The organism is Bacillus sp. NTK074B, assembly GCF_017303375.1.
In the GTDB taxonomy this organism is placed as follows: Bacteria; Bacillota; Bacilli; order Bacillales; family Bacillaceae_B; genus Rossellomorea.
Window position 1 is genome coordinate 1 of sequence record NZ_JAFKOH010000016.1, and the last position, 56413, is coordinate 56413.

Annotated in this window: 56 protein-coding genes, 2 tRNA genes and 1 rRNA gene; 3 read left to right on the forward strand and 56 right to left on the reverse strand. The window is 43.3% G+C overall.

Annotated elements, in window-relative coordinates; genetic code table 11:
* Positions 1-426: 426 nt before the first annotated feature.
* The 18 genes from lysS to spoIIE all read right to left on the reverse strand — a co-directional run bounded on the left by lysS (position 427) and on the right by spoIIE (position 19640).
* The gene (lysS, locus tag JI667_RS19445; RefSeq protein WP_206857952.1) at positions 427-1914 is read right to left on the reverse strand and encodes a lysine--tRNA ligase; all 1488 of its coding nucleotides are present in this window, start codon (positions 1912-1914) and stop codon (positions 427-429) included.
* A 321-nt stretch (positions 1915-2235) separates the two neighbouring features.
* Positions 2236-2460 carry a helix-turn-helix domain-containing protein gene (locus JI667_RS19450; RefSeq protein WP_206857953.1) on the reverse strand — a complete coding sequence of 75 codons (225 nt, stop codon included), beginning with the start codon at positions 2458-2460 and terminating at the stop codon, positions 2236-2238.
* Entirely contained in the window at positions 2412-2936 is a 525-nt protein-coding gene (gene folK / locus JI667_RS19455) for a 2-amino-4-hydroxy-6-hydroxymethyldihydropteridine diphosphokinase (protein WP_206857954.1), read from the reverse strand. Before folK ends, JI667_RS19450 begins: the two co-directional genes overlap by 49 nt.
* A 1-nt stretch (position 2937) precedes the next feature.
* On the reverse strand, positions 2938-3297 hold the full coding sequence (gene folB / locus JI667_RS19460; RefSeq protein ID WP_206857955.1) for a dihydroneopterin aldolase: 360 nt from the start codon (positions 3295-3297) through the stop codon (positions 2938-2940).
* A complete protein-coding gene (folP, locus tag JI667_RS19465) occupies positions 3290-4111 on the reverse strand; it encodes a dihydropteroate synthase (RefSeq protein ID WP_206857956.1) in 822 nt (273 codons plus the stop codon). The genes folB and folP overlap by 8 nt, the downstream gene beginning before the upstream one ends.
* A 4-nt stretch (positions 4112-4115) precedes the next feature.
* Complete coding sequence (gene pabC / locus JI667_RS19470) at positions 4116-4985, reverse strand: aminodeoxychorismate lyase (protein WP_206857957.1); 870 nt, start codon at positions 4983-4985, stop codon at positions 4116-4118.
* A gap of 3 nt (positions 4986-4988) precedes the next feature.
* The gene (pabA, locus tag JI667_RS19475) at positions 4989-5573 is read right to left on the reverse strand and encodes an aminodeoxychorismate/anthranilate synthase component II (RefSeq protein WP_206857959.1); all 585 of its coding nucleotides are present in this window, start codon (positions 5571-5573) and stop codon (positions 4989-4991) included.
* Complete coding sequence (gene pabB, locus JI667_RS19480) at positions 5570-6973, reverse strand: aminodeoxychorismate synthase, component I (protein WP_206857961.1); 1404 nt, start codon at positions 6971-6973, stop codon at positions 5570-5572. The genes pabA and pabB overlap by 4 nt, the downstream gene beginning before the upstream one ends.
* A gap of 142 nt (positions 6974-7115) precedes the next feature.
* Positions 7116-8042 carry a cysteine synthase A gene (cysK, locus tag JI667_RS19485; protein WP_206857963.1) on the reverse strand — a complete coding sequence of 309 codons (927 nt, stop codon included), beginning with the start codon at positions 8040-8042 and terminating at the stop codon, positions 7116-7118.
* 239 nt (positions 8043-8281) lie between these two features.
* Complete coding sequence (locus tag JI667_RS19490; protein ID WP_206857965.1) at positions 8282-9163, reverse strand: peptidyl-prolyl cis-trans isomerase; 882 nt, start codon at positions 9161-9163, stop codon at positions 8282-8284.
* Between the two features lie 28 nt (positions 9164-9191).
* Positions 9192-10070: an Hsp33 family molecular chaperone HslO gene (hslO, locus tag JI667_RS19495; RefSeq protein ID WP_206857967.1), complete on the reverse strand. Its 879-nt coding sequence runs from the start codon at positions 10068-10070 to the stop codon at positions 9192-9194.
* Positions 10071-10089: 19 nt separating this feature from the next.
* Positions 10090-10857, reverse strand: coding sequence for a type III pantothenate kinase (locus JI667_RS19500; RefSeq protein ID WP_206857969.1), 768 nt, complete (start codon positions 10855-10857; stop codon positions 10090-10092).
* Positions 10858-11258: 401 nt separating this feature from the next.
* Positions 11259-13220 carry an ATP-dependent zinc metalloprotease FtsH gene (gene ftsH / locus JI667_RS19505; protein ID WP_206857971.1) on the reverse strand — a complete coding sequence of 654 codons (1962 nt, stop codon included), beginning with the start codon at positions 13218-13220 and terminating at the stop codon, positions 11259-11261.
* A 103-nt stretch (positions 13221-13323) separates the two neighbouring features.
* Positions 13324-13872: a hypoxanthine phosphoribosyltransferase gene (gene hpt / locus JI667_RS22830; protein WP_034762998.1), complete on the reverse strand. Its 549-nt coding sequence runs from the start codon at positions 13870-13872 to the stop codon at positions 13324-13326.
* Positions 13873-13875: 3 nt separating this feature from the next.
* Positions 13876-15279, reverse strand: a complete 1404-nt coding sequence (tilS, locus tag JI667_RS19510; protein WP_244668401.1) for a tRNA lysidine(34) synthetase TilS — start codon at positions 15277-15279, stop codon at positions 13876-13878.
* 68 nt (positions 15280-15347) lie between these two features.
* Positions 15348-16349: a protein kinase domain-containing protein gene (locus JI667_RS19515; RefSeq protein WP_206858023.1), complete on the reverse strand. Its 1002-nt coding sequence runs from the start codon at positions 16347-16349 to the stop codon at positions 15348-15350.
* A complete protein-coding gene (locus JI667_RS19520) occupies positions 16318-17058 on the reverse strand; it encodes a VWA domain-containing protein (protein ID WP_206857973.1) in 741 nt (246 codons plus the stop codon). The genes JI667_RS19515 and JI667_RS19520 overlap by 32 nt, the downstream gene beginning before the upstream one ends.
* Positions 17059-17153: 95 nt before the next feature.
* On the reverse strand, positions 17154-19640 hold the full coding sequence (gene spoIIE, locus JI667_RS19525; RefSeq protein WP_206857975.1) for a stage II sporulation protein E: 2487 nt from the start codon (positions 19638-19640) through the stop codon (positions 17154-17156).
* Positions 19641-19929: 289 nt separating this feature from the next.
* Between spoIIE and JI667_RS19530 the strand changes: the two genes are divergently transcribed.
* A tRNA-Met gene (locus JI667_RS19530) sits at positions 19930-20006 on the forward strand.
* 9 nt (positions 20007-20015) lie between these two features.
* Positions 20016-20087: transfer RNA gene (locus JI667_RS19535), tRNA-Glu, on the forward strand.
* 39 nt (positions 20088-20126) lie between these two features.
* On the opposite strand, the gene JI667_RS19540 is transcribed toward JI667_RS19535, so the two are convergent.
* The 27 genes from JI667_RS19540 to metG form a co-directional block, all read right to left on the reverse strand.
* Positions 20127-20597 carry a DinB family protein gene (locus tag JI667_RS19540; RefSeq protein WP_206857977.1) on the reverse strand — a complete coding sequence of 157 codons (471 nt, stop codon included), beginning with the start codon at positions 20595-20597 and terminating at the stop codon, positions 20127-20129.
* 354 nt (positions 20598-20951) lie between these two features.
* Positions 20952-21377 carry a S1 domain-containing RNA-binding protein gene (locus JI667_RS19545; protein ID WP_098353691.1) on the reverse strand — a complete coding sequence of 142 codons (426 nt, stop codon included), beginning with the start codon at positions 21375-21377 and terminating at the stop codon, positions 20952-20954.
* A 90-nt stretch (positions 21378-21467) separates the two neighbouring features.
* Positions 21468-21842 carry an FtsB family cell division protein gene (locus tag JI667_RS19550; RefSeq protein ID WP_206857981.1) on the reverse strand — a complete coding sequence of 125 codons (375 nt, stop codon included), beginning with the start codon at positions 21840-21842 and terminating at the stop codon, positions 21468-21470.
* Between the two features lie 43 nt (positions 21843-21885).
* Positions 21886-22539 (reverse strand): spore cortex biosynthesis protein YabQ, encoded by a 654-nt coding sequence (gene yabQ / locus JI667_RS19555; protein ID WP_206857984.1) that lies wholly within the window; start codon positions 22537-22539, stop codon positions 21886-21888.
* Positions 22536-22838, reverse strand: coding sequence for a sporulation protein YabP (yabP, locus tag JI667_RS19560; protein ID WP_044340620.1), 303 nt, complete (start codon positions 22836-22838; stop codon positions 22536-22538). Before yabP ends, yabQ begins: the two co-directional genes overlap by 4 nt.
* Positions 22839-22936: 98 nt before the next feature.
* On the reverse strand, positions 22937-23203 hold the full coding sequence (locus JI667_RS19565) for an RNA-binding S4 domain-containing protein (RefSeq protein ID WP_206858024.1): 267 nt from the start codon (positions 23201-23203) through the stop codon (positions 22937-22939).
* A 22-nt stretch (positions 23204-23225) separates the two neighbouring features.
* Positions 23226-24686, reverse strand: a complete 1461-nt coding sequence (gene mazG / locus JI667_RS19570) for a nucleoside triphosphate pyrophosphohydrolase (protein WP_206857985.1) — start codon at positions 24684-24686, stop codon at positions 23226-23228.
* 13 nt (positions 24687-24699) lie between these two features.
* Entirely contained in the window at positions 24700-26316 is a 1617-nt protein-coding gene (locus JI667_RS19575) for a putative polysaccharide biosynthesis protein (protein WP_244668402.1), read from the reverse strand.
* Positions 26317-26480: 164 nt separating this feature from the next.
* Positions 26481-27017: a stage V sporulation protein T gene (gene spoVT, locus JI667_RS19580; RefSeq protein WP_206857987.1), complete on the reverse strand. Its 537-nt coding sequence runs from the start codon at positions 27015-27017 to the stop codon at positions 26481-26483.
* A gap of 299 nt (positions 27018-27316) precedes the next feature.
* The gene (gene mfd / locus JI667_RS19585; protein WP_206857988.1) at positions 27317-30847 is read right to left on the reverse strand and encodes a transcription-repair coupling factor; all 3531 of its coding nucleotides are present in this window, start codon (positions 30845-30847) and stop codon (positions 27317-27319) included.
* 78 nt (positions 30848-30925) lie between these two features.
* Positions 30926-31156, reverse strand: coding sequence for an anti-sigma-F factor Fin (locus tag JI667_RS19590; protein WP_206857989.1), 231 nt, complete (start codon positions 31154-31156; stop codon positions 30926-30928).
* 104 nt (positions 31157-31260) lie between these two features.
* The gene (gene pth, locus JI667_RS19595; protein ID WP_206857990.1) at positions 31261-31818 is read right to left on the reverse strand and encodes an aminoacyl-tRNA hydrolase; all 558 of its coding nucleotides are present in this window, start codon (positions 31816-31818) and stop codon (positions 31261-31263) included.
* Positions 31819-31906: 88 nt separating this feature from the next.
* Positions 31907-32557, reverse strand: coding sequence for a 50S ribosomal protein L25/general stress protein Ctc (locus JI667_RS19600; RefSeq protein ID WP_206857991.1), 651 nt, complete (start codon positions 32555-32557; stop codon positions 31907-31909).
* A 726-nt stretch (positions 32558-33283) separates the two neighbouring features.
* Positions 33284-34243 carry a ribose-phosphate diphosphokinase gene (locus tag JI667_RS19605; RefSeq protein WP_206857992.1) on the reverse strand — a complete coding sequence of 320 codons (960 nt, stop codon included), beginning with the start codon at positions 34241-34243 and terminating at the stop codon, positions 33284-33286.
* Between the two features lie 13 nt (positions 34244-34256).
* Positions 34257-35630, reverse strand: coding sequence for a bifunctional UDP-N-acetylglucosamine diphosphorylase/glucosamine-1-phosphate N-acetyltransferase GlmU (glmU, locus tag JI667_RS19610; RefSeq protein WP_206857993.1), 1374 nt, complete (start codon positions 35628-35630; stop codon positions 34257-34259).
* A 641-nt stretch (positions 35631-36271) separates the two neighbouring features.
* The gene (spoVG, locus tag JI667_RS19615) at positions 36272-36565 is read right to left on the reverse strand and encodes a septation regulator SpoVG (protein ID WP_032085215.1); all 294 of its coding nucleotides are present in this window, start codon (positions 36563-36565) and stop codon (positions 36272-36274) included.
* A 170-nt stretch (positions 36566-36735) separates the two neighbouring features.
* A complete protein-coding gene (locus JI667_RS19620; protein ID WP_206857994.1) occupies positions 36736-37110 on the reverse strand; it encodes a RidA family protein in 375 nt (124 codons plus the stop codon).
* Positions 37111-37125: 15 nt separating this feature from the next.
* Complete coding sequence (purR, locus tag JI667_RS19625; protein WP_206857996.1) at positions 37126-37962, reverse strand: pur operon repressor; 837 nt, start codon at positions 37960-37962, stop codon at positions 37126-37128.
* A gap of 71 nt (positions 37963-38033) precedes the next feature.
* Complete coding sequence (gene ispE, locus JI667_RS19630; RefSeq protein ID WP_206857997.1) at positions 38034-38888, reverse strand: 4-(cytidine 5'-diphospho)-2-C-methyl-D-erythritol kinase; 855 nt, start codon at positions 38886-38888, stop codon at positions 38034-38036.
* Positions 38889-39120: 232 nt separating this feature from the next.
* Positions 39121-39303, reverse strand: coding sequence for a small, acid-soluble spore protein, alpha/beta type (locus JI667_RS19635; protein ID WP_206857998.1), 183 nt, complete (start codon positions 39301-39303; stop codon positions 39121-39123).
* Positions 39304-39420: 117 nt separating this feature from the next.
* Entirely contained in the window at positions 39421-39690 is a 270-nt protein-coding gene (gene veg, locus JI667_RS19640; protein WP_032085220.1) for a biofilm formation stimulator Veg, read from the reverse strand.
* A gap of 465 nt (positions 39691-40155) precedes the next feature.
* A complete protein-coding gene (yabG, locus tag JI667_RS19645; RefSeq protein ID WP_206857999.1) occupies positions 40156-41034 on the reverse strand; it encodes a sporulation peptidase YabG in 879 nt (292 codons plus the stop codon).
* Between the two features lie 230 nt (positions 41035-41264).
* The gene (rsmA, locus tag JI667_RS19650; protein WP_206858000.1) at positions 41265-42143 is read right to left on the reverse strand and encodes a 16S rRNA (adenine(1518)-N(6)/adenine(1519)-N(6))-dimethyltransferase RsmA; all 879 of its coding nucleotides are present in this window, start codon (positions 42141-42143) and stop codon (positions 41265-41267) included.
* Positions 42136-42696: a ribonuclease M5 gene (gene rnmV / locus JI667_RS19655; RefSeq protein WP_206858001.1), complete on the reverse strand. Its 561-nt coding sequence runs from the start codon at positions 42694-42696 to the stop codon at positions 42136-42138. Before rnmV ends, rsmA begins: the two co-directional genes overlap by 8 nt.
* 118 nt (positions 42697-42814) lie before the next feature.
* Positions 42815-44041: a ubiquitin-like domain-containing protein gene (locus JI667_RS19660; RefSeq protein ID WP_244668403.1), complete on the reverse strand. Its 1227-nt coding sequence runs from the start codon at positions 44039-44041 to the stop codon at positions 42815-42817.
* 250 nt (positions 44042-44291) lie between these two features.
* Entirely contained in the window at positions 44292-45059 is a 768-nt protein-coding gene (locus tag JI667_RS19665) for a TatD family hydrolase (RefSeq protein WP_206858002.1), read from the reverse strand.
* Positions 45060-45373: 314 nt separating this feature from the next.
* Complete coding sequence (gene metG / locus JI667_RS19670) at positions 45374-47335, reverse strand: methionine--tRNA ligase (protein ID WP_206858004.1); 1962 nt, start codon at positions 47333-47335, stop codon at positions 45374-45376.
* A 467-nt stretch (positions 47336-47802) separates the two neighbouring features.
* Here metG and JI667_RS19675 point away from each other — a divergent pair, with 467 nt between their 5' ends.
* Positions 47803-48084: an AbrB/MazE/SpoVT family DNA-binding domain-containing protein gene (locus JI667_RS19675; protein WP_098353711.1), complete on the forward strand. Its 282-nt coding sequence runs from the start codon at positions 47803-47805 to the stop codon at positions 48082-48084.
* Positions 48085-48160: 76 nt separating this feature from the next.
* On the opposite strand, the gene rsmI is transcribed toward JI667_RS19675, so the two are convergent.
* From rsmI to rrf, 11 genes are all read right to left on the reverse strand, one after another.
* Positions 48161-49033, reverse strand: coding sequence for a 16S rRNA (cytidine(1402)-2'-O)-methyltransferase (rsmI, locus tag JI667_RS19680; protein WP_206858005.1), 873 nt, complete (start codon positions 49031-49033; stop codon positions 48161-48163).
* A gap of 21 nt (positions 49034-49054) precedes the next feature.
* Positions 49055-49813 (reverse strand): tRNA1(Val) (adenine(37)-N6)-methyltransferase, encoded by a 759-nt coding sequence (locus JI667_RS19685; protein WP_206858008.1) that lies wholly within the window; start codon positions 49811-49813, stop codon positions 49055-49057.
* A 386-nt stretch (positions 49814-50199) separates the two neighbouring features.
* Positions 50200-50574 carry a DNA replication initiation control protein YabA gene (yabA, locus tag JI667_RS19690; protein ID WP_148971327.1) on the reverse strand — a complete coding sequence of 125 codons (375 nt, stop codon included), beginning with the start codon at positions 50572-50574 and terminating at the stop codon, positions 50200-50202.
* Between the two features lie 14 nt (positions 50575-50588).
* Positions 50589-51416 carry a PSP1 domain-containing protein gene (locus JI667_RS19695; RefSeq protein WP_206858011.1) on the reverse strand — a complete coding sequence of 276 codons (828 nt, stop codon included), beginning with the start codon at positions 51414-51416 and terminating at the stop codon, positions 50589-50591.
* 7 nt (positions 51417-51423) lie between these two features.
* Positions 51424-52407 (reverse strand): DNA polymerase III subunit delta', encoded by a 984-nt coding sequence (gene holB, locus JI667_RS19700; RefSeq protein ID WP_206858013.1) that lies wholly within the window; start codon positions 52405-52407, stop codon positions 51424-51426.
* A 17-nt stretch (positions 52408-52424) separates the two neighbouring features.
* Complete coding sequence (locus JI667_RS19705) at positions 52425-52865, reverse strand: YaaR family protein (RefSeq protein WP_206858014.1); 441 nt, start codon at positions 52863-52865, stop codon at positions 52425-52427.
* A gap of 15 nt (positions 52866-52880) precedes the next feature.
* Complete coding sequence (locus tag JI667_RS19710) at positions 52881-53210, reverse strand: cyclic-di-AMP receptor (RefSeq protein WP_206858016.1); 330 nt, start codon at positions 53208-53210, stop codon at positions 52881-52883.
* Between the two features lie 118 nt (positions 53211-53328).
* Positions 53329-53967 (reverse strand): dTMP kinase, encoded by a 639-nt coding sequence (gene tmk, locus JI667_RS19715; RefSeq protein WP_206858018.1) that lies wholly within the window; start codon positions 53965-53967, stop codon positions 53329-53331.
* Between the two features lie 14 nt (positions 53968-53981).
* Positions 53982-55400 (reverse strand): aminotransferase class I/II-fold pyridoxal phosphate-dependent enzyme, encoded by a 1419-nt coding sequence (locus JI667_RS19720; RefSeq protein ID WP_206858020.1) that lies wholly within the window; start codon positions 55398-55400, stop codon positions 53982-53984.
* Positions 55401-55534: 134 nt separating this feature from the next.
* Entirely contained in the window at positions 55535-55735 is a 201-nt protein-coding gene (locus JI667_RS19725; RefSeq protein WP_244668404.1) for a sigma factor G inhibitor Gin, read from the reverse strand.
* A gap of 606 nt (positions 55736-56341) precedes the next feature.
* Positions 56342-56413, reverse strand: a 5S ribosomal RNA gene (gene rrf, locus JI667_RS24080); the annotation flags it as partial.

Consider the following 56413-nt stretch of genomic DNA (forward strand, 5'->3'; position numbering starts at 1 on the left):
TGAATAGCTCTTTAAAAATAAATCTAGAATTAACGTTGACGTATTGTCTTGTTTTGTTCAGTTTTCAAGGTTCAATGCAGCGCTTCGTTTGAAGCGACCCTTTAAATATTACATTATTAACTCGTTCAAGTCAATAACTTTTTTCAAAAAGTTTATCGTGTTGTTTGTCGCGTTTTGCGGCAACAGATAATACTATACCACCATCAATACACGTGCGCAAGAGTTTTATTGATTCTTTTTTGCCCATTGATCAATATCCGTCAATTAGCACTGTTTTCATTCACTTTACCGTAATGCCGACGAATAGAAAGAGAGTCTTTATTCCTAATGAGTGTCCTATTCCAGTAACTATCATGCTTCTTATTGTCATTCAAAAAAAAAAAAAAAAAAGCCGGGGGCTAGTGCCCGGCTGTCTTACAAATCTTATTAGTCACGGTGACGCATTAATGGGAATAGTAATACGTCGCGGATGGATGGAGAATTCGTTAACAGCATTACCAGTCTGTCGATACCGATTCCCAGTCCACCCGTTGGCGGCATTCCGTATTCCAATGCCTCGATGAAGTCATTATCCATCATGTGGGCTTCGTCGTTTCCTTCTTCTCTTTCTTTCAACTGTGCCTCGAAACGTTCTCTTTGATCGATCGGATCATTTAACTCAGTAAAAGCATTGGCATGTTCACGACCTACGATGAATAGTTCAAAGCGGTCCGTGAAGCGTGGGTCTTCATCGTTTTTCTTCGCAAGTGGAGAAATTTCCACTGGGTGCCCGTAGATGAAGGTAGGCTGGATCAGCTTATCTTCCACTTTTTGTTCGAAGAATTCATTGACCACATGGCCGTATTGCATATTGTCTTTAATTTCGATGCCGTGTTCTTTTGCAAGGGCACGTGCGTCTTCATCGGACATTTCTTTCCAGAAGTCTACACCTGTGTGCTCTTTAACCGCATCCACCATATGCAGGCGTGTCCATTCCGGCTCAAGATTAATTTCACTATCTCCGTACCGAACCGTGGTAGAACCGAATACATCTTTCGCAATATGAGCTACAAGATTTTCAGTAAGTGCCATGATATCACGGTAATCTGCATAGGCTTCGTAAAGCTCGATCATCGTAAACTCAGGGTTATGTCTTGTAGACACACCTTCATTACGGAATACTCGTCCGATTTCGTATACTTTTTCAAGTCCACCCACAATCAGGCGCTTTAAGTGTAGCTCGATTGCGATACGCATGAATAACGGCATATCAAGAGCGTTGTGATGTGTATTGAATGGACGGGCAGATGCCCCTCCTGCGATGGCATGCATCATTGGTGTTTCCACTTCTAGGTAGCCATTGTTATCCAAGTATCTTCTCATGGATTGGATGATACGGCTCCTGGCGATGAATGTTTCCTTGCTCTCCTGGCTTGTAATAAGGTCCAGGTAGCGTTGACGATAGCGTTGTTCTACGTCTTTTAAACCATGGAACTTTTCAGGTAGCGGGCGAAGTGCTTTCGTCAATAGGTGGAACTCTTTCGCTTTAACAGAAAGTTCTCCTACCTTCGTTTTGAATACCGTACCCGTAATCCCGACGATATCCCCAAGGTCTGCAGTGTTGAACAACTCATAGGCCTCTTCGCCGATTGCATCTTTACGGACATAGATTTGGACTTGTCCAGCCAGGTCCTGTAAATGTGCAAATCCTGCTTTTCCTTTTCCGCGTTTGGTCATGATGCGACCTGCGATGGTTACGTTAATATCTTTCTCTTCTAATTCTTCTTTAGAAAATCCATCGAATTGAGATTTGATCTCGGATGAACTGTGTGTACGATCATAACGTTTACCGAATGGATCCTGTCCTTTTTCACGGATGGCCTCCATTTTTTCGCGTCTGACTCGAAGCTGGTCATTGATTTCTTCGTGACTCATATGTTTCACTCCTATTCTATCTGCTTGCTTTACTAGACTAATACGATTATATACCATACTATTTTACACAATATCTATGTTTGTAACACCCCTAAAGTATGAGTTATTTCAGAAACCAAGGATCAGGGGTTGGAAAATGAATTGAAAAATCCAAAAAAGGCCGATCCAACCTGGTGACAGTGTCACGAATTGGTTCAAGCCTTTTCTAGGATAACATAAAAAGATATACAGGTGAATCAACCGGCATTCCATTGGCTTTACTGTCTGCGGCAAAGCTCTTACCCCCATATCTATTTCTGTATATTACTTGATTATGTCGATTCACTCGCTGCGCTCAGTTTCTTCCTTTGGGATAAGATCATGCAGTGGTATGTTCAACACCTCTGCTACATTCACTAAGAAATCCTCTTTCGGTATCCGGCTCCCTCTTTCTACTTCTCCAAGGACTGAAACGGAAATATCCAATTCCTTAGCCAAACCTTCCTGAGTATAGCCCTTTAGCTTTCTGAATGCACGAATGCGCCTTCCCCATTTATCTGTTTCCATAACCGAACTCCTTCTCTGTCAGGTATTTCGTCCAGAAATTCAACGAACGGGGCATTATAAGAGGGGTGCTCGATACGCGGAGCCACCTCTAATAACGGAATCAAGACGAATGCTCTTTCTTGCATCCTTGGATGAGGAACGAGAAGATGCTCTGATTCAATCATTAAGTGATTATAGAGTAGAATATCAAGGTCTATGATTCTCGGACCCCATTTGAACTCCCTTTCTCTTCCAAGGTCGATTTCCACCTGCAAGCACTGATGTAATAGAGTTTCTGGACTTAAACTGGTACGAATTTCGATGACCATATTTAAAAATTGATCTTGTTCTGTAAATCCTACGGGGTCTGTTTCATACATAGAGGATCGTTTCGTTACTTCTATCTTACCATGACTGCGTAAGATGTTTATGGCTTTTTCTAAATAACTCTGACGGTCCCCCATATTGGAACCAAGGGAAATATATGCAGTATTCATCCTATCGACTCCTATTAATCTCCACTGCCACCGATTGGTAATGACCAGGAATGGGCGGATCAGGCTTGATTAGTGTAATTTTACAACTCTTTACGACTTTGAATGTTTCAAGGATTCGGGAAGAGATGTCTTCAGCCACCGCTTCGACTAAATTCCTGGGTTCTCCCTCCACAACAGATTTGGTGATGGAGTAGATCTCCGCATAGTTGACGGAATCCTCAAGCTGATCGCTTTGGCCGGACTTCCTTAAATCTAAATGCAACTCTACACTAACACGAAAACGTTGTCCAAGTTTGTTTTCTTCCTGAAATACACCATGATAGCCGTAAAACTCCATCTCATTCAATAGAATCTTATCCATTCTTTTTCTCCTTCCCTACTAATGCGTCCATCATTTTCGCCATGCGTGCCATTTCTTTCACATCATGGATCCTCACGATTTGACAACCTTTTTGAATTCCGTAACATACCGTTGCTCCGGTGCCTTCCATTCGTTCCTCCACCGGCAGATCCAGCACATGACCGATGATAGACTTTCGTGACGTTCCCAAGAGCACAGGATATCCCAGTGAAACAAGGACATCCAGGTTTCTCATCATCTCTATGTTCAATTGTACTGTTTTGGCGAAGCCAATACCAGGATCCAGGATGATTTGGTCGTCTCTCACACCCGCTTCTTTTACCAGAAAGATGCTTTCTTGAAGGTCTTGTATGGCATCGCGGATAAAGTGGCTGTAATCCTGGTTGTCCCGGTTGTGCATGAGGATGATGGGGGCACCTGTTTCAGCAGCGACTTGTCCCATTTGAGGGTCTTTTTTCGCACCCCACACATCGTTTATGATGCTTGCCCCCGCTTCAAGGGCTTTTCGTGCCGTCTCAGCTTTATAGGTGTCGATGGAGATCGGGACGTTCACTTCTTGACTGATTGCCTCTATGATCGGTACGACCCGGGATATTTCTTCTTCAGCAGGTATGAACTTGTGCCCCGGACGGGTCGACTCCCCTCCTATATCGATGATGTCAGCACCCATTGCCACCATCTCTCTCGCACGATTCACAGCCCGTCCTGGCTCATTGAAGGATCCGCCGTCTGAAAACGAATCGGGAGTGATATTTAAAATCCCCATGATAAAGGTCTTGGAGGAAAAATCGAGTTCATATTTACCGCACTTCATTTCATCATTCCCCCTTTCTTAATTCCTCAATTGAATTCAAGTGTCGTTTGTATTTTTCGTACTGTTCATGAAAGAACCCGACATACTTTCCGTTTGCCCCCGGAAAGTGCGTAGAACCCAGCTTGTTAACCGGGATGATTTCTTGAACGGAATTTGTGAAAAATATTTCATCCGCTTTAAGTATGTCTACTTCTGCATACATCCCCACCCTTACTGGCATATTCAAAAAGCCGGAAAGAGCAAGTATGAACTGACGGGTAATGCCATTTAGTAGTCCGGTTTCCACCGATGGGGTACATAATTCTCCATCCTTTACCCAGAAGAGGTTGGAGGTGATACCCTCACAAAGATGTCCGTCTCCCGTCAAAAAGATCCCTTCTTTATCCATTGATGCCCCGATCTCCCTTTTAGCCGCCATATTGTTCAGGTAATGGTGGGATTTCAGGCGTTCTGACGTTTCAGGAGTGTTTCGCCTGATATTTAAGAACTCCCCTTCTTTTTCTTTTAACGGCTCTGAATGAGGTAAGGTCTTTTGAAACAAGATGACGGTTGCATCCTCATAAGGGCTGGTCTTTAACCCGATCTCCCCTGGGCCGCCAGAAACATTTAAACGGCAGTAAGCATCCTTGAGTCCGTTCTTATTTAACAGGTCCGTGATGATATGCCTGATCTTCTCCTCATCCAGGTCCGCCTCAATATTCATTTCCTTCATGCCGGCAGAAAGCCTCATCAAGTGATCCCTTAGCAAAAATGGATGGCCGTCATACGTACGAAACGTCTCAAATACCCCCATCCCGTACAGATACCCGTGATCAAAAGGAGAAATGACTGCTTCTGATACATGAACGATGTCTCCGTTTAAATATATATACATGGATTAGACCAACCCGACTTTTTTATATGCATTCAGGAAATTCAGTAGCAATCGTTTCCCTTGCTCCGTCATAATGGATTCGGGATGAAATTGCACTCCCTCGATGGGCAGGTACTTATGCCGGATCCCCATGATTTCCCCTTGTGCCGTTTGGGCTGAAATATCGAAGCATTCTGGCAGGGTTTCCCGTTTTACGATAAGGGAATGATATCTCGTTGCATTGAACCTCTCCGGCATTTCTTCAAAGATCGTCTTGCCATCATGTAATATCGGGGAGACCTTACCGTGCATGAACCGTTCAGCACGTACAACGTCCCCTCCAAACACCTGGGCAATCGACTGGTGACCGAGACAAACTCCGAAGATCGGAATCTTCCCGGCAAATGTCCGGATAGCCTCCAGACTGATACCCGCTTCGTTCGGGCTGCAAGGCCCTGGTGAAATCATCAGATAATCAGGGGATAAAGCTTCGATTTCATCAAGGGTGATCTCATCGTTTCGTTTGACGATCAGCTCTTCACCAAGCTCCCCTAGAAATTGCACGAGATTATAAGTGAATGAATCATAGTTATCAATCATAAGGATCATAGATTTTCTCCTTCGGCCATCGCCTTTGCTACCCACAGTGCCTTTGCTTTTTTTAGAGATTCTTTGTATTCATACGCCGGATTGGAATCGATCACGACCCCCGCTCCAGCCTGGATATGACCTTTTCCGTTTTTCACGAACATCGTCCTGATGACGATGTTCAATTCCATATCACCGTTCACACCGATCCAGCCTATGGAGCCAGTATAAATCCCTCGTCTGAGGGGTTCGAGCTCTTCGATGATTTCCATCGTCCTTACTTTAGGCGCGCCCGTGATCGTTCCCCCGGGGAAAACAGACCGGATCAAGTCGGCTCCCGTTTTGGTTTCGTCCAGAATTCCCCTTACATTGGACACGATATGCATGACGTGGGAATACTTTTCGATCACCATGAACTCATTCACTTCTACCGTCCCGTATTGGCACACTCTGCCCAGATCATTGCGTTCCAGGTCTACAAGCATGACATGCTCGGCTCTTTCTTTTTCATTGTTGATCAGCTCAAAGGCTAGTCTCTCATCCTCGTCAGCGTCCTTGCCCCGGGAGCGTGTACCGGCAATCGGCCTTGTGCTTACTTCCGTTCCTTTTTTCTTTACAAGAAGCTCCGGTGATCCGGATACAATTTGAAAATCAGGACTGTGAATATAACTCATATAAGGCGACGGATTTAATTCCCGAAGCTTTTGATAGACCACATAAGGCTCTACCTTCAACTGCTGAGACTGCCTGACGGATAGATTGACTTGAAAGACATCCCCCTCTGAGATATAAGACTGAATCTTCTTCACTGCCTCTGAGAATTCTTCCTCTTCCATCGAGACTTCCATTTCAGCCCGTTGGTGATGAACAGGAGGTTTCCCAGTCCCCTCCATAGATGAGAGGGCATCCATCCAAGAACCCGTCCACTGCGAAAGCCTCGTCTCAGCGAATTCCTTTCCTTCATCAGACAGAAGCATTGTCCACAGACAATGCTCCTCATGATCGAAGACCGCCCATTCATTCAAATAATAAAAGTAAAGGTCCGGTATTTCCAGGTCATCACGCCCCAAAGAAGGGAGTTTTTCAATCTTTCTTGCATAATCGTAGCTTATGAACCCGATCACACCGCCCTGAAAATCGGGGAGATCCCCCCTCCTTTCCATTCGAAGGGGTTCCATCCATTTCTCGAGCTCAATCAACGGATCTCCATTTATTATTTCTACTCGGGACGAGCCTTGCATTCGTAACCCTTCCGGCACACTTTGTAATATGACGTCAGGTCGTAGTCCGGCAACACTATATCGTCCACTCCGTCCACTTTCTAGCAAAACATGATGTGTCTCTTGGTGACTAAGCTGTTCATAAGCTGCAAAAAATTGCTCTTTAGTTGAATGGTTTTTGTGAAAATATAGGTGCTGCACTGGCCCCTCACACTCCTAATCTTTATCTCCCTTCATGATACATGAACTTACGCTTGGTTTCATCGTTAAAAAATTGAAATTCTTGAGGGCTCAACATAAAAAAACGGATCCTGAAATGTTTCAGGATCCGTAAATCGCATTCTTATTCTTCGTCAAACTGATAAAGGGGTGTGCTTAAATAGCGTTCTCCGTTACTTGGGATGATGGCGAGCACTTTTTTACCCTTCCCTAACTTCTTCGCCACTTCAAGGGCTGCAAAGATGGCTGCCCCGGAGGAAATACCGCCCAGGATTCCTTCTTCCTTGGCCGCTCTTCTTGCATAATCAAAGGCTGAATCTTTATCGACCTGTATGATATGGTCGTATAATTCCGTGTTTAAAATATCCGGAATGAATCCCGCACCGATTCCCTGAATTTTGTGAGGACCAGGCTTTCCTCCTGACAATACCGGGGAATCCGATGGCTCGACGGCGTATAGTTCAACGGATGGGTAATGCTTCTTCAAGACTTCACCCACTCCAGTAATCGTTCCGCCTGTACCGATCCCCGCAATGAAGGCATCCAGTTGATTGCCCATTTGCTCTACGATTTCTGGACCCGTTGTTTCCCGGTGGACTTTAGGGTTGGCCTCGTTTTTAAATTGTTGCGGCATAAAGTAGCCTTTCTCTTTCGCTAACTCTTCTGCTTTACGGATGGCTCCTCCCATTCCTTCAGCACCTGGCGTCAACACCAGTTCTGCACCATATGCGCGCAGCAGGTTTCGTCGTTCCATGCTCATTGTGTCCGGCATGACGAGCAACGAGCGGTACCCTTTAGCCGCAGCGACCATGGCCAAGCCGATTCCCGTGTTACCGCTCGTCGGTTCCACAATCGTATCTCCCGGTTTAATCGTTCCTGCCTCTTCGCCTGCTTCGATCATCGCAAGGGCGATGCGATCCTTTACAGAACTGCCCGGATTCATATATTCTAATTTCAAATAAACATCCGCACTGTTTTCATCTACTAATCGATTAAGCTTCACCACTGGAGTTTGACCTATTAATTCTGAAATTGAATTGGCTATCCTCACCGTTCATCACTCCTAATTCCAAGTAAATTTGTTGGTTTTAATAAAATGTAACAATATTCAATAAATTTGTCAACGATATTGCTTTCCCTTCCCTAAAGCTCCCATTTAACTCAAGCCGCTGGTCTCCTACTCTCTTCACTCACCTACATTTATATGCGTATGACACTTATCCTATGTTTCGATGAAATGGAAAGAACTATGTAAAAGGAGCTGACCAATTGTACGTCAGCTCCCCCTTTTCATTCATGCTTCCCGTAAAACCAATCGACTTTCAGTTCATCCCAAAATGATTCGGGTTTCAGCGGCGTTTCAACCTGTTCCAACGCAATCTGTCTGCGAATCTGTGATTTAACGTCTTTTAAAGAAAAATGCCTTTCCTTCAGGATATCGTCTACATAATAGATGACATACCCCTCTTCCTCTTGAACCGGCGATGTCCATTCACCTTGTGACAGAGGTTTCACTTCACCTTTCGCATCGTCTGAAAGAATATCCCCATCAAGTGGAACATATCCTATGTCTCCTCCTAAATGAGCGCTTTCCTCATCAATCGAGCGCTCAATGGCCAAAGCTTCAAAGTTTGACCCGGCATCCAGCTCATCAAGAACCTGGTCTGCTTCCGTACGATCAGCGACCTTCAGCTGTTTCAGCTTGTACATTTTAGGAATGGAATATTGGTCCTCATTTTGAGTGTAGAATTTCTCCAACTCTTTTTCAGGAATTTGAACATCCTTCGTAATAAGCTCTTCTAATAATAACTCAGATCGAATTTGCTTCTTTAACGTCTCTTCATCCTCGAAGTTCTCTTCGTCATACGCATTGTATACGGATTGGATTAGATAATATTCCTGCTCTACTTCTTTATTCGACACATCAATATCATATTTCTCCGCTAACTGGTCAACCACTTTTTGATTGATCATAGTCCTTAGCTCTTCTTTACCATGCTGCTGTTCAAGTGAATACAACCAATCCTCCCGGGTTACGGACTCTCCGCCAACCGAAGCCACGACTTCCGGGGTCCCGACTTTACCTGAAGACCAGTTCCACACAAGTGTGATCAGGTTGGTGACAAGGAGCACCCCGATAATACCCATGAGTACAGATCGTTTAATTCTCATTTCTCCCATTCTCCCTGGACGTGATTTATTACTCTGCGCTTGATTTCAGTTCTTCTAATTCCCCTTTTGAAAACACATACACTTCATTACAGAAGTGACAGCTTGCTTCCGCACTTCCATCTTCATCAATCATTTCCTGGATTTCCTGCTCGCCTAAGCTGATGATGGCATTTGAAAAGCGATCTTTGCTGCATTTGCACTTGAATTCCACCGGCATTGTTTCCAGTACTTTGACTTCCCCTTCTCCTAGCACCTCTTCCAATACCTCTTCAGGTGTAAGTCCTTTCTCGATCAATTTCGAGATTGGAGGGATCTTAGCCAAACGCTCTTCAATCTTCGTAATCGTTTCATCGTCTGTTCCAGGCATAAGCTGCAGGATGAATCCACCTGCTGCAAGGATGGTATTATCAGGGTTCACCAGTACTCCCACTCCCACAGAAGAAGGCACTTGTTCCGATGTGACGAAATAATACGTGAAGTCCTCTCCAAGTTCTCCTGAAACGATTGGAACCTGACCTGAGAAATGATCCCTCATGCCGATATCCTTTACAATCGATAATGTTCCGGTTGTGCCAACCGCACGTGCAACATCCAGCTTTCCGTGCTCGTTCAGATCGAAATGCACATGGGGATTGGTTACGTAACCTCTCACTTGCCCTTTGGCATTACTATCCACAAGGATGGCACCAATCGGGCCGCCACCTTCTACCTTTATCGTTAATTTGTTGTCACCTTTCAGCATAGCCCCCATCATCACTCCGGCACTGATGCTTCGGCCCAGCGCTGCTGATGCCGTTGGCCATGTATCATGTCTTCTTTGCGCCTCTCCTACTGTATCCGTGCTTTTTACCGCATAAGCACGTACCTGCCCGTCATAGGCTAATGCTTTCACTAAGTAATCGCTCATGGTTGAAGCTCCTTTCTTCTCAGCTCATATTTCTCTTGTAGATTAATTTCAACCCTTTTAATGTAAGGAATGGATCTACGACATCGATGCTGTTGGATTCCTTTGAGATCAGCGTCGCTAATCCTCCTGTTGCAATGACCGTTGGTTCTTTCTTACTTTGTGCTTTCATTCTTTGAACGATACCTTCGACTTGTCCGACGTACCCATAAAGGATACCCGCCTGCATGGCTGTAACGGTATTCTTTCCGATGATCTGCTCAGGACGTGCGATTTCAATCCTTGGCAGTTTGGCCGCCTTCGAGTATAAGGCTTCCGTTGATATGCCTATTCCCGGGGCGATCGCTCCGCCCATATATTGTCGTTCTTCATTGATATAGCAATACGTTGTGGCTGTTCCAAAGTCAACGATGATGAGAGGACCGCCATATTCATGAATGCCGGCGACAGCATTGACGATCCGGTCCGCCCCGACTTCCCTTGGGTTTTCATACATAATATTTAAACCGGTCTTGATCCCTGGACCCACGACCAGAGGAGTAATATGAAAATATTTCTCACACATACGTTCCAAACTAAACATGATTGGAGGAACAACGGATGAAATAATAATCCCGTCAATCTCTTCAAACGTCAGGTCAACATGCTCAAACAGATTCTTTACAAGCATCCCGAACTCATCTTCCGTTTTATGTCGATTCGTTTCAGCTCTCCAATGATATTTTAAATGGTCATTTTCATATACACCAAACACGATATTGGTATTCCCTACATCCATTACAAAAATCAATATTCTCACCTACTAAGCCAATTGTTTTCACACTGCCAACATCATACCATAATTTATTTTAAATAGGTATAATAGCGCAACCAGCTTGGATAAAGCCCTACATAAACTCATAGGGCTTAACACCCTCCTAACGGAAACCAATGGACCTTTCACTCAAAAAGCGAGTAGTGGTTAATTGGGCGGTGAGCTTCCTCGGCTACGCCTTCGGGGTCTCACCTGTCCCGCTTTTCCCGCAGGAGTCGAGCACCTTCCGCTCCAATCAACCAATTTTAACAATTTCAAAAATAATTAGACCTTTTGAATTATGAGGAGAACTGAGTAGATTCAGGTGATGACAAGACCTTGTGAAAAAATATCCAAAACAAAAAGGATGCACCCATAGCTGGATGCATCCTTCAACATTACGTGCGATCTGAGTTAGAATCTTCTTCTTTTGAAGCCGTTTCTTCTTCGATTACGTTTTCTTCATTTTTCTTTTGGATATTTACCTTCACGTCACTGTTGTCCTGGTCGGATTCATATGTGCGTTCCGGCAGTTTGCCGTGATCCATTAAAGACTTGATCTGTGCGGCATCCAACGTTTCAACATCTAACAATGTCTTGGCGATGAGCTCAAGCTTGTCACGATTTTCGGTAAGAATTCGCTTCGCTCTCTCATAGCTCTCTTTGATTAGACGCTGCATTTCTAAGTCAATTTCATACGCGATGGCATCTGAATAGTTTTGCTCACTATTGATGTCACGTCCCAAGAATACTTGACCGCCTTGGGATTGGCCGAACTGAAGCGGTCCGAGTTTTTCACTCATACCGTATTCAGTGACCATTTTACGGGCAATTCCAGTTGCACGTTGGAAGTCATTGTGTGCACCGGTGGAAACATCTCCGAAGATGATTTCCTCTGCCACACGACCACCGAGTAAGCCAGTAATCTTATCAAGAAGCTCAGGCTTCGTCATAAAGTAACGATCTTCTTTAGGCAGCATAACGGCATAGCCGCCTGCTTGGCCACGAGGAACGATGGTCACCTTATGCACCATGTCTGCTTCATCAAGGACTAATCCAATCACGGTGTGACCCGCTTCGTGGAATGCCACAATTTTACGTTCTTTTTCAGATATGACTTTGCTCTTCTTAGCTGGACCTGCAATGACGCGGTCGGTTGCTTCGTCGATATCACGCATATCAATTTTCTTTTTGTCCTCACGAGCCGCAACAAGTGCCGCTTCGTTCAGAAGGTTTTCCAAATCGGCTCCGGAGAAGCCTGGTGTTCTCATGGCAATCGCTTTTAGATCCACTGAATCATCAAGCGGTTTATTATGAGAATGTACTTTAAGAACAGCTTCACGGCCTTTTAGGTCTGGACGATCTACTGTGATTTGACGGTCGAAACGTCCTGGACGCAATAATGCCGGATCCAGAATGTCAGGTCGGTTCGTTGCAGCGACGATGATGATTCCTTCGTTTGCGCCGAAACCGTCCATTTCAACAAGTAACTGGTTCAGGGTTTGTTCACGCTCATCGTGACCTCCGCCTAATCCTGCTCCACGCTGACGACCGACTGCATCAATCTCATCAATGAAGATGATACATGGTGCATTCTTCTTCGCGTTTTCAAATAAGTCACGTACACGAGAAGCACCGACACCGACAAACATTTCAACGAAGTCGGAACCACTGATTGAGAAGAAAGGAACTCCCGCTTCTCCAGCGACTGCTCGCGCAAGTAGGGTTTTACCTGTACCTGGAGGTCCCACAAGAAGGACACCCTTCGGAATACGGGCACCCACTTCAGAGAACTTGCGTGGATCCTTTAAGAATTCCACTACCTCTACAAGCTCTTGCTTTTCCTCGTCGGCTCCCGCTACATCTTTAAAGCGGACTTTCTTCTTCTCTTCACTGTAAAGCTTAGCCTTACTCTTACCAAAGTTCATGACACGGCTTCCGCCGCCTTGAGCCTGGTTAAGTAAGAAGAAGAACAGAATGAAGATGATGACAAACGGAATGATGGTTGTGAAGAAAGATACCCAGCCGCTTGTTTCCTTGGCCTGCAATACTTCCACATCAATGCCTTGCTCTGATGCCGCCGCATTGATCTTATCCATCAGCTTTCCATCTGTGGTAAGGACATAGGTCAAGAAGTACTCTCCTTCTTTAGCCCCTTCCATCTGTCCTTTTACTTCATAAACACCTCTGCCGGGTTGAATTGAAAAAGAAGAAACGTCTCCGTCTTCAAGGTTATTAATAAATGTACTGTACTCGATATTTTTGGTTGGCTCGTTGTTGTTGCTGAAATAACTCACCACACCTATGATCACTAAAAAGACCAGTAAATAGAATATGGTGTTTCGAAAGATCCGGTTCATCCCTTACCTCCTCCCACGGGTAAACAAACTAAGTAAAATAGTATCATAGAAAATCATGGCATTACAACAAATTGCACTTACAAGATTCCTCTTTAGAATATACTTATTCTCCTGTTGTATACACTCTTGGTTTTAAAACACCGATATACGGCAGATTACGATATCTTTCAGCGTAATCAAGACCATATCCGACCACGAATTCGTCAGGAACGATAAAGCCTACGTAGTCTGCTTTGATGTCTGCTTTACGACCAGTCGGTTTGTCAAGCAGCGTCACAATGCTGATGGACTTCGCTTTACGATAGCGGAACAGTTCCACCAGATAGCTTAATGTTAAACCGCTGTCGATGATATCTTCAATGATGAGGATATCACGGCCTTCCACTTTCGTGTCTAAATCTTTCACAATCTTTACTTCTCCTGAAGAGACAGTAGAGTTCCCGTAGCTGGATACATCCATGAAATCCATTTCCATATGTGTATCCATACGCTTGCAAAGGTCGGCCATGAATGGCATTGCACCCTTTAACACACCTATCGCCAAAGGAAAGCGGTCTTGATATTCCTCTGTTAATTGTGCACCCAACGCTTTAATCTTTTCTTGAAGTTCTTCTTCTGAAATTAACACTTTCTCAATATCTTGGTTTAACAATGTTCAACTGCCTCCTAGAAGATGATTGCTTGTAAATTGTAGTACTAAACCATTCTCTTGCTCTTCTCCCAAATCGTAAATGGACTTCTTCATTCCCGGAACCCAAAGTATATGGTTTTCTGCATCCACTACTATCGGCCATCCCTCACGAAGATGTGCAGGGACTTTATGATTGATGAAGAGGGTTTTTAGCCTCTTGGAGCCTTCCATCCCCTTCACTTTCATTCGATCCCCACTCCTTCTCGTACGCACGTAAAGAGGAAGGGACACGGTGCTTGGATCAAGATAGATCGCGTCACCGGCCGGGTCCAGAACGGGCGGGGAAGAATAGAGCAGGAACTGATATCCACCATGGATGTCAAGCCTGTTGTCAACCTTCAGTTCATAACAATATGGACCGTCTGTTACGGCTAGTTCACCAAAGTGAAAATAGCATGTATGATACGCACGCGTTACCTTTAGCCCCTTTGGTAAATCTAAGCTGGCATTCGGCGATTTTCCTTTTAAAATACCCAATACATCGTAAATATGTATAGACGATAAGGAAGATGGTCTTAGTTTGTAAAGATAGTTTAATATTAGATTAATCCCTCTTCTTTGTAAAGGCTGAGCCATTGCAAGAAAACCATCGATATGTAAAGTAGAGTAATCCCCGCTGTTATTCCATACCTTATTCAACTTTTGCCTTGTTAATTCCTCTAAATATGCCTCATCTTCTGTCAGTTCTTCACTAAATCGCTGGAATTGAAGATGCACATGGGGGTTTTCCTGTTTCAAGAACGGAAGGATCCTCTTTCTAAACCGGTTCCTCGTATAATTTTCCTTTTGATTGCTTGGATCTCTTCTTGGATTAAGATTATGTGCTTCACAATACATCTCGATGTCCTCTTTTGTCGCGGAGAGGAACGGACGGATGATCTCCCCCCCGGCGAATGGCCGCTTTACAGGTATTCCAGCCCTGCCCGCACCGGATGTTCCCCTTGTCAGTTTCATCAGGATGGTTTCCACCTGATCATCCCCGTGGTGACCGAGAGCCAGTTTGGTAGCAGATACTTCATCCATGACATCTTTTAAGAATCCATAACGGATCTTGCGTGCCTTATCTTGCATGCTTCCGTTTGAACCCTCGATTTCCTTTGAAACATCCACTCTTCCTCCGTGAAAAGGGATGAAACGACGGTTGCAGAACTCCCTGACGAACAAAAGTTCCTGAAAGGACTCGTCCCCCCTGAACATATGATCAAGATGGGCAGCTTCCACCTTTACTCCCAGTTCATCCTTATTCGCATCAAGAAAATGGAGAAGCGCTAAGGAATCGGGTCCCCCTGACACAGCCACTACAATGCAATCTCCCTTTTCAATTAACTGCTGTTCACGTATGAATCGTTTTGTTGTATCTTCAAACATTGTGTTTCCTCTTCCTCAAACCATTTTCCCCATTGTATCAATTTATGCTGCATTCTCACACTGATATGCTACAACAATTCTCCATAAATATACAAAACATACAGAAGTGACACAATGATGACAACAAGGACGGTTTCCAGGAAATGGCCGGTTTTTTTATTCTGCTGGTGTTGATATCTGCTTGTGTTAGCAGAAGATGCCCTTACAGTGGAGTGATGAGTGACCGGCCTCTGTGTTTTTGGCTTTGCCTGCTGCACTGGTTGGACATGGGATAGTCCGTGCAAGAGACTCTCTCTCATTTCATTGGCGGATAGAAATTTCCCTTCCAATGCGTCCTGGATCGTCCCTGCAAACCTTTTTAATTGATCCCTGGAATCGATCGCCTTCCTCAGTTGTTTCATATTCCCTTCAGGAGCCTTCGTGAAACGCGTTGGATAAGCGAGATTGATAAGGATCATCCCTACGGAGAAAAGGTCATAAGAAGGCTCCGCCCTCCTTGAGCCCCCTATCCAATATCCTCTATCAAAAAACTCCGTAAACTCCTTTATGGCACGACCATTGATGGTGGTGCCACCAACGTCGATACAGCGAATGCGGTAGGGAGGACCTGTCACGATCAAATTTTCCGGCTTTAAATCCCCGAAGACCCATCCCTCTTTATGAATGCGTTCAAGATCCGAGAGGAGCTGGGAAATGAGGACACCTGTCCAGGAAAATCCCTTGGACTGCACAAATGCGAGCAGGTCGGTCCCCTGTATATATTCCATGACATAAAAATGGATTTTTTGACCCCTGACCTCCCAATCATCCACATCAAGAAGCTTTGGCCCAAGGGGTGAGCCTTGGACCTTGGAGAAAGCTTTTAATACATTGACTTCTGAAGTGATTGAGACATTACTGTCACTCATCTTTAACGCCTGGTACCCTGAAGATCCCTGCACCAGATATACCATCCCATTGGCGCCATAACCCAGTTCTTTCACAATGGTATAAATATGCTTATACCACTTGCCTCTTATAACTGTTCCAGGAGGAAAACTAAATGGTTTCTTCGAAGTATTGTTCATCATCGCCACGAGAGAGCAATCCCCTTAATGAACGTTTTTTCTTGAAATGCGTAATGGCTTCTGAGATCGCCGGACCTGTTGGGGTAATACCGCCTGGAGACAACTTAGAGAAAATACTCGTCAGTGTTTCAAGTCTTGGTGTCCAATCCAGCAATTTTTCGACATCTTGTCGTTTCCCGGGAAATACAAATACGGAGAACTTATTATCCCCCATCCTCGCGTTCAAGCTTAATGACAGGTCCAATAAAGCTTCTTTGACCGTCGGGAGCTTATGCTTCATACTTGCAGACGTATCGACAAGAATCAACACTTCCATATCAACGGATTCACCGAGTTCATCGACTACTTCCATGACCTCTCCACGTTGTTCTGGAGGAAGCTCCTCCATGGAAGCGGATTTCCCAAGGATTTGTTTCAACTCTTTATTTACAACCCCCTGCAACGTCTGTGTCATCGCTTTACGGGTGACCATCTGTACCGTTTGCGAAAGCTGTTGTGCATAAACGATCTGGCTCACTCCACCCCCCGATAGAGCAACCCCTTCAATTTCCTGCATACCATTATCATCTATGACCTCATTATCCATCACACCAATTACATTGACCGAAATTCCCTGCTCCTTGGCAAGGGCCGCCATTGCAATCGGATCTTCTCCTTGATTCGAGCATCCATCCGTAATTAAAAGAATTTGACGAAGTGTACCTGGCTTCATCAGACTCCCCTCCTCATTCTAAAGTTGATATCATCTTCGCCGAATCAGGAGGGATTTATACTCTAGTTAACTATTTTTATAGGACATACTGTATCCTAGGATATTTTGTCTTTCGTTTTCACCTTATGCATCGGGATGGAGGACCATTTCGGTATATTATGTTTGATTTTCGACACCACAATGGTCATATCATCTTCTATTAATCCGGAACTCGACCGGATGACCTCCTCCATTAAGATGTCCGCCACTTCCTGTGGATCTTCGGTTTCAAGCTCCTTTATCTTCCTCTTCATCCACAGATCATAATTTTCCACATGTTTCGGCCCTTCAAAGGCACCGTCACTCATCATGATGAGAAGATCTCCTGCTTTCAACTGCTCTGACACCACATCCACATCGAAGTCCTGCTGCAGCATACCCATCGGTAAATTACTGGCTTCCACCTTGAGGATCTTATCCCCCCGCTTGATGAAACTTGGGGTCGAACCTATCTTCAAAAACCGTGATGACGCGTTCTGAAGATCGATCATGGCTAAATCCAATGTAGAGAAAATTTCATCATTGGTCCTGAGGGACAGGATTGAGTTGATGGACTTGATTGCCACTTGTTCTTCAATTCCGGACTCCAAGATCTTTTTCAATAGTCTCAGTGTCTCATTGCTTTCATAATGGGCCCGTTCACCGTTCCCCATCCCATCACTGATCGCTACGGCATATTTACCCCTTCCTAATTCAATCATTGAGTAACTGTCCCCTGAAACCAGCCCTCCTCCCTTTGCCGCATGGGAAGCACCCGTATCGACTACGAACTTCTTGGCGGATTGGAAGGTGACATGACATTGGCCATTCGGAAACTGAGCGCACTCCTCCTTTTGTACGACGATATTTTCTCCCAATATATCGGATAGCATCGGGGCAATGAGCTTTTCACCCTGACCATGTCCCCCGCAATACGGCATGGTGATATCGATGTCGACATTCCCCTGTTCCAGGTTATAGATTTCAATGTTTTCAATTTCGATTCCAAACTCTCCGATACTTGCCAGGATCTGCTCTTCCTGAATGTGATGATTCTCCCTTTCTCTTTGGATTTCTTTCGCAAAGTTCCCCATTACCTCTGAGACCCCGAGCAGCTGGTCAGCTACAAGTTTCCTGCTTTCCTGAACCTGTTTCTTCAATTTCAAATTGGCCTGATAGAAGGTTAGCTCCTGATAAATGGTATCCTTCAGCTTCTTCTCCCTCGTACAATGCTTCTCTACTTCCCGTGCAAGTCTTGGTGAAAGAGGGACTCTTCCCTGGTCGTATTCTGTCATCACATCTTTCATAAGGTTATAGGTTTTATCAAAATTGCGTGCCCAGCACTGATCTTTCTTAAAACAGGTTTGACACGTCTTCTCCGTTACATTGCTTAGAAAATAGTCAAACTCTTTATCTTCCTCCTCTTCAAACCGGTCTTCTATTTGTTGAAAGCTGTTTGATAAAGCCTGGAACACCGACGAGAACTGGGTGACCCGATGAGCGGTCACATCCCTGACACGGCGCATGTACCCTTGTTGATCCTGCTGATATTCAGCCGTCCCCGGTATATGCCTTGCAATTTTAGACGTCAAACTTTGCGGAGTTAAAAACAGGAGTAATATCGCTACTCCCGATTCATAAAGTGTTTTCGTAATGACCGTATCCGTATCCCCGTACATTCCCATCAATAATGTAGCGATTAACAAACCGATTGCCGCTCCAAATTTCTTTCCTTCTTTCATGAGTCCGCCCAGAAGTCCAGAGAAAGCAAGCAAGCTCATTTGATAAAAGCTTGAAACATTAGCCAGGCTGAAGACAAGGCCGGTTACCACCCCTACCGTTGAGCCCACAGTGGCTCCGGCAATAAAGGAGAACAGCAGGACCAGATATCTTGATAGGACATGTTCCACGGATAGGTTGTACACAGACCAACCGATTGTACCTGTCATGATGGAGGCCAGGAGAATGATCAAACTGACCACTTCTTCGGTTTTCAACGACTTTCTCCGGCGCTGAACCGTCACAAGGGGCACGCTCTGGATAAAAATATAGGTTAAGAGAAACGCAAGGCTCGCTTCTATTGCCGCCATCACCCCGTTATAAATGGTGAGGGCTTGTCCTTGTTGAATATAATCAAAGCCCAATTTAGCAGCCATGACCGTAAAGAAAACATAGAAAGCAACTGCCTTCACATTATTCTTATGGTATTTCTGCGATAACCGAAAAGCTAACAGGAATATTACCGCACTTCCGAACGTATAACTGATAGTAGGGATGGATAAGGTAAGCGCTCCTGCCAGTAACCCGATCAGTGCAATCGGCGACTTCTCTCTTCGAATGAGATAAACAGAGGCAAAGAACGGCAGGGCAAATGGTGACAAATGTGAAAGGATCAAAGCTCTTCCGAGTAGAAATCCAATGACGAATAAGGCAATCCCTTTTTCTACAAATAACCATTCAAGCTTCGAGTATACGGACCGGATCCCCTTGGATAGTTCCACTTTCGTGTGTTCAATGTCCACGTTCTGAACAGGTTCGATGATCGACTGATCGACTTTCCCCATGTATGAAACACTCCCCATTTCTTTTTTGTTCAGTATAAATGGTACAAGCTTAAAACTTTGTCAAAATGAGGGAATGCATTCCAAGAATGTTTCGACGTCTTTCTATAGATTCCGGTAAAATATTCAGAATATTCTATAGGTTATCTGTTATAATCCTTTGTTTTTTCTTTTCAAATCCTTGTGTATCCATGCTTGAAGGAAATCTGACAAATTCCTTACGATCGTATATTGACAAGATAATTCTTTCTAGGTATCATAGATTTTGTGCCAAAAAGGTATAGATTGATATGGCGGTGTAGCTCAGCTGGCTAGAGCGTACGGTTCATACCCGTGAGGTCGGGGGTTCGATCCCCTCCGCCGCTACCATATTGAAACGGCCCGTTGGTCAAGCGGTTAAGACACCGCCCTTTCACGGCGGTAACACGGGTTCGAATCCCGTACGGGTCATAAAAAAAACGACTATCATGATGATAGTCGTTTTTTTATTCAAATTCTTTCTAAAGACACCACTTCTTCGATCTGCTCTTGATGGTGTTTATCATGACCGATGAAGTCTTCAAAAAATTCTTCCAGGGTAAAATGTTGATCCCCCACTTTAAAGGATTGCAGGAACTCATCCTCCGAAAGGCTTTTGACATGAGCAATGATATGATCCCGTGTTTTGATCCCTTCTTCAACCAAGCTCCCTTGTTTGACTACACGGTGGGCATATTCTTCCGCTTCTCCGTTAAATTGTTTGAAATCCGGAAAAGGAGAGAGCTCTGCTCCTTCCACGACATGTGGAAGAATCTCTTGTAAGGAATATTGATCCCATTTGATGATATGGGAAACATTTGCCGCAATCGACCACTTTCCCGTTTCCATGGGTTTAAGCCATTCCTCTATGTTTATCGACTTCAACTCATTCAGCCACATCTTAAATGATTCATGATGATCGATGATTTGCTCTTTTTTCATACATCCCTGCCTCCACTAAATGATCTATATTAACTATTCGATATGTGATCACATATTTCCTGTTTGGGCTCTTGATCAAAATAATTAGGCTCTTTATAGTTGCGTTTTGACTAAGCGAGTAGCGGTTGATTTCCGCTACAGGTGCTCGCTTTCCGCGGGGCGTGAGTTGAGCTTCATCGTGCGCTGCCCTGTGGGGATTCAACTTTCACGCATTTCCCGCAGGAGTCGAGCACCTGCAGCGAGAATCAACATAACAGCCACCTTTCAATGGCAATAAAAAAACAGGCACACTCATCATCATGAGTATGCCTGTTTTCCGTTCACAACCTGCTATATGATTTAATAGACAGCAAGTTAACCTTTTTTCGCCCCTTTTCCACCACGACGAGACTCAGTGTTTTTCTTTAAAGATGATAAACGATCTTCACTGTCTTTCAAGAAGCGTGCCATCTTTTGTTCAAAACTCTCTTTCGTACGAGTGTCGTTCGGTTTGTTATTACTACGCGGGCGCTGAGGACGCTGAGGGCGCTGCGGGCGTTGTGGTTGATCTTTCGCTTTACGGATGGATAAACCGATCTTTCCATCTTTCTCAACATTAATAACTTTAACTGTTACTTCGTCGCCGACTTTAAGGTGTTCGTTAATATCCTTAACATAGTTGTCTGCAACTTCACTGATGTGAACTAAACCTGTTGAACCTTCCGACAATTCCACGAACGCTCCAAAATTTGTAATACCTGTTACCTTACCCTGTAACTTGCTGCCTACTTCGATTGACATAAAAGAAATGCTCCTCCTTAAAATTATAAAAGATAAACCTTACTATATATTATAGCCAATTAAAAAAAAGAGTGTCAATAAGACACCTCTTCATTCTTTCTCTTTATCTGTATCAGGTATGTTGAAAATAATCTCACCTTCATCCGATAAAAAGTAATCCCGGCGCGCCAGTTTGGCTATATATTCATCATCGTTAAGCTTTACAATCTCTTCTTCCAGTGCAGATTGTTTATCTTTCAAGTGTTCCAACTTTTTTTCTAATTGTGCTTTTTCCGTTTGTTTATCTTCTAAAACCTGGGCTCTGGAAATGAGGGTCGAGATTAAAAATCCACTAATTGCCAAAACTAACACAAAGAAAACTGCTAATCGACGGACCAAACGCTTTTTTCTCTTAGATGAAGATTTATGCATATGCTCCTGGTGACGGACATATTCATTTTCCATTGGTGTCACGTTCTTTCTCATTCCCAAACCTCCTTTACAATATGGAGTGGCAAAGCCTTAAGCCCTATTCTTTATCTTTAGGTTTCTTTTTAAACTTTTCTACCACTCTATATACTTTTTTGATATATGCTTTAAAAATTCCTGCCATTTTATTATATAACTTCTCGACTCTTTTTGTAAGATTTTTCGGCAATAAATTCCAAATACCTTTCACTATCCACCATATAGGTGTGAATATGAGCTTAATCGCCCATTGCAGCACCTTCGAGATTACCTTTACAAGGAATAATATGACGGATAAGAGTCCTTTTCCTGCAGATAAAACAATCGTGATCAGAAGCACAATCATCCATTTTATCGGTGAATAAATCAACTTTTTCACCATTTTCACACCGAAATTATACAGGGCGATGAAAAAGTGGATCAGACGTTCAAGAAAGGCGAGATAGAGCTGTTTGATCAAAGCCTGATACCCTGCAAATCCGCACAGCAATGCAATGAAAATATAAAAACGGATCTCGCCGAAATTAACGACGAATAAGATATAAAAGATCGCCAGTGCCTGAAATATCCAAAACATGATGTCATTAATGAATACAAACCACCGTTTTCTCTCGGAACGGTTTAAAAATCGGGAGTACGTGTCAAGTGCCGCACCAAATAATGCCCCCATGCCGATCATGGAGAGCATGGTATAGAACTGGGTGGAGAGGGTCATCGAAACAGCTTGCTAAAGAAGCCTTTAGCCTTCTCCCCATTTTGTTCATCCAGGTAAACGAGATCGAACACCTTTCCTTTTATCGAGACGATGCCTTTATCCACGTCGAGATTCTTCATTTGAAGATTCTGACCCCTGACAGAGAGGAATCCCATCACCGTTTCAAGAAGAAACTCTTCGTTATCAAAGCTTTCCACTTGTTTCACGCCCGTGATGTCCAGAAGCTTTCGCCCCCTCATCATCACGTCATGTTCCTGAAAAGTCGTTTTATCTTTGTTTCCATCATAATATTGATTCATATCCATCCCTCACATTCCCATAGTACAAGCTTTGTAACTATGTTTATGTTTCTGGGGGAAAATTAGAACCAATTTACAGCCCAAAAGCTATGTATCCCTTACTCCGCTTCCTCGACTCTTTCTTCGGAGAGGACGGAATAAAGTCCGCTTGCTTCTTCTTTTTTGGTTGTTTCCAGAAGCCTTTCTATCTTTACCCTCATAATCCTCTGGCCAAACCTTACGCTTAGTTCGTCACCAACCTTTACATTGGAGCTCGCTTTGGCCTGCAGGCCATTCACAGTGATCCGTCCCTGATCGGCAATTTCTTTCGCCAGCGTTCTTCTTTTGATCAATCTTGATACTTTCAGGAACTTATCTAATCTCATCGATACCATTGTATATCTCCCCTTATTCAATATTCATCTTTTTCGCTTCGTTCCAGAATTGATCCAACTCTTCCAGCGAATAGTCCTCAAAGCTCTTTCCGGATTTTTCAACCTGCTCCTCCACATAGGAAAAGCGGCGGTAGAATTTCGTGTTCGTCATCGCTAACGCTTCCTCTGGGTAAATCTTATAGAATCTGGCCACGTTGATAAGAGCGAATAACACATCACCAAATTCTTTTTTCATGTTATTTTCACTAATATTCTCGACTTCGTTTTCAAATTCCTTTAATTCTTCCCATACTTTCTCCCAGGCACCTTGAGGGTCCGCCCAATCAAAGCCCACTTTCGCAGCTTTTTTCTGATATTCGAATGCCTTCATGAGAGACGGCATGCCTTTTGCCACGTTCTTCAGCATGGGTTCCCTGTCATCCTGTTTTTCACGTTTTTTGATTTCGTCCCAATTTGCTTTCACCTGTTCAGTGTTTTCCACCTGGACGGTTCCGAACACATGAGGATGTCTCCGGACCATCTTGGAAGCAAGACCTTCAATCACTTCCTCCATGTTGAACAGGCCTTCGTCTTCGCCAATTTGAGCATGGAGCATAATCTGAAGAAGGACATCTCCCAGCTCTTCGATCACGTGATCAATATCCTCTTCCTCGATGGCTTCCAATAGCTCATACGTTTCTTCAAGAAGGTATTTTTTTAGGGAGTGATGGGTTTGTTCTTTGTCCCACGGACACCCATTTGGACCCCTCAGCGTCGAAATGATCTCTCTTAAAGTGGCATATTGCTTGAAGGAGGACTCCATTTCTTTCACAGCAGGAATGTATAGGCTGGTCAGGTTGCTCAGATGGGCCACCCGGTCTAGCTCTACCAGTGGAATTCGCTCCACTTTCTCTTCACTGCTCCCTGCAGCCGTTACAAGCATGACTTCATAGTCAAATGGATAAAGCTCCATCAGAGTGAGCTTTACCTCAGAAGCAATGAAGGCATCATACACTTGTCCGATGATGAGCTGCTGATTCATATGGATATCCTGAGGCTTTAAGCTGGTACCATCAAGGAGCTGGAACCCATTAATCGGATCCGCTCCCACAGAAGCAAACAGGGGATCAATAAAGCTTTGCCCACCACCGATCTCAACGTGGATCTTTCCTTCACCGTGAAGATCCAGGAGCATTTGGACAGCCTTTTCAGCGACCAAAGGGTGACCGGGAACGGCATATATAAGTGAATGCCGCTCTGATGCCGCCACCAGTTCACGGACAATTTCTTCATACACGAGATCAAACTGATCATGTTTTTCATATACATCGTCAAACGATCGAAACGTCACACCTTCTGCCAGCAGATCCTTTACAACGGGGTGCCGATCCGTTCTCAAGTATAGATGTGAGCTGCTTTTAATCCGTCTATATACTCCCAGGGGCAGCTGTTCTAAATCGCCTGCCCCTAACCCGACTATCGTTATCGTATTCATGTTAATCCCCTCGCTACTTATTATTCGGCTGAACCTTGTCCATCAGCCACGTCCACTTGCTCCCAAAAGGCAAGAAACTGATGTCTTCCCTTGAGAGGACATTCCCTCTTAATAACACGATCAGAAAGATGATCCCCCCGATCCCTACTCCACCTAATGAAAAAAGGATGGAAAGTGGACGAGCAGGCATGCCTTTATCTAAAAGTGTATCATAAATCTGTAATAATCCCTGTAAACCAATCGTCATGAATGCACCGCTCATTAACAATGTTTTATAAAAAGAAAAGGTGAAAAAACGGATGGGAAACAGCTTTCTTAAATAACTCACCATCATGATGGCCGTTATACATAATGAGCCTACTGTCGATACGGATGCACCCATGATCCCCATGATCGGAATCAGGCAGGCATTGCCAAGATATTTTACGAAGACGCCCGTAATAATGCAGAATGCAGGAAAATAAATCTTCCCGATGCCTTGAAAAATGCCGGCAAATGTCAGGATAAGACAGCTAAAGAATATCGACAGGCAGAATACAGCGATGATCTTTGAGCCAAGGGCATTTTCGAATAACATCGTATTCGCCGGCACCATGATGTTAATGATCCCAAGCGTGGCAGCAAACCCGATGGTCATACTGATTCTAAGGGCCAGCTGGCTGTATTCCCTCACTAAATCCTCTTTTCTTTTCAGATAGGCATTGGTCACCAACGGGACGATGGTGAGGGAAATGGATGTAGCCACAACCGTTCCGAGCTGGACAAAAGGCTGTCCCCGGTCATAAATCCCTTTCCACGTTTTCGCTCTTTCAGCTTCCATCCCGGAAGATAGAAGAAGGGAATATACGTTAAGGGAGTCAACAAATTGAAGTAAGACGAGCAGCATCGCACTGACGCATATGGCCGTGCCATTCTTTAATAACCGGGACCAGATTTGTACATATCCGACAGGCAGAGAAAAGGATCTTCGTGAAAACAGTTTTTCCTTGCGCGCAGTCAGAAACGACAATAGCACCAATAAGCCACCGAGGCCACCGGTAATGGATCCGAACAGGGCACCGTTTCCGGTCATATACAAGGAGTACCCTTGTGATACGAAAATGGTTGAGAATAGTAAAATCGTCGCCACCCTGATGGTTTGTTCCGTTACCTGAGAAGCAGCCGTGGGCACCATATCTTCTTTTCCTTGATAATATCCCCTTATGACAGAGAGGGGTGCTAACAAAAGGAAGGACAAAGAAATCATTTGAAGCAATGGCTTAAGCTGGGGGTCTCCCATCCATGTGGCGATCACTCCTGCACCGAAGTAGACGAGGAGGAACCAGGCCATACCAACGAGGCAGAGGAACAGAAAGGAGGTAACAGCCACATTTTTTGCACCTTCCTCATCATCTTCTTCCAGCTTCTCCGCTACCATCTTTGAAATGATCACAGGGAATCCGTAGGTGGATAACGCGATGGCGATTCCGTAAAATGGATAGACCTGCTGATATATATAAAATCCGATATCTCCAACAATGTTCTGAAACGGAACCCGATAGACAGCACTTAAAATTTTCGTTACCAATGCTGCGATCGTCAATACCATGGCACCTTTCAAAAATCGATTGGAGGAGTACTTCTTACTCAACCAGTTTTCCTGCCTTTCTGTACCACTATTTCAAAGCGTGAATTGATCAGCGAATGTAAAATCATATATGTACTGGTCATTTTACCATATTGGCGAATATTTTCTATAAAGTGACTGATTGGAGACAAAAAAAAGAAGAGCGGCTTTTATGCCACTCCTTTACGTTATGACTCCATTTGTCTTGCTAAAAAGCCAGCTGCCGTTTCTACTGCCTTTTGTTCCACTTCCCCTACTGTACGTTCCTTTGAAAAAATCGCAACGGCACCAATTGGGTCTCCATTTGCGACAATCGGAGCGATTGTATAGGAAGCAAGATCTTCTCCGTGTCCATCAACAAGTTCAGCTTGTCCCTGTTGAGTGTGTAATAGCGACGTGCGGTCATCCATTACCTTCTCAACGAGTTCACCGATGTTCTTATTTAAATACTCTTTCTTCGAAGCGCCGGAGATGGCAATGACAGTATCACGATCACAAATCAATACGGCACTTCCCAAACTGTCGTATAATGCTTCGCCATATTCCTTAGCAAAGTCACCAAGTTCACTGATTGGGGAATATTTCTTTAAGATGACTTCTCCGTCACGATCAACGAAGATTTCCAGGGGATCTCCCTCGCGAATCCTTAATGTCCTGCGAATTTCTTTTGGAATGACGACACGCCCTAAATCATCAATACGACGAACAATACCAGTTGCTTTCATCTATAGTTGCCTCACTTTCATCAGATGATTTTAATTGGCAATGTACCCACCTGTGGATGAATACTTTACCATTGTTGAGTTTAGTATCTTACAACTTAGAAGTTCTATACACATTCAGTTATTTTTTCTGTAATTTCACTAAAATTCTAATGCAGGTATCTTTTTCCAATGTTGGCAGCTGCATAAATACTAATACCCTTATCATAGTAGAGTGAAACAATCCGCGCGTTTACATTTTGGTTACATTATTATAACGAAGGGAAGAAATGCCACTGGTATTTGTCGTTGTTATGAAATGATTACACGTTTTCTTCTACTTTTACCGCTTCATCTAAATGCTTAATGATGTCATAGGCCATGTTGAACCATTTGGACGCTTCAAGTCGTGCTGTATTTATGGAAATCTTAAGTTTGGAACCTTCCATTCCGAGTCCGACGGCACGCCCGTGTTTGTTGCAAAGATTAAATACTTTGGATCCGTCGATCTTCGCCGTTCCTTCCGGTGACATAAAGATATTCACTGTCTTCTTATCCTGTTTGATGGATTCAAGATTTGTATTCTTGGCGTAAATCTTCATTTCCGATATCAGGAATAGATAACCCACCTCTTCAGGATACTCCCCGAACCGGTCCAGTATTTCTTCTTCCAGCTCTTCGATATCAGGGAGGGAAGAAAGGGAGCGGAACCGTTTATACATCTCGATCTTTTGATGACCATCTTTAATATAATCATCCGGAATATAGGCATCGATTTCTATATCCACCTCAAAGCTCGACTCAGGCTGCTTTGGAAGATCCCCTTTTCGTTCTTCGATGGCTTCTTTCAGCATTTGGGAGTACAAATCGAATCCGACAGAGTCAATAAACCCGTGCTGCTGTGCCCCGAGGAGATTACCCGCGCCACGGATCGTCAAGTCACGCATGGCAATTTTAAACCCGGAACCGAGCTCCGTGAATTCTTTGATGGCCTGCAATCGTTTCTCTGCCACTTCAGTGAGGACTTTATCCTTACGATAGGTAAAATAGGCGTAGGCCACCCTGTTCGAACGCCCCACACGCCCTCTTAATTGATAAAGTTGAGACAAGCCCATACGATCTGCATCAAAGACAATCAACGTATTCACATTCGGGATGTCGACACCCGTTTCAATAATCGTCGTGGTGACCAAAACATCGTATTCTCCTGCAAGGAAACTTAATATGACGGCTTCAAGCTCATTCTCGCTCATCTGACCGTGTGCGTAAGCGATACGGGCATCCGGGACAAGCATGGAAATTTCATCGGCTTTCCTTTCGATATCTTCCACACGATTATAGAGGAAGTATACCTGACCGTTTCGTGCCATTTCCCTTTCAATCGCCTCTTTAATCAGGGATCCATTATATTCCATGACATATGTCTGGACGGGGAATCGATTCTCCGGCGGTGTTTCAATGACCGATAAATCCCTTACCCCAAGCATCGACATATGCAGCGTTCGGGGGATCGGTGTGGCCGTCAGGGTCAGTACGTCAATGTTGGTTTTTAACTGTTTGATTTTTTCTTTATGCGTGACACCGAACCTTTGTTCTTCATCGATGATCAACAGTCCTAAATCCCGGTATTGGATATCTTTTGACAGGAGTCGATGAGTTCCCACCACAATATCAATCGTACCGTTTTTCAGGCCTTTCGTGGTCTCCTGCTGCTGCTTCCTCGTTCGGAAACGGCTCAATAACCCAATTTCCACAGGAAAGTCCTGAAACCGTTCTTTGATTGTTTCATAATGTTGTTGAGCAAGGATGGTGGTAGGGACAAGGATGGCTACTTGTTTTCCATCAGCGATCGCCTTGAAGGCTGCCCGAATCGCCACCTCGGTCTTTCCGTATCCCACGTCCCCGCATAATAACCGATCCATCGGACGTTCTCTTTCCATATCGTGTTTTATTTCGGTGACAGAACGGAGCTGGTCATCTGTCTCTTCATATGGGAAGGCCATTTCAAAATCTCTTTGCATCTCCCCATCAGGAGAAAAGGCGTACCCTTTTGCCGCTTCCCTTACAGCATAGAGCTTGATGAGGTCATCGGCTATATCCTGGACAGAAGATTGAACCTTAGACTTGACCTTCTTCCATTCACTCCCGCCAAGCTTATACAGCTTCGGGTCTTTATGCTCTGAAGCAACGTACTTTTGCACCAGTTCAATTTGATCGACCGGGACATAAAGTTTGTCATTTCCCTGGTATTTCACATGGAGATAGTCTTTATGAACGCCATTGATCTCCAATGTTTCAATCCCGAGGAATTTACCGATCCCGTGATTCACATGAACCACGTGGTCCCCGACTTTCAGTTCAGAATAGCTTTTGATTCTCTCCGCGTTCGAAAGCTTCTGCCTTCTCGGTTTCTTCTGGGTCTTCTTATTGAATAGTTCTTCTTCTGTGATAACAGCCATTTTCTGAAGCGGGAGCTCAAATCCGCTTGTCAGGCTTCCATTGATCATTTGGACTTTACCCGGCAACAGCTTATCTCCATCTTCCACAAAGGCAATCTCGATTTTATAATCATCCAGTACTCTTTGCAGCTTTTTGACCCGTTCTTGATCAGGTCCCAATAAGACAACCGTATAGTTCCCTTTTTTCCAGCGGTCCAGTTCTGCCTTCAATACGTTCATCTGCCCATGGAAATTCTGCATCGGTTTCGTAGACACATTAAAGATATTCTGGGGGCTGGTATTGGCAATATGACGAAGGAACAAAGAGAAATACACCTTCGGAAGCTTCGTCTTGTTTATCAACGTGGAAAAAGCATGAGAAACCGGTACGCCATGAATGATCTGTCCCTCTTGAAGAAGGGATGTATACCACTCCGCTTCCTCTTTTTCGAGTGACTCACTCATTTCCTGGACACGACTGAACTCATCGAAGAACAGAACCCCATCACCAGGTAAATAATCTAGCAAACTACTAGGATTCTCATACGCCAGTGATAAGTACTTGAAGATCTGCTCGGGCACTTGCCCGTTCTCAAGCTGATCCACCTCATGTCCTATGTACTCTGTCATCTTCTCCTTGACGGCTGCTGCTTTCACCTTCTTTAAGCTCGCGGACAACCCTGCATTGATTTCACCGATAAGCCTTTCCATGTTCTCATATTTCAACAAGACCTCTGTGGCAGGTCCTATTTCCATTTCATTCAGTTTCTCAATGGATCGCTGGTCTTCAGCGGAAAATATGCGGATAGAATCGATTTCGGTATCGAATAATTCGATTCGGACAGGGTTCTGTGATGTTAAAGGGAAAATATCTACAATTCCCCCGCGGAGGCTGAATTCCCCTGGTGTACTGACCATCCCTGTACGCTGATAACCCATTTGCACCAATTGATTCAACACTTCATCCAGGTCGATATCTTCACCCATTTGAAAACGGATCTGGTTTGTTGCCCACATCGAAGGAGGAGGAAGGATTTTTCGCAAACCGGCGACCGGTACGATATAGATACCCTGGTGCTGTTTCGAAAGTTTATTCAACACCTCGATCCTCTGTGCCCTCAACTCCGGACTCGCCACGCTTAACTCAGCTGCGATTAACTCATTAGCAGAATATAAATATACTTCATCCTCTGATACAAACTGAATGAGATCGTCATAGACTTTCTGAGCTTGAAATAAATTATGTGTAACCACAATAGTGGACTTATTCGTTTGCAAATACACATCTGCAATATACGCCGTCCTGGATGAACCGGACAATCCTGCAACAAGTTGCTCCGACAGTCCTTCCTCCACTCCAGCGATGATGGACTGGATTTCTTCACTTTGATGGACTTGTTTTAAAATACCTTTCAAGTGTACGCTCCTCCCCGTGAACCCTTTTATAGCTAAGTGCAAACAGAAAAATGCTTTGGTTCCGAGACCAAAGCGTTCTTACTGAATGATATGATCTACTTCATGATAGCCTGGATTCCTCTCCAGACTCTCTTGACAATCTTCACAGATCGTCTTTATATGGATGTCCCCGTTGTCCTGGTACTGAACCATATGTAACCGCTCTTCATCTGTCAGCATGTGAATCCCGAGCTGCTCTGAATGCACGGATACGTTTGAAAGGGTCCCAACATTTGTCGCACAATGTCGACACTGATAATGGATTGCCATATCTTTCCCTCCATACACATTTATATGGTTAGTATGAACCTGATAGAAGGGAGTTATTCAACGTTGGCGGTGAAAGGACCCGGAAAATCAAGTATATATAGCGATTAGTTAAAATTATTCATTACTTCAAGAAACGGCTTATCCAACCATGTCTCACATGCTTCCACGCTTGATGAAATGGCTTTATCCAGATCCGGCTGCTCTTCTTTTGAGAATTTTCCCAAAACATAATCAGGAACGCTCATTCCATTGGTCGGGCGGTCAATTCCCACCCGCAGACGATTAAATTGCTGGGAACCTAAATGGGCAATGGTCGATTTAATGCCATTATGCCCCCCGGCACTTCCCTTTTGCCTTAATCGTAATTTCCCTACCGGTAAGTCAAGGTCATCATATATGACAAGTAAATCCTCATCATCAATTTCAAAATAATCCATTAGGGGAACAATGCTCTCCCCGGATAAATTCATATACGTAAGCGGCTTTAATAGGACAACTTTTTCACCTTTGTGATGGTATGTTCCATAAACCCCTTTAAATTTAGACTGATTCAGTGAAACACCCAAGCGATCGGCTAACGCATCTATAATCATGAATCCAATATTATGTCTCGTTTTTTCATACTGTGATCCCGGATTCCCGAGTCCAACGATTAACTTCATCTCTCACACCTCTTCTGACCTTATACCTCTAGAATAACGTAAAAAGCGCAACCTGCAAAAGGTTACGCCAAAAAATGAGTGATTTTTATTATTTTTGTGATTCACTTTCCTCACTGGCTTCTGATTCTCTTCCTTCTTCGTTATCAGGTGTGCCGGCTTCCTGCTCTTCCCCACTGTCGATTTCTTCTTCTTGTCTTGGAGCAAGGATCGAAGCAATCGTGCGGTCATCCTCTTCATTCAAGGTAACGTTGTACTTGCTACGGATATCACTGATCGTGACCGTTTCTCCGACTTGAAGCTCGGTAACATCCACTTCAATGGATTCAGGGATATCATTAGGCTTGGCAGTAACGGATACCTCATGCAACGGCTGCTGCATTACGCCACCGTCCTTCACTCCTGCCGCTTCCCCAACAAGCTCGATACGGACATCGGCATCGATCTCCTCTGACATATTCACAGCAAGGAAATCAACGTGTGTAACAGCATCCTTTAGATGGTCCTGCTGGTAATCACTTAAAATGACGTTTTGCTTCTTGCCATCTACGTTTAAGGAGATAATTCCGTTTCTTCCTACTTCGCGTATCGTTTTAATAAATGTTATTGAATCTACCATGATGGGTGTATTGTCTGCCTTGTAGCCGTAAACAACTCCAGGGATATTCCCCTCATGTCTCAGCTTTGTTAATGAAGATCGTTTAAAATCTTTCCTCGTATTTGCTTTCAATTCTGTTGCCATGTCTAATCCAACACCTTCCCTAATCTTTATGTTAGTTAAAGTTCTATATATAGTAATTACCCCAATCCTATTTGAAATAAACATAGAAAATCCAATTAGACCCGGGTTAGGTAGCGGAGGATTGTTGACAGACGAGGGGTTTTACCAAGACTGAGCAAGGACCCTTACATAAAAGGCTCTTTTCGTAAAGATAGTTGTTTTGAACGATTTGTCTGCCTGGGCTATGTCAACCGGTGTATAAACAATCGAAAGAACAGAAAATCTACTATAGAAGCAAATATCGATCGCTCAACACTTCGAAAAAAGCTGCGGTTAAAATGTCCAGGTATCAATATTTATCTATTTTCAAAAACTCACGCATAGTACGTTGATTGGAGCGGAAGGTGATAAACTTTCACTGTACTCGTATCGCATTCTGGACAGGTATGTGGCATAAGAGGAAGCTCTAGATGGATACAAATTCGCTCATCCACTTCCTCCATTTTTGTTATACTCACTTCTTCAAAACCAGGTAGAATTCATTATGCACGTATCTCCAATCTTTACTTGTTTCTCGACAATTCAAGTATAAAAGACTGGACGATTACGTGCATTTTTTTGTCTCTAAATTGTGTTAGCACCCCAACAAATATTATAGAACCACAAAAACAGCCACATAAAAAGAAGAGCCCGTCCCATGTAAAGGAGAGGCTCTTCTTTCTATGCACAAACTACATATATTAATTCTTAATCAAAAAGTGTGCTGACAGACTGCTGTTCGTAGATCCGGATGATCGCTTCACTGATCAAGGGAGCTACAGACAGTGATTTTACTTTACCGATCATTTTCTCTTCACCAAGTGGAATCGAATTGGTTACAACAAGCTCTTTAATATTTGAGTTTTGGATACGCTCAATCGCAGGGCCAGAAAGAACCGGATGCGTACAGCATGCAAATACTTCTTTCGCACCGTTTTCTACTAACGCATTGGCTGCAAGTGTAATCGTACCGGCAGTATCAATGATATCATCGATCAAAATCGCGATTTTCCCGTCGATATTACCGACGATATTCATAACTTCTGCCACATTTGGCTTCGGACGACGCTTATCAATGATCGCGATTGGAGCTTTCAGGCGTTCTGCAAGCTTACGAGCTCTTGTCACTCCTCCATGATCTGGAGATACAATGACAAGATCTTCGGTGTTGAACCCTCTTTCCTCAAAGTAATCCGCTAAGATTGGCACACCCATCAGGTGATCGATCAGGATATCAAAGAAACCTTGAATTTGGGGAGCGTGCAGGTCCAACGTGATGACCCGTGTAGCACCGGCTGTTTCAAGAAGGTTTGCCACTAATTTGGCGGTGATCGGCTCACGCGCTCTTGCTTTACGGTCTTGACGGGCATAACCATAATAAGGCATCACGATGTTAATCGTCTTGGCAGAAGCACGTTTCAACGCATCCACCATGATGAGAAGTTCCATCAGGTTTTCATTTACTGGCTGACAAGTAGATTGAATGACGAATACGTCACAACCACGGATACTTTCTTCAATGTTGATCTGGATTTCACCGTCACTAAAACGTTTAACAGACGATTTCCCCAATTCCACCCCTACTTCATCAGCGATTTCCTTTGCAAGATGGTAGTTTGAATTAAGAGAGAAAATTTTCAACTTGGAATTAATATAAGAGTTTGGCATTGTGGACCTCCAATTATTTCTTATGATTTAGATTTTGAACATAATTTTCTTTGTTTACTTGACGAGCTCTTGCAATCGATAGGGACTCACCCGGGACATCCTCGGTGATCGTAGAACCAGCAGCAATATATGCCCCTTTCCCTACATTGACAGGTGCAACCAGATTTGAATTACATCCGACAAATACACCATCTTCTATCTTCGTCAGATGCTTGTTCTTCCCATCATAGTTCACGGTGATCGATCCACACCCGATATTGACGTCGCGACCAACCTGAGCGTCACCGATATAGCTTAGATGTGATGCTTTACTTGCTTTACCGAATGTCGCTTTCTTGATTTCGACAAAGTTACCGATCTTCACTTCATCTTCAATGGTAGAAGCAGGTCGAATATGCGCAAAAGGTCCGATTTGAACATCCGAACCAATTGAGCTGTCATGAGCCACTGACTGCTTCACTGCCGTCCGGTCTCCGATCTGACAATCCTTCACTTCCGAATTCGGTCCGATTATGGTATCTTCACCAATCGTCGTGCTTCCCTTCAGAACAGTGCCGGGCAGTATGACCGTATCTCTTCCAATAGCCACATCCGCATCGATATACGTATTATTTGGATCTTTAATTGTTACGCCGTTGCGCATATGGTACTCATTGATACGCTTTTTCATTGTGACCTCCGCTTGAGAAAGAGCCACGCGATCGTTGACACCAAGCGTTTCATCAAAGTCACTTGTTTGATACGCACTAACGATTTCCCCTTCAGATTGAAGGATTTCAATTACATCCGGCAGGTAGTACTCACCTTGTACATTTTCATTCGACACTTTCTTCAATGCGGCGAATAACGCTTTATTATCAAAACAATATGTTCCTGTGTTGATTTCCTTAATGTTTCTTTCTGCTTCCGTTGCATCCTTATGTTCCACAATACGCTCCACTAATCCATCCAGGTTACGGATGATTCGTCCGTATCCATCCGGGGATTCTGTAGCCCCTGTCAAAATGGTCGCTTTGGCACCTTGTCCTTCATGATGCTTTACCAACGCTTCCATCGTCTCTCCTTTAATGAGCGGCGTATCGCCACATACCACTAAAGTCGTACCTTCCAGGTCACCCAGGACATCCTCAGACTGCATCACAGCATGAGCTGTGCCTAATTGCTCAGCCTGAAGAGCGAACTCACTCTTGCCTTCTAAATGCGACTTCACAAGCTCGGCACCATGACCGATGATCGTGACAGTCTTCTCTATATGTAGTGTTGAAATTTGGTCGACCACATGTTCCACCATTGGCTTGCCACACACAGGATGAAGAACTTTATAAAGCTTCGACTTCATTCTCGTCCCTTGTCCGGCAGCTAATATAACGGCATATCGATTTGTCATTTTTGGTCCTCCAATAACCTTTTTATCCATAACGAATATATCCTAAAAACTCTATCATTTCAAGGATTCATATAAAAGTACATATATTTGTCAAACGAAAAGCGGAAGGGGCTGTACTGGGGCGACAAGCATAAGATGAGTAACCCGGAAAGGCGCTCTTTGCCTTTTTGGGTTACTCATCTTATGACCTCGAGCCCCAAGCCCCTGGAGCTGGACAACCCCGAAAAGCGGAAGGGGCTGCACTGGGGCGACAAGCATAAGCTAAGTAACCCGGAAAGGCGCTCTTTGCCTTTTTGGGTTACTTAGCTTATGACCTCGAGCCCCAAGCCCCTGGAGCTGGACAACCCCGAAAAGCGGAAGGGGCTGCACTGGGGCTGGACACCCCGAAAAGCGGAGGCGGCTTGGGCAGGCCCGACAAGCATAAGGCGAATCAACCTGAAAAGCTCCCTTTCCTTTTTAGAGGCTCTGCTCATGATCAAAACCCATGTCGAATTTTCTTTTGCTCAAACATGCAAAAAATCTATACTTAATGGTTTCAAAGACTTAACTGCTTGGGTATACAAAAAGCGTAAGAACCGCAGGGCTCCAGAGACAAAAAAAAGAGCCTTACAAAAATAGGCTCTTGATGCTATAAATCTTAATTAGGAAGCCCCAGCTTCTTCTAACTCAACTTCTTCCAGCTCTCCTAAACGATGATACTCAGCTAAAACGGCATCTTGGATCTTACCGCGAGTACCAGAATTGATTGGATGAGCAATATCACGGAATTCTCCATCCGGAGTCCGCTTACTTGGCATCGCTACAAATAAGCCATTGTTCCCATCAATCACGCGAATGTCATGAACAACAAATTCATTATCCAGCGTAATAGATGCGATAGCTCTCATGCGACCGTCGGTGTTCACTCGGCGTAATCTTACGTCTGTTACTTCCATTCTGTTCACCACCTTTTTCCCTAGATGAAATCTACTCTATGTATTCAACGAATTAAATAGATATTCCTTCTTAAACTGTAAAATTTTTTGAAAAATTTTATTTTTCACATCTTTTTTCCATTTCATTTGAACTATTCTTTCATATTGATACAAAAAAACACCCGTGAATATTACTTCACGAGTGCGATTACTTCTATTTCAACCTGTGCATCTTTAGGTAAACGTGCTACTTCTACACAAGAACGAGCGGGCTTGTGAGTGTTGAAATACTCGCCATACACATCATTGATCGTTCCAAAATCATTCATATCTTTGATGAAGACCGTTGCTTTGACTACCGTTTCCAATGAAGCACCTGCTTCCGATAGTACGGCTTGTAGGTTGCGGAAGACTTGATGTGTCTGTACTGCTACATCCCCTTCAATCATTGTTCCCTCTGCCGTTAATGGTATTTGGCCTGAACTGTAAAACAGATTATTTACGACAATTCCTTGTGAATATGGACCAATTGCTGCTGGTGCTTCCTTCGTAGAAACAACACGCATGCTAAACGCCTCCCCTTATGGTAGAAATGTTAGGTTGGATTCAAAATAGTTTCCTTCTGTTAACGAAATCTGTTTATCCTTTTCATTGACATCGGATAATTTCAACAGGGATACATAATCATCCACCAGTCGACCGTCCAAGCTGTTGGATTCAACCAATACCCCAATTCCGGACAAAGTAGCAGAAAACTCTTCCAGCAGGTTCTTCATTCCATTGATGGTTCCCCCTGCTTTCATGAAATCATCGACAACCAATACTTTAGAACCTTCCTTCAAGCTTCTCTTTGAAAGCACCATGGATTGGATTCTCTTCGATGATCCCGATACATAATTGATGCTCACAGTCGAACCCTCGGTGACACGGCTGTCGCGTCTGACAATGACAACCGGAACGTTCAAGTATGAAGCAATCGCATTAGCAATTGGAATCCCTTTTGTCGCCACTGTCATGATGACATCGATATCTTTCTCTGCAAAAGCAGATGCCAGCAATTTCCCGACGCTTTTCATGAGTTGCGGATTTCCAAGGAGGTCCGTCATGTAAAGGTACCCACCTGGTAAAAGACGATCGGAGCTTTCCAGATGGACACACAGCTCTTCGATCATTTTTTTGGCTTCCTGACTGTTTACCTTCGGAACATACTTTACTCCACCTGCAGCCCCCGGAACCGTTTGAACCGTCCCCACACCCCGTCCTTCAAATGTTTCCTTTACAATCGTCAAGTCCTCACTGATGGAAGATTTGGCAGAACCGTATCGTTCAGAGAAAAAAGTCAAAGGGACAAGTTGATGGGGCCGTTCTAATAAATAGTGCGTCATATCAATCAATCGTTCGCTGCGCTTAAACTTCACCAAAGAAACCTCCTAAATCCGAATATTATAATGTAAATATATCATTAACATACGGATTTCGGCAAGAGCTCTTAATCTCCAAGCATTCGCACCGCAAAAACTTGATCACAAAAACCTCTTAAACCATTGTAGATTCGATGAAGTCTTGATTCATATTGCACTAATCCATATACTGTAGGGCCGCTTCCGCTCATCAGAACGGCGTCGGCTCCAAAACGCTCCATTTGATCTTTAATCTGTGACACTTCCGGATGCATATCCAACGTAACCGATTCGAGTACATTCCCAAGATTGGAGCAAATATCATGATAATTTCCATGTTCTAATGCAGAAACCATTGCCTTTGTGTTCGGATGTGTCATATTTTTCAGATCCAGATTTTTATAAACATCCGCTGTTGAAACCCCTATTGTCGGTTTCGCTAAGATAACCCAACAGTTAGGAGGTGCAGGAAGATGCTTGATCTTCTCTCCCCTGCCCGACGCTAAAGCTGTACCTCCGTAAACACAAAAAGATACATCGGAACCAATTTCTGCACCAAGCTCTGCAAGCTCGTCCATACTCAGGCCTAAATCCCATAAACGATTCAAACCTTTTAACGTGGCAGCTGCATCACTGCTTCCCCCTGCTAAGCCTGCGGCGACAGGAATCACTTTATCAATGGAAATGGCTACACCCTTCTTAATGTTCATTCTCTCTTTAAGGAGCTGTGCAGCCTGATAAGCAAGATTCCTTCCATCATCCGGTACAAATCGATTATGCGAAAGAATTTTAATCGTATCATCTGAAAGATTCGTGAGTTCAATCCGATCCGCTAAATCAATTGTCGTCATAACCATCTCAACTTCATGGTAACCATCTGAACGTTTATGTAAAACATCAAGTGATAGGTTAATTTTTGCCGGCGCCTTCACTAATAACCTCATATCATCACCTTCTTACCAATACTCTTTGTTATATTGTATCACACACTTCATTATTGGGAGTGTTAACTTGTAAACATACTCATACAAGTATGTTATTTTATCACGTAAAGTAAGGATAGGAAAGGCAGTCTCATATCAAACGAAAACAAAGACCGCCAAAAAGCATGACACTTTAAGACGGCCCTTTGCATATGGTACTGATAAAAGATGTAATCCAAATGTGTGTTAAGAGTTAGCGTGGCTGGTTTTCTGAGAGTTGCCGGCTTGCCCGTTCAACTGCACGTTTTACCATATTCCCGGCGTCACGGGACGAAATTCCGCCCCAGCCATCCTTCTGAACAACGTCGTAGAATCCTAATTCCTGAGCGATTTCTTCTTTTAACTGATCAGACATGATTCCTCTTCTTCTACTCATTGTCTACCTCCTTCAAAAATGCACCACATGGTTAGTATGTGTATAGGAGGTCAAAAAATGACGAAAAATATTATGTAAAACCTGTATTTAAACACATAAAAAGCAGCAAACAATTGTCTACTGCTGGCTAAAGATGATATTTCCTGTTGCTTCATCATAAAATGTTAATTGAACTGTCTCAGTGAGAACATCTGCATAGCTGTAAGAAACTCGTTCGAACGCATTCTCTTCTTGATCCAGTTGAACCACGAATACAGAAGGATACGTTTCGGCTAGAACACCTGAACGCTCAATTGTTTTTCGACGTCCACCGTTTGCTTTAAGCATTAAACGTTTCCCCAGATTGGAATCAAGGGATCTTTTAATGTCGGCTAATGTTTTTGGCATTTCGCTTCCACCTCACTGTTATTAAATATAACACATTATGTAATTTTAGTCAAATAAATTTATTATTTTAACAAGAACCATGAACACCTGTCAATATATTTTATTCAACAAAAAATACGTTTTTTCTACACCCCTAACATTCCCCATACAATGAAAAATTATGTAAACAATTTAAAGCGGAGGCGGCTTTGTCAGAGGCGACAAGCATAAGATGAATGGGCCATGAAGGCGTTTTTTGCCTTCTTGGACCATTTAGCTTATGACCTCGAGCCTCCAGCCGCCGGAGCTGGATAGCATTTTGAAAGCAACAATGTATACGGAAACAGCCTTTTAAAAGAACTATGACCAATCGTGGCAATGAAGAAAAATTACAACACCCAACCAATATATGACACATCAAAATGAAATAGACCTTGCCATTTCACTCATGAATGGCAAGGTCTTCAAAGGTTTTGTCGAACATTCTTATTCATCTTCCGTGATTTTGTATGGCATTCCTGTACGAAGGACACCCTTCGTTTCAATGCCACCCAATCCTTTGTCCCCGGTTAACGTATTCCGGATGACATCCCACACATTCACCGAATCCTTAAACCCCGTAAAACAAATCTTGGCAACGATATACACGGGATCCAGAGCATGGATATTGACCCTCGAAGGAGAACTTGCAAAGTTGGCTCCTGCATGGATCAGGGACTCAAAGTGGGATTGACAAGCACCTGCGAAGATCACAAGCTGATCCAGGTGAGGGGATTTGCTGCGTGCTTCCCTTACTGCTTGAACAAAATATTTAGAATGTCGATAGGCGTTGATGTCAGCCTTTTCCCCTTTCGACTTGGAATAGGCGTCATGACCTGTCAATACGATGATATTCGGTCTATATTTATCGATAAGGGATCCGATTTGTTGAGGCATCTCTGTTTCACTGCAGTGGACACCTTTTACCGGGACACCAATCTTCTCATAAAGATCTAGGCACTTTCTTAAATAGCTGGGATCTCCATCAAGATGAAGTACTTTCCCCGGAACTTGAAAATAGTTATAATCGTCTCGATAAGCATTCGTCACCCTGTACTCCTGCTTATACTTGAGAAGCTCTATATCCTGTCGGAACAAATCTAAGGATTGCTCTTCCTTCGAACGGAACTCCTGTGTAATCCGATCCTGTTCCCTGGGGTCCATCTTCTTCAAATCATGAAAAGGAGCATCCGCTATCAATCGAAAATCTTCACCATACAGTACTGCCGTTTTATGACCATCTATCATGCGGATATCTATTACCCTGAATAAAATATCACAGTGATATGAAAGGCGACCTACGACATCATTGATTTCGATATTCACATCAGTCACTCCCATGGGCTAAACATTCATTGAGAAATCAAAAAAGGAAATCAACAAGCCGAGGAGGATCAGCATATGCCCTACCCTTCTCCATCAAGTAAGTAATTATTCCCTGTGATAACCTATGCATGCCGGGAATATTAGGTGCCAATAAAATAGGATTGGGTTTACCGTGTCCACGCGAACATAAAAAAATGGCTAAACGCGTTTTACGTTTAGCCACCTAACCTTTAATGAAAATGTGGGTGCAATGCATCGCTTAACAAACCAAATTCTTGTATCGTTAATGTTTCTCCGCGGCGTGCAGGTCCCACTCCCGCTGTAGACAACGCATCAAGTATCAAGTCTTTCTTTTCTTTGCCAAGAGGAAGCTGACTTGTTAAGTTATTTAAGATCGTCTTTCTTCTCTGAGCAAAAGACGAGCGTGTAACGGTGAAAAAGAAGTCTTCACTGATAACATCCACAGGAGGCTTATCACGCTTCGTTAAACGGATGACGGCAGAGTCTACATTCGGCTGGGGCATAAAGACCGTCTTCGGGACAGTCATAACCATCTCAGCCTCTGTATAATACTGTATAGCGATGGAAAGGGATCCGTATGCCTTTGTCCCTGGACGGGCAGAGATGCGATCTCCCACTTCTTTTTGAAGCATGACGCATATTCCCCTGATAGGGAGCCTCTCCATCAATAGCTTTAGAATGATAGGCGTTGTGACGTAATAGGGAAGATTGGCCACAACCATAATATCGTCGAACCCTTCGAGCTCTTTGTTAATTATCGCTTCGACATCCGCTTCCAGGATATCTTCGTTAATGATTTTCACATTATCATAAGGTGATAATGTGTCGTCCAAGATCGGAATCAGCCGCTGATCGATTTCAAAGGCCACGACCTTGCCCGACGTACGAGCAAGATGTTCGGTCAAGGCTCCGATACCAGGCCCGATTTCAATGGCCGCTGTTTTCTCGGATAAACCTGCGTGTTCCGTTATGTTCCTTAGGATATTAGGGTCGATTAAAAAATTCTGACCCAGGCTTTTCTTAAACGAAAAACCATACTTGGCAAGGATTTCTTTCGTGCGTAAGGGTGTGGCAATATCTTTATGCATGTTCTTCCTCCTGAATGATTTCCATTAACGCTTGTGTAAACTCTTCTTTTTGAATATTGAACATCCGTAATCGTTTGTGGAGCTGTTTCCCATTAGTGTAGCCGATTCTCAGTTTCTCACCAAGTGCTACCCGCCGATCTTTGGACTGAGGACCCCCTATTAAACCAGCATCAATCAAATCGTCTTTCGAAATGACTTCCTCCTGCTCGGTATCGAGTAAATGAGCTTCCCTTAAGGATTCCCGGATGACATCAGGGGTTGCATGCTCAACGCCTATCCCCCTGCCCGATTTCGGCAGCGCGTCCTTCTTATGTACAAAGGCATGCTTACACCCCGGCACTGCTCCCGCCACAATCTTCCGGATTCGTTCTCCTGGATAATCGGGATCCGTAAATATGATAACACCCCTTTTTTCCTGGGCGTGTTTGATTTTCTCTATTGTAGCAGGAGACACAGCAGAACCATTGGTTTCAATCGTATCCGCATCGACGGCGCGTTGAACGGCAACTGTATCATCTTTCCCTTCGACTACGATGATTTCTTTTATTTTCATAATTCCTCCAAAAAAGTTGAAACATTTCTTCTTTTCATTTCGTCTAATAAATGAAAACCTAAAGCTATTATAACGGTTTTAACCAAGAAATAAAAAAAAGCAGGAAAACTCCCTGCTATTAGTTCAGTATTTTCACTTTGATGGTTTTTCTTCCCCATCTATATGCATCTGATTTGGATGAGAAGAATACATCAATCTTGTTTCCTTTGATCGCTCCGCCTGTATCTGCTGCAACGGCATAGCCGTAACCTTCTACATAAACCTTGGATCCTAAAGGAATAATGGAAGGATCAACTGCAATCACTCTTACATTTGGGTTTGCTTTTAAGTTGATGCCTGTAGCCGTGTGTCCGGAACATCCGTTACATGAAGCTGTGTATGCGGTTGAACTGACATAGAATTCCCTGCCGCCACTTGGAGCGGCTGAAGCCTCTGAACTGGATGATGAACGTCCACGTGAAACTTGGGCCACTAACACCTTTGTTCCGACATTCACGATTTCATCCTGACTTTCTTCCACGACTTTTTCACTCACTAATTTTCTGGAAACCTCTTTGCCATTCTCTTTTACGATTTCAAACTTCTTTTCGATCTTTCCGTTTTTACCTTCTTGGACAACTTTCTCTTTTCCTTTTGAAAGGTCAGAGTCCTTCTTGGAAATAACGGTGAAATTTTTTGTCTCTTCCACTACATCGGTGACTTTTTCAACTCGAACGACATTTACGACATCATTTGCTTTAACAACTTTGTCTAAACTTGGTTCAACACGGTCTGAATCTTTTAGTGTAATTCCTTGTTGCTTTAAAAAGTCAGCGACCGTAGTCGAAGTAGACCATACCTTTTGCTCTTTTCCACCATTTACAAGTTTAAGTGAAAATGCGGTATCAATCATTACATCCATGTTCCCTGTTACTTTTTCTGATAAGCCGGGTTGGACCTTATCATGTTCTCCTACTTGAATTTCATTTTCAGAGAGTAACTCTTTTACTGTATCTGCAGTCGTCCAGATTTTTTTCTCCTGGCCTCCTACTGTGATCCCTACCTGTTTTGCCGGTTCCCAAACAACATTCATGTTATTCGAGACCTTCGTATTCCCCGAGGGGTACAAATAGTCTTCTGAGCGGGGTGAAATCTCTAATTCTTGTAATATATCTTGAATCGTGTTTGCATGCGTCCTAATCTCTTTTTGCTCGCCGTCTAAGGTCAATGCTACAGTGTTCTTCGATCCTTCATAAAAAAGAATTCCAAATACAGCTGCAGATGTTATCAATGTTCCAATTGTAACAATCCATTTCCTTCGACTCAAAGACTTGGAAAACAGGCTTTTCATGGCTTTAAAGTTCATGAAAAACGCCTCCTTTTCTCGGAGTGATTATATAGAGTTATCCAGTGACTGTCAACCCTAACTTCTTCTAACCTAATCTAGCAAAATATTACAACCCGGGGAACACAAAACATATTATGCAAAAAATGAAAGAAAAAGAAAAGAGAGAGTTATCGACACGTTCATCCTATGAAACAAGATTCCTATGTAGAACTATTTGTTTTCATTTCCTATTTGGACAAGCTCTCTCAAATCTCGACAAATGTTGATGTCAGTTTATGTTGAATAATTTTTTTGCATTTTCTGTGGTCATTTTCTCTACTTCTTCCAATGACACTTCTTTCAGTTCAGCTATTTGTTCTGCCACAAGCTTGACGTACGCCGGTTCATTCCTCTTCCCTCTGTATGGATGAGGGGCCAGGTAAGGGCAATCAGTCTCGATCAGAAGCTTATCCAAAGGAATTTCCTTTGCTACTTCTTTTGGTTTTCTGGCATTTTTAAAGGTTACGGGACCTCCAAGGGAGATATAGAAATTCATGTCTACACATTCCTGGGCAACCTCCGGGCTTCCACTGAAGCAGTGCATGATTCCACCGACTTCTTCTGCTCCTTCTTCCCTCAGAATATCCACTATATCCTGTGTGGCATCACGGTTGTGTATAACGATCGGGAGTTTTACTTTCTTAGCTAGTTGAATCTGTTTCCGGAATACTTCTTTTTGAACTTCCTTCGGGGATTTATCCCAGTGATAGTCAAGCCCCATCTCCCCTATCGCAACTACTTTAGGGTGCTCCGAAAGCTCTTCTATCCAGGCAAGATCTTCATCCTTCATATCAATTGCATCCACTGGGTGCCACCCGATCGCGGCGTATAAGAAATCATACTGACCTATGAGCTCCATGGCGCGATCAATCGTAGGCCGGTCAAATCCGACGACTACCATATTTTCAACTCCAGCTTCTCTTGCTCTTGAAATTACCTCCTCCAGATCTTCGTCAAATTGTTCGGCATTCAGATGAACATGTGTATCAAATAGCATGTAAGACACTCCTTGTAGTAAAGATAAGTTTAATATAAAAACGCATGACAAGCATCACATTCATGTAACATTCGTATTACATATTATGGTTAGTATGGATATTTTTATTTGTCCTATTTCATTCGCACGTACTCTTCATTGTATCGATTTTAGTCCCAGAACCAAAGTATTTTGTTCTTCTCCACAACAATCACTATTTCAACATAATGATTAAAATGAAAAAGGCATGTTTTTGGGTCGAACAAATTATATCAATATAATGAAAGGGATGTTCCACGTGGAACATCCCTTTTTCTTAAAATCATGTAAATCACTTATTTTACTTTTGTTCCATTTGGTAAAGATTGATCGATGGAAGCAAGAGACAATGTTCCGTTTTCTTCTCCGGCAAGAATCATTCCTTGTGAAAGTTCTCCGCGAAGTTTTACCGGTTTCAAGTTCGAGACACAAATCACTTTTTTCCCTACCAGTTCGTCTGGCTGATAGAACTTAGCGATCCCTGATACTACCTGGCGTTTTTCAAATCCAAGATCCAATTGCAGCTTTAGAAGCTTATCGGCTTTTTTAACCGGCTCCGCTCCAATAACTTCCGCTACGCGAAGCTCGACTTTCATGAAATCATCGATTCCGATTTCTTCCGCTTCTTCCTTCGCAGGTGCTGCTGTCTTTTCTTCCTCAACCGGGGCTGAACCCTTCATTTTATCTTTAATAAAGCTTACCTCTTCTTGGAGTTCAAGACGCGGGAAAATCGGCTCTCCTTTTTTGACCACTTCAGTGCCTGCAGGTATCGTTCCAAAGCTCTCAAGGCTTTCCCAAGTATGCATTTTTTCGTCATGAAGATTCAGCTGCTCAAAAATCTTCTTTGGTGTCCTTGTTAAGAATGGCTGCAATAGAACGGCTACTCTTCTTAACGACTCTGCCAAATGACTCATGACACTTCCAAGCTCATCTCTCATGCTTTCATCTTTCGCAAGGGCCCAAGGCTGAGTTTCATCAATGTACTTATTCGTACGGCTGATTAACTGCCAAAGACTCGATAAGGCTACTGAAAACTCCATGTTCTCCATAGCATCTTCATACTTCTTGACCGTTTCGTCATTCATATTAAGAAGGGCCTGATCGAATTCCCCTTTGGAATCGACATAGGTTGGGATAACACCATCAAAATATTTATTGATCATGGCCACTGTACGATTTAGCAGGTTACCCAAATCATTGGCCAGATCGAAATTGATTCTTTCTACAAATCCTTCCGGAGTGAAAACCCCGTCAGAGCCAAACGGCACTTCTCGTAACAAGTAATAGCGAAGGGAATCAAGGCCATAACGATCAATCAGGGTTACGGGATCCACGACATTTCCTTTAGATTTAGACATCTTTCCATCTTTCATCAGAAGCCATCCATGAGCGAATACCTTCTTCGGGAGGGGAAGATCTAAAGCCATCAGCATGATCGGCCAATAAATTGTATGGAAACGGACAATCTCTTTTCCTACCAGATGAACATCAGCTGGCCAATATTTTAAGTAGTTGGAATCATTTTCCTTTCCGTATCCTAAAGCGGTGATATAGTTGGAGAGAGCATCAATCCAAACGTAAATCACGTGCTTCGGATCTCCAGGGACCTTCACTCCCCAGTCGAAGGTCGTACGGGACACAGCCAGGTCTTCCAATCCGGGTTTAATGAAATTATTCACCATCTCATTTTTACGTGACTCGGGTTGAATGAAATCAGGGTTCTCTTCATAATAAGCAAGAAGTCGATCGACATATTTACTCATCTTAAAGAAATACGATTCTTCCTTTACCTTTTCAACCGGACGCCCGCAATCAGGGCAATTCCCGTTTTCTAATTGTCTTTCAGTAAAGAAGGACTCACATGGCGTACAGTACCATCCTTCATACTGATCCAAGTAGATATCCCCTTGCTCCACAAGCTGATTGAAGATCTTTTCGACAATCTCCTTATGGCGCGTTTCCGTCGTACGGATAAAGTCATCATAGGATATATCTAACTTCCCCCAAAGATCTTTAATTCCGCTTACAATGCCGTCTACATATGCTTGAGGAGTAATCCCCTCTTCCTGAGCTTTCCTTTGGATCTTCTGTCCATGTTCGTCCGTCCCTGTAAGATACATGACATCGAATCCACGCATTCTCTTATAGCGGGCCATGGCGTCACCTGCAACCGTGGTGTATGCATGTCCAATATGTAAATTTCCACTTGGATAATAAATCGGTGTTGTAATATAGAAGGTGTTCAATTTTTCTTCCACGTTCTGTTCCTCCTCTTTTTCATTTACCCCCATAAAGCCAAAAAAGCCTCCGAATGGTTTATAGCAGTAAGTTTGTTATAAACATCCAATCAAAAGACACTTACCTATCATCTTAACCTCTTATCTCATCAAAATATACCTAAAATAAAGGGTTTCTGCAACTAAACAATGCTATTACTGGATTTTGTCGAATTATGTCGAACAAACGCGGTAATTAACGAGAATTCGACAAACCCTTCTCCTATTACTTTCTTTACAATAATATTTAATTGGTAATACAATTTTTTACAACAAAGCGTAAAGCTTAGTGTATCAGTATTCACACATCCATTTTTTATTAATAATTTACAGATTTAATTATTGACGAGATTCCCAATCGTTGGTATGATAGTATCAGTTAAAGAAATTTGTCGAATATTGACGAAACAGATAGAGATAAATTATATTTATTTGGAGGAGATTCTCAAATGAAGTCTACAGGTATTGTAAGAAAAGTTGACGAATTAGGTCGTGTCGTTATTCCCATCGAATTACGCCGTACATTAGGTATCGCTGAGAAAGATGCCTTGGAAATTTATGTGGATGATGAAAGAATCATCTTAAAGAAATATAAGCCAAGCATGACTTGCCAAATTACCGGGGAAGTTTCAGATGACAACATCAAGCTTGCCAATGGTAAATTAGTTCTTAGCCGTGAAGGTGCCGATCAATTACTGAAAGAAATCCAAGAATCATTACAAACAAAATAATTTGGTGTTACTATATCAAAGGGCCTGAGTGACTGAACTCAGGCCTTTTTTTATTTATCTATAAAATGCGGTCTTTCTATTCAACGTGATAGGCTTGATACACTTCGCGTTTCGAGAGGGACCGCTCTTTGGAAACGTGCTTGATGGCTTCTTTCGAAGACAGGTTTTTTTCATTTATATAGTGCTGAACATGGTCTTGAAGAGAGTAACTGCTCCACCACTCTTCCTCCTGTTCTTTCTCAAGGGGACCAGCACCTTCGATCAATAAACAGAATTCGCCACGTACTTCCCCATCATTCGCCCATTCCATGACTTCTTCAAGTGAACCACGGATGAATTCCTCGAACTTCTTCGTAAGTTCCCGGCAGATAACGATTTGCCTGTTCCCTAAAGCTGTATACAATTCCTTTAATGTTTCCTTTAACCTGTGCGGAGACTCGTAAAGGATAAATGTGTCTTCTACTGATTTAAGTGTTTCTAGTTCAGCCCTTTTGTCTTTTTTCCCCCTATGTAAAAATCCATAGAAATAAAATGGCTGGGGACATAAGCCAGAAGCAATCAAAGCCGTAAGAGCTGCGTTCGCCCCGGGTAATGGGATGACAGCAATATCGTGCTCGATCGCTTCCTTCACCAGTTCATAACCAGGATCTGAAATCGAAGGCATTCCTGCATCACTTACAAGGGCAACGAGCTCTCCTCTTTTCATTCGTTCAATCAGCTTCTGCCCGCTTGTTTCTTTGTTATGCTCATGATAACTAATGATAGGTGTGTCAATCTCAAAGTAATTGCACAGTTTTTTCGTATTTCTTGTATCTTCGGCGGCAATCACTGACGCCTCCTTCATCATACGGATGGCGCGAAACGTCATATCCTCTAAATTCCCTATTGGCGTAGGGACAAGATACAAGCTTCCTTTGTCATTATCCTGAAAACTTTTTTGCTGATTCATTTGTAAAGCTCACCTCCTGCATCACGTTTGGCTATTTTCATTATGTCCAAATAGCATATCATGTACTTCTTTAGAATACTCATTCATTGCATCGTACACATATAATGGCGGAAGGATCTTTAGGTCTGGTTTCCCATCTTTAATTCCTTCTATTAATATGGTGTTGGCTTCTCTTCCCGGCTTTGGATAAACAAAGCGAAGCCGCTTCGGCTCAAGACGGTGCTTCCTCATTAATGAGAGGATATCCATCAAGCGACCCGGTCGATGAACGAAGGAAGCCTTCCCTCCCTGCTTCAACAGATAGCTTGAAGCTTTGATGGTATCCTCAAGGGTGCATAGGATTTCGTGACGGGCAATGGCGTAATGCTCGTTCACATTCCTCTTGTCCCCTGGTGGCGTATTGAAATAGGGTGGGTTACACGTGACCACATCATAATGGGAATGATGAAGGAGACGATCAATCTCCTTTACATCGCCCCTTTTCATGGCTATCTGGTGTTGGCGATCATTGTACTCGATGCTTCTTTGGGCCATATCAAACAACCGTTCCTGGATTTCCACTCCCGTAATCTCTACATTGGTTCTGGCACTTAATAATAAAGGAATAATACCATTACCAGAACACAAATCAACCACTTTCCCTTTGTTAATCGGCAAATAGCTGAAATGGGCCAATAGGACAGCATCTGTAGAAAAGGAGAAAACAGATGGACTTTGAATGATCCTCATGTTTTCAGCCAATAAGTAATCTAAACGTTCATCTTCTTTTAACTGAACCATAGGTTCCCTCCATTTTTTCTTCTATTATATATTGTTTCCGCTTTGGGACTGTTCAAGCCGCCGGCACTTTTCGATTGGCTGTTTTCGTAAACATTGTTGCTTTTGGATGTAGCGAGTGGCTGTTGATTTCCGCTACAGGTGCTCGCCTTTCCGCGGGGCTGGCGGTGAGCCTCCTCATTTCGCTGAGGAGGCTCGGCCGAACGTCCGTGGAAAGAGGGACTGTTCCCTCCTGCACCACAACTTAAATGACAGAGCATCGAAAATCTTAATGGGTATGCGAACAGCAACAATCTTTGCGAAAACAGCCTTTCGATTAAAAAGGACCAATCCTTTTTATGGATCAGTCCTTTTTAGTCTGTATTCTATTCCAAAGAATGAAACGTTCCTTATTTCTTGTTTAAGAAAGAAAGACAGAACAGGCAATCTTCATCCTTACGGGGACTTCCGAAATGTATATTACAAATATGGAATCCTTCCTGGTATAGTCGGGCAAGGTTATCATAGCCTTCTCCGATATCCAGTGTTTTATCTTCTAAGTCTGACTCACCCGTCGTACCCGCATCGCTGTTTGTTTGTACCTTTTTTGGTGAGTTCTCTGTTTGTTCCAGTCTACGGCGCAAATGTTCATTTTCCAGCTTTAGAGAGTTATTCTCCTCTAACATTTCAGCTAGGCATTGTTTGAGCTCACCTAATTGATGATATAAATGACCAATTTGTTGTTCCATGTTACTGACTGAATCAAAGAACTCTTTCTTATCCACGACACTACACCCCGTTACTCTGTGGCTTGGAATGATACGGCACCCTCGTTCATAATTTCATCTAATGTGAATTCAAGAACCCGTTCTTCTTCTTTTATTTCTACCTGAAGAATACGCTCAAGAATATTAAGACCTACCACTTTACCTTTTCCATTAGGTGTCTTAATCACTTCTCCGATATCAGGTAATTCTTCTTTGGCTGCTTCATACTCGTCGTTCTCATATTTCAGACAGCACATTAATCGTCCGCATAGACCTGAAATCTTCGTTGGATTAAGGGATAGATTTTGATCCTTCGCCATTTTGATGGACACAGGTTCAAAATCCCCTAAAAAGGTAGAACAACATAGCATGCGGCCACAAGGACCAATACCACCCAGCATTTTTGCTTCGTCTCGAACGCCAATCTGACGAAGTTCAATGCGCGTACGGAAAATGGAGGCCAGATCTTTCACCAGCTCTCGGAAATCAACGCGTCCATCAGCCGTAAAATAGAATATGACTTTATTGCGATCGAATGTATATTCTACATCTACCAATTTCATATCCAATTGATGCTGATTAATTTTATCACAACATACATTATAGGCTTCCGTTGCAGATGACTTGTTCTCATCTACGATCAAACGATCTTTTTGATCGGCGATCCGAATCACTCTCTTCAGTGGAAGCACTACATCGTTTTCTCCTACTTGCTTTCTCTCTACGACTACTTTACCAAATTCGACTCCGCGGACAGTTTCAACGATTACATAGCAATCTTTTTGAATGTCCAATTCACCCGGATCGAAATAATAGATTTTACCCGCTTTTTTAAAGCGAACTCCTACAACATCGTACAAAGGACCATCACCCCTGCAGTTTTAGCATAAGCTGTTCTACTAGCAGCTGCGAATTCATATTGGCGTTTAATTTGCGTTTTGCTTCAAGTATCACCGTCATATTAGTAGAAAGACGATTCGTAGACACTTGAAGTGCGTTTGATTTCCAGTTTTCCTTTTGGTCCGGGTACACGAGCTGTTCTTCTTTTCCCAGCTGGATATGAAGTAAGTCTTTATATATTAGAAGTAAAAGATCCAATGCTCGATCGACTTGATCTTTTTCTTTGAAGTGCTGTACAAAATCCTCTTGTATTTTGACCATTGCTTGGAAGGGACTTTTCTGGAGGACTTCATATAATTTTAACACTATTATTCTTGCTTGTGCAAACCACTCATTTTGACATATTTCTACAGCTTCCTCATAATGATTCGTCAAGTTGGCTGCGAGGGTCGCAAAATGGGGTGGGATCCCTTCTTCCAATAACTGTTTTGTCAGCTGTTCTTTCGGCAACGGCTTAAATGAAACCGTCTGGCAACGCGAAAGAATAGTAGGCAGGATCCGATGAATATTTTCCGTGATCAGGATCGCCGTTGTATCTGCCAACGGCTCTTCAAGAAACTTAAGTAGGCTATTAGCCGCATTCGCCGTCATCTTATCTCCGTGAACGATGATGTAGATTTTCTTCTTGGACTCTACACCCGTTTTCGAGAACTCTTCCTGAAGGCTTTTAATCTGATCCTTCTTTATGGATAGACCATCAGGCTCGACGATGTGAAGATCCGGATGATTCCCGTGATTAATTCTTCTGCAGTTGGTGCATTCTTCACACGGCTTACCATTCACCCGGTTGAGGCAAAGCAATGCTTTCGCGAACAGGAGGCTCATTTCTTTCTTTCGTGTCCCTTTTTCACCCTCAAATATATAAGCGTGAGCGACACGATCCTTCAATATACTATTCTGCAACATCTGAAGGACGACGGGCTGAAATGGTTGTATCTCTTCAAACAACATGTCTTAACATCACTCTCTTACATATAAAGATTAATAAGGAGACCTTTTATTTCCCCTATTTTTCCTAATATATCAATGGATTTCTTTTCTTTATCCAATACATCCTCTGTTAAACCCACAAGATGCTGATCGACTGTTTCAACGATATTGAGCTTCCGCCCTTCCCCATACTGATTCCATGTATGGGACTGCTTCAGATCCATCCCAAAATCGACGGCTTCCCGTACAAACTTCTTCACCAATGTTTTATACTTGGCAAGATCTTTGAATGTCCTCGATTGAGATAAACGACTTCCGGCATCCTCTATTGTCGTGAGAAGCTTATTGAGCTGGTCCATCTGCAATTTCTGGTCGTGTTTCTGAACCAGCTGTCCGAATTTAACTTGACCCGTGCCGACTGTTCTCTGGTCTTTTCCTACACTATCTATGGACACACGATGGTCTTGGTTAATTTTCATTAAATGACCCTCTCTTTAAAACTGATGGAATTGCTCTACAGGGAGAACAAACACGGTTGCTCCGCCGACGGCAACTTCAACGGGATAAGGTACATAAGAATCGGCATTTCCACCCATAGGGGATACAGGAGCCACCATCTGCTCACGTGACTGACAGTTCTCTTTAATAACCTGTAACGCTTTATCCACACGAATATCATCTGTACCAATAATGAAAGTGGTATTGCCGGATTTTAAAAACCCGCCGGTACTCGCTAATTTTGTCGAACGAAAATTATGTTCCATCAGGGCGTTAGACAAACGATTGCTATCTTTATCCTGTACAACTGCCATAATTACCTTCATGAATAAATTCCTCCGTTATAAAGCCATTTACTTCCTTCTATTATATCATTGAACAGACTTCAATGCTTCATCTAAAAAAGAGGAGGACTTCTTAGGGTTTAAGCAGTCCTCCTCTTTTTTATTGAATCGTCCTTAAGTACCTCGTCACGATTTCATAGGCATCATTAATTACTTCTTCTTTACTCTTACTGGCATCGACGACCCTGATTCGATCAGGGTATTGTCTGATAACCTTCTGATATCCTTCCCGAACGCTGGTGTGGAACTCCACCGATTCCAGATCCAGCCGATTTACCTCTCTACCACTATGTTTGGAGATCCTTTTCAGTCCTTCTTCTGGATCAATATCAAAATATAATGTTAGATCCGGCATCTTATCCTCAATGGCAAATTGATTGATGTCCATAACTTCTTCCATTCCGATACCACGGGCATTCCCCTGATACGCAAGGGAGCTGTCAATGAAACGATCACACATTACAATCTTTCCTGCAGAAAGGGCAGGGATCACGATCTCCACCAAATGCTGCCGTCTCGCAGCGGCATATAACAGGGCTTCTGTCCGTTTGTCCATTTCTGTGTTCTTTGTGTTTAAAATGACTTCCCGGATCTGCTCGGCAATTGAAACGCCACCCGGTTCCCTTGTCAGAACAACATCGAAGCCATCCTGTTCCAATTGGTGATGCAGCTCTGATAAAACCGTTGATTTCCCTGCTCCCTCGGGTCCTTCGACGGTAATGAACAATCCTTTTTTCATCTATTTCCCTCCGCTTATCGATACACAAACACACAGTGATCAGTTAAACGATGATGACCTTGTATGTTTGCCTTATTTACTATATATTCTTCTAATCGCAGGATGACCTCGCGAGTGATCCTTTCACCAGGTACCAATAGAGGGATCCCCGGGGGATAAGGTGTCACCATTCCAGCAGCGATCTCTCCCTCCGATTCATCCAAGGGTATCAGGACTTCAGCCTTCTCGTCCATTTCCTCCAGCGTTAATGCCAATGTGGAGAAATGATTTTTCCTATCCGATGGGATTAATTTTATCCCAGAGCTTACCTCGACAACCGGCTCATTCTTAAGAGCACTCGATATCCTGCTGACCGCCTCTCCATAAGGAAATGAAAGGCCCCTTTTTATAAGAGGAAGGATCAGCAATACTTGAGATGGATCAGCAAGTTCCGGAAATATCCCTTCTGATTCTAATAGCCCCTGAAGAACATATCCCGTCCGTCCTTCAAGCCTCATTATAAGCTTTAAAGGATCATGTGACTGTTGAACAGAGAGCTGAGGGTGAATTCTTTCGACCGTCTGCATTAAGAGACTGACGTCCTGCAGCGTTCGATCCAGATCCTCCCTGGAAAACGTCCCCACATATGATCTCGCATAATCAAGCGATGCCATAATTGGATACGACGGACTACTTGATTGTAGCATAGATAAATACTCTTTTACCTTCCGCCCATTCACCCGTTTACTTCCAATATGTAAATACGATCCCATCGTCATGGCGGGAAGCATCTTATGAGCCGAGTGGATCACAATATCTGCTCCACATTCCAAGGCCGACTCCGGAAAGGGTGAACCCAACGTGAAATGGGCGCCATGGGCCTCATCAATGATACACATCACACCGTGTTTATGTAACTCTTCAATGATCTGTTTAATAGTATACGAGAATCCGTGATATGTCGGATACGTCAGTACACATGCCTTCACATGGGGGAACGCCTTCAGCGCTGCCTTCACAGCATCACCCCGAACACCCAAGGCGGTCCCTGAGTCACTCCACTCTGTTTCAATGAATACCGGTACAGCCCGGGCAAGTTTGATCCCGTTCAACACCGATTTATGGCAGTTCCGTTGAACAAACACCGTATCCCCCGGTACACAAGAAGCTAGAATTGCTGCTATGTTTCCTACTGTACTGCCATTCACCAATAAATAACTCTTTATGGAGCCATATACATCAGCAAGCATAGCCTCAGCTTCTTCTATCGCCTCACGGGGATCATGTAAATCGTCCAAACCGCTTAACTCTGTCAGATCCCCTTGAAAAAACGGATGATCTTCCTTCATCAATAAACCGTTCTTATGACCCGGCACATGAAAAGAAATAGGGTCGGTGTTCAAATGTCTCCCTATCGCTTCAATAAGCGGGGTTCTCCTATGATCTCGTTTCATTCCATCTAGCTCCTCAATAGAGATATCCTTTCATATCGTATCACACCCCTGCTCTTCCATGCGCCGTCAAATTTTGTGAATCGATAACGGGGTTCCTGACAACAAAAAAAATCATAACCATGTCTATCTTCTGGTTATGAGTAGATTTGAGGAGTATTCACTTTTTTTAACCTTTGTATGAACATTTTATACAAAGGATCGTTCGTTTCTGTATGGACCATTTCATTCTCACACTCTGTGCAGATAAACGATGTGTATAGATGGATTCCAACCTTCTTCTCAACGTGACACACGATACACTCTTCCAAAGCCGCCTTACGTTCTTGTTCTAACATAGGGCCCTCCACCTCCATACAATCAATTCTGCCTCAAAAACACTAATTGTATACATAATTTTAAACATTATAACTGACAGAATAATCAAGTGTACTCTAATCTTATGTTTCAGCCACCATCTCTGTGTATGTCTCCCTAAAAAAGATTGAGAAAAGATGTTGGAATATTGGTGGTGGGGCTTGGTAGTGTAGTAGGTTGGGAGATGGTGAGGTGTTGGACTGGTTTTGGTCTTTGGGATAGTCTTTGGAATAGGAGATCAGGGGACAATTTTACGATTACGCTGGATATTTGTAAAAAAACTAGGTCATGATGAGCAGCTTTAGGGTTAAAATGACGGGAATGGAACTATTTTCGGACTTTTGAAGGTTTGATTTATGGATAGACTGGACTGGCTGAGTGGGGATTGCGTCGTTTTTGACTTTATTGCGTCATTTCAGAGGGTGATTGCGTCATTATTTTATTATATGCGTCATTTCCAGCCCTAATTGCGTCATCTTTTCGTTTATTGCGCTTTTTACCAATAAATCCCTTTTATTAACTCGCCTTTTATCCATTTACAACAATAAAAAAGAGTAACTCATTGTGAGCTGCTCTTCTCTTTATTTGCCTGGCGACGTCCTACTCTCACAGGGGGAGATCCCCCAACTACCATCGGCGCTGAAGAGCTTAACTTCCGT

Coding starts and splice junctions, on each gene's coding strand:
- lysS (WP_206857952.1), bottom strand. CDS start 1,914: ATGAGTCACGAAGAAATCAATGACCAGCTTCGAGTCAGACGCGAAAAA.
- JI667_RS19450 (WP_206857953.1), bottom strand. CDS start 2,460: ATGGAAACAGATAAATGGGGAAGGCGCATTCGTGCATTCAGAAAGCTA.
- folK (WP_206857954.1), bottom strand. CDS start 2,936: ATGAATACTGCATATATTTCCCTTGGTTCCAATATGGGGGACCGTCAG.
- folB (WP_206857955.1), bottom strand. CDS start 3,297: ATGGATAAGATTCTATTGAATGAGATGGAGTTTTACGGCTATCATGGT.
- folP (WP_206857956.1), bottom strand. CDS start 4,111: ATGAAGTGCGGTAAATATGAACTCGATTTTTCCTCCAAGACCTTTATC.
- pabC (WP_206857957.1), bottom strand. CDS start 4,985: ATGTATATATATTTAAACGGAGACATCGTTCATGTATCAGAAGCAGTC.
- pabA (WP_206857959.1), bottom strand. CDS start 5,573: ATGATCCTTATGATTGATAACTATGATTCATTCACTTATAATCTCGTG.
- JI667_RS19490 (WP_206857965.1), bottom strand. CDS start 9,163: ATGAGAATTAAACGATCTGTACTCATGGGTATTATCGGGGTGCTCCTT.
- hslO (WP_206857967.1), bottom strand. CDS start 10,070: ATGAGCGATTACTTAGTGAAAGCATTAGCCTATGACGGGCAGGTACGT.
- ftsH (WP_206857971.1), bottom strand. CDS start 13,220: ATGAACCGGATCTTTCGAAACACCATATTCTATTTACTGGTCTTTTTA.
- tilS (WP_244668401.1), bottom strand. CDS start 15,279: ATGTTTGAAGATACAACAAAACGATTCATACGTGAACAGCAGTTAATT.
- JI667_RS19515 (WP_206858023.1), bottom strand. CDS start 16,349: ATGATGAACAATACTTCGAAGAAACCATTTAGTTTTCCTCCTGGAACA.
- JI667_RS19520 (WP_206857973.1), bottom strand. CDS start 17,058: ATGAAGCCAGGTACACTTCGTCAAATTCTTTTAATTACGGATGGATGC.
- spoIIE (WP_206857975.1), bottom strand. CDS start 19,640: ATGGGGAAAGTCGATCAGTCGATCATCGAACCTGTTCAGAACGTGGAC.
- JI667_RS19540 (WP_206857977.1), bottom strand. CDS start 20,597: ATGAAAAAAGAGCAAATCATCGATCATCATGAATCATTTAAGATGTGG.
- JI667_RS19545 (WP_098353691.1), bottom strand. CDS start 21,377: ATGTCAATCGAAGTAGGCAGCAAGTTACAGGGTAAGGTAACAGGTATT.
- JI667_RS19550 (WP_206857981.1), bottom strand. CDS start 21,842: ATGAGAAAGAACGTGACACCAATGGAAAATGAATATGTCCGTCACCAG.
- yabQ (WP_206857984.1), bottom strand. CDS start 22,539: ATGACCCTCTCCACCCAGTTCTATACCATGCTCTCCATGATCGGCATG.
- yabP (WP_044340620.1), bottom strand. CDS start 22,838: ATGAATCAATATTATGATGGAAACAAAGATAAAACGACTTTTCAGGAA.
- JI667_RS19565 (WP_206858024.1), bottom strand. CDS start 23,203: ATGAGATTAGATAAGTTCCTGAAAGTATCAAGATTGATCAAAAGAAGA.
- mazG (WP_206857985.1), bottom strand. CDS start 24,686: ATGAATACGATAACGATAGTCGGGTTAGGGGCAGGCGATTTAGAACAG.
- spoVT (WP_206857987.1), bottom strand. CDS start 27,017: ATGAAAGCAACTGGTATTGTTCGTCGTATTGATGATTTAGGGCGTGTC.
- JI667_RS19590 (WP_206857989.1), bottom strand. CDS start 31,156: ATGGCAATCCATTATCAGTGTCGACATTGTGCGACAAATGTTGGGACC.
- pth (WP_206857990.1), bottom strand. CDS start 31,818: ATGAAGTTAATCGTTGGACTCGGGAATCCGGGATCACAGTATGAAAAA.
- JI667_RS19600 (WP_206857991.1), bottom strand. CDS start 32,557: ATGGCAACAGAATTGAAAGCAAATACGAGGAAAGATTTTAAACGATCT.
- JI667_RS19605 (WP_206857992.1), bottom strand. CDS start 34,243: ATGCCAAACTCTTATATTAATTCCAAGTTGAAAATTTTCTCTCTTAAT.
- glmU (WP_206857993.1), bottom strand. CDS start 35,630: ATGACAAATCGATATGCCGTTATATTAGCTGCCGGACAAGGGACGAGA.
- spoVG (WP_032085215.1), bottom strand. CDS start 36,565: ATGGAAGTAACAGACGTAAGATTACGCCGAGTGAACACCGACGGTCGC.
- JI667_RS19620 (WP_206857994.1), bottom strand. CDS start 37,110: ATGCGTGTTGTTTCTACGAAGGAAGCACCAGCAGCAATTGGTCCATAT.
- ispE (WP_206857997.1), bottom strand. CDS start 38,888: ATGAGGTTATTAGTGAAGGCGCCGGCAAAAATTAACCTATCACTTGAT.
- JI667_RS19635 (WP_206857998.1), bottom strand. CDS start 39,303: ATGAGTAGAAGAAGAGGAATCATGTCTGATCAGTTAAAAGAAGAAATC.
- veg (WP_032085220.1), bottom strand. CDS start 39,690: ATGCCAAAAACATTAGCCGACATTAAAAGATCCCTTGATTCCAATCTG.
- rsmA (WP_206858000.1), bottom strand. CDS start 42,143: ATGCATAAAGATATTGCCACACCCTTACGCACGAAAGAAATCCTTGCC.
- rnmV (WP_206858001.1), bottom strand. CDS start 42,696: ATGAAAATAAAAGAAATCATCGTAGTCGAAGGGAAAGATGATACAGTT.
- JI667_RS19660 (WP_244668403.1), bottom strand. CDS start 44,041: ATGAACTTTAAAGCCATGAAAAGCCTGTTTTCCAAGTCTTTGAGTCGA.
- JI667_RS19665 (WP_206858002.1), bottom strand. CDS start 45,059: ATGCTATTTGATACACATGTTCATCTGAATGCCGAACAATTTGACGAA.
- JI667_RS19675 (WP_098353711.1), top strand. CDS start 47,803: ATGAAGTCTACAGGTATTGTAAGAAAAGTTGACGAATTAGGTCGTGTC.
- rsmI (WP_206858005.1), bottom strand. CDS start 49,033: ATGAATCAGCAAAAAAGTTTTCAGGATAATGACAAAGGAAGCTTGTAT.
- JI667_RS19685 (WP_206858008.1), bottom strand. CDS start 49,813: ATGGTTCAGTTAAAAGAAGATGAACGTTTAGATTACTTATTGGCTGAA.
- holB (WP_206858013.1), bottom strand. CDS start 52,407: ATGTTGTTTGAAGAGATACAACCATTTCAGCCCGTCGTCCTTCAGATG.
- JI667_RS19705 (WP_206858014.1), bottom strand. CDS start 52,865: ATGAAAATTAACCAAGACCATCGTGTGTCCATAGATAGTGTAGGAAAA.
- JI667_RS19710 (WP_206858016.1), bottom strand. CDS start 53,210: ATGAAGGTAATTATGGCAGTTGTACAGGATAAAGATAGCAATCGTTTG.
- tmk (WP_206858018.1), bottom strand. CDS start 53,967: ATGAAAAAAGGATTGTTCATTACCGTCGAAGGACCCGAGGGAGCAGGG.
- JI667_RS19720 (WP_206858020.1), bottom strand. CDS start 55,400: ATGAAACGAGATCATAGGAGAACCCCGCTTATTGAAGCGATAGGGAGA.
- JI667_RS19725 (WP_244668404.1), bottom strand. CDS start 55,735: ATGTTAGAACAAGAACGTAAGGCGGCTTTGGAAGAGTGTATCGTGTGT.